Origin of the sequence: Streptomyces sp. NPDC088387 (assembly GCF_044753385.1) — a bacterium.
Taxonomy (GTDB): domain Bacteria; phylum Actinomycetota; class Actinomycetes; order Streptomycetales; family Streptomycetaceae; genus Streptomyces.
Window position 1 is genome coordinate 110,719 of record NZ_JBIVNC010000011.1, and the last position, 55,629, is coordinate 166,347.

51 protein-coding genes, 1 tRNA gene, 2 pseudogenes and 1 riboswitch (2 of these 55 cut by a window edge) are annotated in these 55,629 nt (G+C 71.9%); of the genes and pseudogenes, 25 read left to right on the forward strand and 29 right to left on the reverse strand.

Features of this window, described 5'->3' with window-relative positions; genetic code table 11:
* Positions 1 to 61, reverse strand: the beginning of a protein-coding gene (locus ACIQAC_RS27670) for an ABC transporter ATP-binding protein (protein ID WP_402195338.1). It extends 1,028 nt beyond the left edge of the window; 61 of the gene's 1,089 nt are visible here — the first part of the coding sequence; the start codon lies at positions 59 to 61; the stop codon falls past the left edge of the window.
* A 211-nt stretch (positions 62 to 272) separates the two neighbouring features.
* On the opposite strand from ACIQAC_RS27670, the gene ACIQAC_RS27675 reads away from it, so the two are divergent.
* Positions 273 to 346 (forward strand) — tRNA-Thr (locus ACIQAC_RS27675).
* A gap of 50 nt (positions 347 to 396) precedes the next feature.
* On the opposite strand, the gene ACIQAC_RS27680 is transcribed toward ACIQAC_RS27675, so the two are convergent.
* Positions 397 to 1,332 carry an aminoglycoside phosphotransferase family protein gene (locus ACIQAC_RS27680; RefSeq protein WP_402195340.1) on the reverse strand — a complete coding sequence of 312 codons (936 nt, stop codon included), beginning with the start codon at positions 1,330 to 1,332 and terminating at the stop codon, positions 397 to 399.
* A 91-nt stretch (positions 1,333 to 1,423) separates the two neighbouring features.
* On the opposite strand from ACIQAC_RS27680, the gene ACIQAC_RS27685 reads away from it, so the two are divergent.
* Positions 1,424 to 2,821 carry an NAD(P)/FAD-dependent oxidoreductase gene (locus tag ACIQAC_RS27685; RefSeq protein WP_402195342.1) on the forward strand — a complete coding sequence of 466 codons (1,398 nt, stop codon included), beginning with the start codon at positions 1,424 to 1,426 and terminating at the stop codon, positions 2,819 to 2,821.
* Here ACIQAC_RS27685 and ACIQAC_RS27690 read toward each other — a convergent pair.
* The 3 genes from ACIQAC_RS27690 to ACIQAC_RS27700 all read right to left on the reverse strand — a co-directional run bounded on the left by ACIQAC_RS27690 (position 2,818) and on the right by ACIQAC_RS27700 (position 6,895).
* Complete coding sequence (locus ACIQAC_RS27690) at positions 2,818 to 4,332, reverse strand: MFS transporter (RefSeq protein WP_402195345.1); 1,515 nt, start codon at positions 4,330 to 4,332, stop codon at positions 2,818 to 2,820. The two genes, ACIQAC_RS27685 and ACIQAC_RS27690, sit on opposite strands and share 4 nt — an antisense overlap.
* A 116-nt stretch (positions 4,333 to 4,448) precedes the next feature.
* A complete protein-coding gene (locus tag ACIQAC_RS27695) occupies positions 4,449 to 5,429 on the reverse strand; it encodes a zinc-binding dehydrogenase (RefSeq protein WP_402195348.1) in 981 nt (326 codons plus the stop codon).
* A 284-nt stretch (positions 5,430 to 5,713) separates the two neighbouring features.
* Complete coding sequence (locus tag ACIQAC_RS27700; protein ID WP_402195350.1) at positions 5,714 to 6,895, reverse strand: NAD(P)-binding protein; 1,182 nt, start codon at positions 6,893 to 6,895, stop codon at positions 5,714 to 5,716.
* Positions 6,896 to 7,181: 286 nt separating this feature from the next.
* Here ACIQAC_RS27700 and ACIQAC_RS27705 point away from each other — a divergent pair.
* Positions 7,182 to 7,837, forward strand: a pseudogene (locus ACIQAC_RS27705) (pentapeptide repeat-containing protein).
* A 256-nt stretch (positions 7,838 to 8,093) separates the two neighbouring features.
* Here ACIQAC_RS27705 and ACIQAC_RS27710 read toward each other — a convergent pair.
* On the reverse strand, positions 8,094 to 8,594 hold the full coding sequence (locus ACIQAC_RS27710) for a hypothetical protein (protein ID WP_402195353.1): 501 nt from the start codon (positions 8,592 to 8,594) through the stop codon (positions 8,094 to 8,096).
* A gap of 7 nt (positions 8,595 to 8,601) precedes the next feature.
* Between ACIQAC_RS27710 and ACIQAC_RS27715 the strand changes: the two genes are divergently transcribed.
* A complete protein-coding gene (locus ACIQAC_RS27715) occupies positions 8,602 to 10,107 on the forward strand; it encodes a M1 family metallopeptidase (protein ID WP_402195701.1) in 1,506 nt (501 codons plus the stop codon).
* Positions 10,108 to 10,183: 76 nt separating this feature from the next.
* Here the strand turns inward: ACIQAC_RS27715 and ACIQAC_RS27720 are convergent, their stop codons facing one another.
* Together ACIQAC_RS27720 and ACIQAC_RS27725 are read right to left on the reverse strand one after the other, a co-directional pair.
* Positions 10,184 to 11,173 (reverse strand): GNAT family N-acetyltransferase, encoded by a 990-nt coding sequence (locus ACIQAC_RS27720; RefSeq protein ID WP_402195355.1) that lies wholly within the window; start codon positions 11,171 to 11,173, stop codon positions 10,184 to 10,186.
* A gap of 192 nt (positions 11,174 to 11,365) precedes the next feature.
* Positions 11,366 to 11,941 (reverse strand): TerD family protein, encoded by a 576-nt coding sequence (locus ACIQAC_RS27725; RefSeq protein ID WP_402195356.1) that lies wholly within the window; start codon positions 11,939 to 11,941, stop codon positions 11,366 to 11,368.
* Positions 11,942 to 12,137: 196 nt separating this feature from the next.
* Between ACIQAC_RS27725 and arfB the strand changes: the two genes are divergently transcribed.
* The gene (arfB, locus tag ACIQAC_RS27730) at positions 12,138 to 12,575 is read left to right on the forward strand and encodes an alternative ribosome rescue aminoacyl-tRNA hydrolase ArfB (protein ID WP_402195704.1); all 438 of its coding nucleotides are present in this window, start codon (positions 12,138 to 12,140) and stop codon (positions 12,573 to 12,575) included.
* Positions 12,576 to 12,595: 20 nt separating this feature from the next.
* Here the strand turns inward: arfB and ACIQAC_RS27735 are convergent, their stop codons facing one another.
* On the reverse strand, positions 12,596 to 13,087 hold the full coding sequence (locus ACIQAC_RS27735; RefSeq protein WP_402195707.1) for a flavin reductase family protein: 492 nt from the start codon (positions 13,085 to 13,087) through the stop codon (positions 12,596 to 12,598).
* Between the two features lie 452 nt (positions 13,088 to 13,539).
* Between ACIQAC_RS27735 and cdgB the strand changes: the two genes are divergently transcribed.
* On the forward strand, positions 13,540 to 15,204 hold the full coding sequence (cdgB, locus tag ACIQAC_RS27740; RefSeq protein WP_402195359.1) for a diguanylate cyclase CdgB: 1,665 nt from the start codon (positions 13,540 to 13,542) through the stop codon (positions 15,202 to 15,204).
* A 122-nt stretch (positions 15,205 to 15,326) separates the two neighbouring features.
* Positions 15,327 to 16,262, forward strand: a complete 936-nt coding sequence (locus tag ACIQAC_RS27745) for a carbohydrate-binding protein (RefSeq protein WP_402195360.1) — start codon at positions 15,327 to 15,329, stop codon at positions 16,260 to 16,262.
* 27 nt (positions 16,263 to 16,289) lie between these two features.
* Here the strand turns inward: ACIQAC_RS27745 and ACIQAC_RS27750 are convergent, their stop codons facing one another.
* The 3 genes from ACIQAC_RS27750 to ACIQAC_RS27760 form a co-directional block, all read right to left on the reverse strand.
* Complete coding sequence (locus ACIQAC_RS27750) at positions 16,290 to 17,219, reverse strand: 1-phosphofructokinase family hexose kinase (protein WP_402195362.1); 930 nt, start codon at positions 17,217 to 17,219, stop codon at positions 16,290 to 16,292.
* A 114-nt stretch (positions 17,220 to 17,333) separates the two neighbouring features.
* Positions 17,334 to 18,524 (reverse strand): N-acetylglucosamine-6-phosphate deacetylase, encoded by a 1,191-nt coding sequence (gene nagA, locus ACIQAC_RS27755; protein ID WP_402195364.1) that lies wholly within the window; start codon positions 18,522 to 18,524, stop codon positions 17,334 to 17,336.
* The gene (locus ACIQAC_RS27760; protein WP_402195367.1) at positions 18,524 to 19,468 is read right to left on the reverse strand and encodes an ROK family protein; all 945 of its coding nucleotides are present in this window, start codon (positions 19,466 to 19,468) and stop codon (positions 18,524 to 18,526) included. Before ACIQAC_RS27760 ends, nagA begins: the two co-directional genes overlap by 1 nt.
* A gap of 104 nt (positions 19,469 to 19,572) precedes the next feature.
* Between ACIQAC_RS27760 and ACIQAC_RS27765 the strand changes: the two genes are divergently transcribed.
* From ACIQAC_RS27765 to otsB, 3 genes are read left to right on the forward strand one after another with little or no spacing between them, the layout of a single operon-like run.
* A complete protein-coding gene (locus ACIQAC_RS27765; RefSeq protein WP_402195368.1) occupies positions 19,573 to 20,838 on the forward strand; it encodes an ABC transporter substrate-binding protein in 1,266 nt (421 codons plus the stop codon).
* Between the two features lie 43 nt (positions 20,839 to 20,881).
* Positions 20,882 to 21,121, forward strand: a complete 240-nt coding sequence (locus ACIQAC_RS27770; protein WP_402195370.1) for a DUF3263 domain-containing protein — start codon at positions 20,882 to 20,884, stop codon at positions 21,119 to 21,121.
* Positions 21,122 to 21,155: 34 nt separating this feature from the next.
* Complete coding sequence (otsB, locus tag ACIQAC_RS27775) at positions 21,156 to 22,013, forward strand: trehalose-phosphatase (protein WP_402195371.1); 858 nt, start codon at positions 21,156 to 21,158, stop codon at positions 22,011 to 22,013.
* Positions 22,014 to 22,275: 262 nt separating this feature from the next.
* Here otsB and ACIQAC_RS27780 read toward each other — a convergent pair whose 3' ends face one another.
* From ACIQAC_RS27780 to ACIQAC_RS27790, 3 genes are all read right to left on the reverse strand, one after another.
* Positions 22,276 to 23,631: a cation:dicarboxylate symporter family transporter gene (locus ACIQAC_RS27780; protein ID WP_402195374.1), complete on the reverse strand. Its 1,356-nt coding sequence runs from the start codon at positions 23,629 to 23,631 to the stop codon at positions 22,276 to 22,278.
* A 175-nt stretch (positions 23,632 to 23,806) separates the two neighbouring features.
* On the reverse strand, positions 23,807 to 25,195 hold the full coding sequence (locus ACIQAC_RS27785; RefSeq protein ID WP_402195376.1) for a trehalose-6-phosphate synthase: 1,389 nt from the start codon (positions 25,193 to 25,195) through the stop codon (positions 23,807 to 23,809).
* A 97-nt stretch (positions 25,196 to 25,292) separates the two neighbouring features.
* Positions 25,293 to 26,237 (reverse strand): glucosyl-3-phosphoglycerate synthase, encoded by a 945-nt coding sequence (locus ACIQAC_RS27790; protein ID WP_402195379.1) that lies wholly within the window; start codon positions 26,235 to 26,237, stop codon positions 25,293 to 25,295.
* A gap of 156 nt (positions 26,238 to 26,393) precedes the next feature.
* A riboswitch (SAM riboswitch) is annotated at positions 26,394 to 26,586 on the forward strand.
* Between the two features lie 18 nt (positions 26,587 to 26,604).
* Here ACIQAC_RS27790 and thrC point away from each other — a divergent pair.
* From thrC to ACIQAC_RS27820, 6 genes are all read left to right on the forward strand, one after another.
* Positions 26,605 to 27,888, forward strand: coding sequence for a threonine synthase (gene thrC / locus ACIQAC_RS27795; RefSeq protein ID WP_402195382.1), 1,284 nt, complete (start codon positions 26,605 to 26,607; stop codon positions 27,886 to 27,888).
* Between the two features lie 106 nt (positions 27,889 to 27,994).
* Positions 27,995 to 28,270 (forward strand): MoaD/ThiS family protein, encoded by a 276-nt coding sequence (locus ACIQAC_RS27800; protein ID WP_402195385.1) that lies wholly within the window; start codon positions 27,995 to 27,997, stop codon positions 28,268 to 28,270.
* A 451-nt stretch (positions 28,271 to 28,721) separates the two neighbouring features.
* Positions 28,722 to 28,925, forward strand: coding sequence for a cold-shock protein (locus tag ACIQAC_RS27805; RefSeq protein WP_003949956.1), 204 nt, complete (start codon positions 28,722 to 28,724; stop codon positions 28,923 to 28,925).
* Positions 28,926 to 29,241: 316 nt separating this feature from the next.
* Positions 29,242 to 30,867 carry a chaperonin GroEL gene (gene groL, locus ACIQAC_RS27810; protein ID WP_402195387.1) on the forward strand — a complete coding sequence of 542 codons (1,626 nt, stop codon included), beginning with the start codon at positions 29,242 to 29,244 and terminating at the stop codon, positions 30,865 to 30,867.
* Between the two features lie 228 nt (positions 30,868 to 31,095).
* Positions 31,096 to 31,980, forward strand: coding sequence for a metallophosphoesterase (locus ACIQAC_RS27815; protein WP_402195389.1), 885 nt, complete (start codon positions 31,096 to 31,098; stop codon positions 31,978 to 31,980).
* A 156-nt stretch (positions 31,981 to 32,136) separates the two neighbouring features.
* On the forward strand, positions 32,137 to 33,618 hold the full coding sequence (locus ACIQAC_RS27820) for an MFS transporter (RefSeq protein ID WP_402195391.1): 1,482 nt from the start codon (positions 32,137 to 32,139) through the stop codon (positions 33,616 to 33,618).
* A gap of 53 nt (positions 33,619 to 33,671) precedes the next feature.
* Here the strand turns inward: ACIQAC_RS27820 and ACIQAC_RS27825 are convergent, their stop codons facing one another.
* From ACIQAC_RS27825 to ACIQAC_RS27840, 4 genes and pseudogenes are all read right to left on the reverse strand, one after another.
* A complete protein-coding gene (locus tag ACIQAC_RS27825) occupies positions 33,672 to 34,241 on the reverse strand; it encodes a hypothetical protein (protein WP_402195392.1) in 570 nt (189 codons plus the stop codon).
* A gap of 31 nt (positions 34,242 to 34,272) precedes the next feature.
* Positions 34,273 to 35,664: a PTS transporter subunit EIIC gene (locus tag ACIQAC_RS27830; protein ID WP_402195394.1), complete on the reverse strand. Its 1,392-nt coding sequence runs from the start codon at positions 35,662 to 35,664 to the stop codon at positions 34,273 to 34,275.
* 425 nt (positions 35,665 to 36,089) lie between these two features.
* Positions 36,090 to 36,785: a copper homeostasis protein CutC gene (locus ACIQAC_RS27835; protein WP_402195396.1), complete on the reverse strand. Its 696-nt coding sequence runs from the start codon at positions 36,783 to 36,785 to the stop codon at positions 36,090 to 36,092.
* 239 nt (positions 36,786 to 37,024) lie between these two features.
* A pseudogene (locus ACIQAC_RS27840) lies at positions 37,025 to 37,225 on the reverse strand (maleylpyruvate isomerase N-terminal domain-containing protein); the annotation flags it as partial.
* A 47-nt stretch (positions 37,226 to 37,272) separates the two neighbouring features.
* On the opposite strand from ACIQAC_RS27840, the gene ACIQAC_RS27845 reads away from it, so the two are divergent.
* Positions 37,273 to 37,920 (forward strand): hypothetical protein, encoded by a 648-nt coding sequence (locus tag ACIQAC_RS27845; RefSeq protein WP_402195397.1) that lies wholly within the window; start codon positions 37,273 to 37,275, stop codon positions 37,918 to 37,920.
* 23 nt (positions 37,921 to 37,943) lie between these two features.
* Complete coding sequence (locus ACIQAC_RS27850; RefSeq protein WP_402195399.1) at positions 37,944 to 39,044, forward strand: GNAT family N-acetyltransferase; 1,101 nt, start codon at positions 37,944 to 37,946, stop codon at positions 39,042 to 39,044.
* 95 nt (positions 39,045 to 39,139) lie between these two features.
* Here ACIQAC_RS27850 and ACIQAC_RS27855 read toward each other — a convergent pair whose 3' ends face one another.
* Positions 39,140 to 39,400, reverse strand: coding sequence for a DUF4031 domain-containing protein (locus ACIQAC_RS27855; RefSeq protein WP_402195401.1), 261 nt, complete (start codon positions 39,398 to 39,400; stop codon positions 39,140 to 39,142).
* The gene (locus ACIQAC_RS27860) at positions 39,397 to 39,774 is read right to left on the reverse strand and encodes a hypothetical protein (RefSeq protein WP_402195402.1); all 378 of its coding nucleotides are present in this window, start codon (positions 39,772 to 39,774) and stop codon (positions 39,397 to 39,399) included. Before ACIQAC_RS27860 ends, ACIQAC_RS27855 begins: the two co-directional genes overlap by 4 nt.
* A 55-nt stretch (positions 39,775 to 39,829) precedes the next feature.
* On the opposite strand from ACIQAC_RS27860, the gene ACIQAC_RS27865 reads away from it, so the two are divergent.
* Both ACIQAC_RS27865 and murQ read left to right on the forward strand, forming a co-directional pair.
* Entirely contained in the window at positions 39,830 to 40,777 is a 948-nt protein-coding gene (locus tag ACIQAC_RS27865; protein ID WP_402195404.1) for a MurR/RpiR family transcriptional regulator, read from the forward strand.
* Between the two features lie 165 nt (positions 40,778 to 40,942).
* Entirely contained in the window at positions 40,943 to 41,878 is a 936-nt protein-coding gene (gene murQ, locus ACIQAC_RS27870) for an N-acetylmuramic acid 6-phosphate etherase (RefSeq protein WP_402195405.1), read from the forward strand.
* A 215-nt stretch (positions 41,879 to 42,093) separates the two neighbouring features.
* Here the strand turns inward: murQ and ACIQAC_RS27875 are convergent, their stop codons facing one another.
* Positions 42,094 to 44,058, reverse strand: coding sequence for a HelD family protein (locus tag ACIQAC_RS27875; protein ID WP_402195709.1), 1,965 nt, complete (start codon positions 44,056 to 44,058; stop codon positions 42,094 to 42,096).
* Positions 44,059 to 44,429: 371 nt separating this feature from the next.
* Between ACIQAC_RS27875 and ACIQAC_RS27880 the strand changes: the two genes are divergently transcribed.
* Positions 44,430 to 44,609, forward strand: coding sequence for a hypothetical protein (locus ACIQAC_RS27880; RefSeq protein ID WP_402195406.1), 180 nt, complete (start codon positions 44,430 to 44,432; stop codon positions 44,607 to 44,609).
* Positions 44,610 to 44,733: 124 nt separating this feature from the next.
* On the opposite strand, the gene ACIQAC_RS27885 is transcribed toward ACIQAC_RS27880, so the two are convergent.
* Positions 44,734 to 46,377: a DNA repair helicase XPB gene (locus ACIQAC_RS27885; RefSeq protein ID WP_402195408.1), complete on the reverse strand. Its 1,644-nt coding sequence runs from the start codon at positions 46,375 to 46,377 to the stop codon at positions 44,734 to 44,736.
* A gap of 180 nt (positions 46,378 to 46,557) precedes the next feature.
* Here ACIQAC_RS27885 and istB point away from each other — a divergent pair, with 180 nt between their 5' ends.
* On the forward strand, positions 46,558 to 47,841 hold the full coding sequence (gene istB / locus ACIQAC_RS27890) for an IS21-like element helper ATPase IstB (RefSeq protein WP_402195410.1): 1,284 nt from the start codon (positions 46,558 to 46,560) through the stop codon (positions 47,839 to 47,841).
* Here the strand turns inward: istB and ACIQAC_RS27895 are convergent.
* From ACIQAC_RS27895 to ACIQAC_RS27905, 3 genes are all read right to left on the reverse strand, one after another.
* Positions 47,819 to 48,079: a hypothetical protein gene (locus tag ACIQAC_RS27895; protein ID WP_402195412.1), complete on the reverse strand. Its 261-nt coding sequence runs from the start codon at positions 48,077 to 48,079 to the stop codon at positions 47,819 to 47,821. The genes istB and ACIQAC_RS27895 overlap by 23 nt on opposite strands.
* Positions 48,080 to 48,182: 103 nt before the next feature.
* Positions 48,183 to 48,311: a hypothetical protein gene (locus ACIQAC_RS27900; RefSeq protein WP_402195414.1), complete on the reverse strand. Its 129-nt coding sequence runs from the start codon at positions 48,309 to 48,311 to the stop codon at positions 48,183 to 48,185.
* A 484-nt stretch (positions 48,312 to 48,795) separates the two neighbouring features.
* Complete coding sequence (locus tag ACIQAC_RS27905) at positions 48,796 to 51,330, reverse strand: helicase-associated domain-containing protein (protein ID WP_402195417.1); 2,535 nt, start codon at positions 51,328 to 51,330, stop codon at positions 48,796 to 48,798.
* Between the two features lie 223 nt (positions 51,331 to 51,553).
* Between ACIQAC_RS27905 and ACIQAC_RS27910 the strand changes: the two genes are divergently transcribed.
* Positions 51,554 to 52,522: a hypothetical protein gene (locus tag ACIQAC_RS27910; RefSeq protein WP_402195418.1), complete on the forward strand. Its 969-nt coding sequence runs from the start codon at positions 51,554 to 51,556 to the stop codon at positions 52,520 to 52,522.
* 507 nt (positions 52,523 to 53,029) lie between these two features.
* The gene (locus tag ACIQAC_RS27915) at positions 53,030 to 53,671 is read left to right on the forward strand and encodes an HAD family hydrolase (RefSeq protein WP_402195421.1); all 642 of its coding nucleotides are present in this window, start codon (positions 53,030 to 53,032) and stop codon (positions 53,669 to 53,671) included.
* Here the strand turns inward: ACIQAC_RS27915 and ACIQAC_RS27920 are convergent.
* Positions 53,632 to 53,898: a hypothetical protein gene (locus tag ACIQAC_RS27920; RefSeq protein WP_402195423.1), complete on the reverse strand. Its 267-nt coding sequence runs from the start codon at positions 53,896 to 53,898 to the stop codon at positions 53,632 to 53,634. The genes ACIQAC_RS27915 and ACIQAC_RS27920 overlap by 40 nt on opposite strands.
* A 164-nt stretch (positions 53,899 to 54,062) precedes the next feature.
* Between ACIQAC_RS27920 and ACIQAC_RS27925 the strand changes: the two genes are divergently transcribed.
* Entirely contained in the window at positions 54,063 to 54,446 is a 384-nt protein-coding gene (locus tag ACIQAC_RS27925; RefSeq protein WP_402195426.1) for a cold-shock protein, read from the forward strand.
* A gap of 10 nt (positions 54,447 to 54,456) precedes the next feature.
* On the opposite strand, the gene ACIQAC_RS27930 is transcribed toward ACIQAC_RS27925, so the two are convergent.
* Both ACIQAC_RS27930 and ACIQAC_RS27935 read right to left on the reverse strand, forming a co-directional pair.
* Positions 54,457 to 55,353 carry a 1,4-dihydroxy-6-naphthoate synthase gene (locus ACIQAC_RS27930; protein WP_402195428.1) on the reverse strand — a complete coding sequence of 299 codons (897 nt, stop codon included), beginning with the start codon at positions 55,351 to 55,353 and terminating at the stop codon, positions 54,457 to 54,459.
* Positions 55,343 to 55,629, reverse strand: the 3' portion of a protein-coding gene (locus ACIQAC_RS27935) for a futalosine hydrolase (protein WP_402195431.1). 424 nt of this gene lie beyond the right edge of the window; the window shows 287 of its 711 coding nt (coding positions 425-711); its start codon lies beyond the right edge, outside the window; its stop codon occupies positions 55,343 to 55,345. The genes ACIQAC_RS27930 and ACIQAC_RS27935 overlap by 11 nt, the downstream gene beginning before the upstream one ends.

Genomic DNA, 55,629 nt, shown 5'->3' on the forward strand with positions numbered 1-55,629 from the left:
CGGCGGGCTTCTCGGAACCCGGGTAGATCCGGGTCGCCTTGTCGAACGAAACAGTGGCCATGGTGAAGGCCCCCTTCTACCGGCAGGAACGTGCCGGACGATCCGTTGTAGGAAGGTGGTGTAGTCCACAACGCGTGGACTGGCTCAGGACGGTACCTCCCGTTCACCTGTTCTGTCAGTAGTCCGGGGCCTGTGAACTTCGCGGAAATTTTCGACAGTGCCAGGTCGGGAGCTGGGTACACTGCACGGGCACGTGCGTCACGCGCGTGCAGGCCTCCTTAGCTCAGATGGCCAGAGCAACGCACTTGTAATGCGTAGGTCGTCGGTTCGAATCCGACAGGGGGCTCTTTTCTAAGCCCAGCCCGGACAGTGTCCGGGCTGGGCTTTTGTTGTGTCTTATGGCTGTAGGCGGCGGGCGATCTCCAGGTGGGTCTCGTCCGGGGGCTCCTCGTCCTCGATGTGCCACAGGCTGTTCTGGAGGACGCGGGCGAGGGTCCAGGCGTGGGCACGTGCGCGGTCCAGGGCCAGGACGTCGGTCATGGCGTCGAAGCGCCAGTGGGTGTCCTCGGGGTCGAAGCGGTTGGTGAGGGCCGGGAAGAGGTCGAAACCGGGGTCGCCCGCGAGGGGTTTGGGGTCGATGGCGAGCCAGGGGGCGCGGTCGGCGGCGAGGACGTTGTCGTAGTGCAGGTCCCAGTGCAGGAGCCGGTCGCCGGGCTCGTCGGCGACCTCCCGTACGGCGGCGGCGCAGTCGGCCAGGAGGCGGCGGGTGCCGGGGTCGGGGACGTGGCGCAGGGCCCGCGGGGTGCGTTCCAGCATCGCCGCGGCGATGTCCGCGAGGCGGCGCATGCCGGGCGGGGCGGCGGTCGCGGTGAGGTGGGCCAGCAGACGGGCGATGGCAACGACGGCCGTACGGGTGTCGGGGACGTGGGAGAGCGTGCGGGCCGGGTCGAGGCGTTCGAGGAGCAGGGTGCCGGTGGCCGGGTCGTGGTCGAGGAGCCGTACGGCCCCGTCGCCGTCCCACGCGCGCAGGGCGGCCGGTTCGCCCCGGGTCTCCTCGTCGGGCAGCTGGAGCTTCAGTACGGCGGCGCCGGTGCCGTCCGTGCGCAGGACCGGGAGGACCAGGGCGCACATGCCGTACATCGAGGGACCGTCGAGCCGTAGCTCCCAGCGGTCCAGGAAGCGGGCGGCGAGGGCGGGGAGCGCGGCGGCGAAGGCGCGGCCGCGCTCCCCGTGGGCGGCCGCCTGGGACGTGGCCAGTTCCTCGGGGACATGGACGGGGTCGTGGATCACATACGGGACCCTACGGACGTATGCCCACCGGCTCACCCCCATTTCCGGAGGGGGGAGATCGTCGGTCGGCGCGGGGCGGAACAACGAAATCCGAAGGAGACAGGGGCCGTATCGACGGGTTACCGTCCCCGGCATGGACAGCAATGTCGTGAACGGTGGCGTCTCCTTCTGGTTCGCGCAGGAGGGCTTCCCGGCTCCGCGGGAGCCCCTCGCCGGCGACGCCTCCGCCGACGTCGTGATCGTCGGCGGCGGCTACACGGGGCTGTGGACGGCGTACTACCTGAAGAAGGCGGCCCCCTTCCTCCGTATCACCGTGCTCGAACAGAAGTTCTGCGGCTACGGCGCCTCCGGGCGCAACGGCGGCTGGCTCTACAACGGCATCGCGGGCCGCGACCGGTATGCGAAGCTGCACGGCCACGAGGCCGCCGTACGGCTCCAGCGGGCCATGAACGACACCGTCGACGAGGTCGTCCGGGTCGCCGCGGACGAGGGCGTCGAGGCGGATGTCCACAAGGGCGGGGTGCTCGAAGTGGCGTGTACACCGGCCCAGTTGGCGCGGCTGAAGGCCTTCCACGCGCTGGAGACGTCGTACGGCGAGAAGGACCGTGAGCTGTACGGCGCCCGGGAGACCGCCGAGCGGATCCGGGTGATCGACGCCGTGGGCTCCTCGTGGACCCCGCACGGCGCCCGCATCCAGCCGGTGAAGCTGGTGACCGGGCTGGCGCGGGTCGTCGAGGAACTCGGCGTCACCATCCACGAGTCGACACCGGTGACGGAGATCCGCCCGAAGCACGCGGTGACGCCGTACGGCACGGTCCGAGCGTCCTATGTGCTGCGCTGCACCGAGGGTTTCACCGCGTCGCTGAAGGGCCAGAAGCGGACCTGGCTGCCGATGAACTCCTCGATGATCGCGACCGAGCCGCTCTCCGCGGAACAGTGGGCGGCGGTCGGCTGGTCCGCCGGGGAGGCGCTCGGCGACATGGCGCACGCCTACATGTACGCCCAGCGCACGGCCGACGGGCGGATCGCGCTGGGCGGCCGGGGAGTGCCGTACCGCTTCGGCTCGCGCACCGACAACGACGGCCGCACACAGGCCGCGACGGTCGAGGCGCTGCGGGCGATCCTGGTCCGGATGTTCCCGACACTGGCCCGCGTCCGGATCGAGCACGCCTGGTCGGGAGTGCTCGGCGTGCCCCGCGACTGGTGCGCCACGGTGACCCTCGACCGCGCCACCGGCCTCGGCTGGGCGGGCGGCTACGTCGGCTCGGGCGTCGCCACGGCCAACCTCGCCGCCCGCACCCTGCGCGACCTCGTCCAGCAGGACTCCGGCCAGTCCGGCCCCACCGACCTGACGACCCTCCCGTGGGTCGGCCACAAGGTCCGCAAGTGGGAACCGGAACCACTGCGCTGGCTGGGCGTCCAGGGCATGTACGCGACGTACGGGGCGGCCGACCGCCACGAGTTCACCACACCGACGGCGGCATCGTCCCGCCTGGCCCGGGTGGCGGACCGGATCGCGGGGCGGGGCTAGGGCGTCACGTTCCGCCGGGAGGCCGGTTCCGGGGTCGGGGTGGTCGACGGGGTCAGGTGTTTGGGGGCCTTGGCTGTGACCATGAGGCCGGCGGCCAGGGCGGCGAGGAGCATGATGCCGGTGGCCCACCAGATGGCGACCGTGTAGCCGTGGACCGTGCCCTCGGCGATGACGCGGGCGCGGTCGGCGGGGTTGGTGAGGTGCGCGGCGACGTAGGTCGTGGTGCTGGTGGTGGCGATCGTGTTGAGCAGGGCCGTGCCGATCGAACCGCCCACCTGCTGGGAGGTGTTGACGGTCGCCGAGGTGACGCCCGAGTCCTGCGGGGCGATGCCCGCGGTGGCGGTGGCGAAGACCGGCATGAAGGTGAGACCCATGCCGAGGCCCAGCATGATCAGGGCGGGGAGGACCTCCGAGGCGTACTCCGACTCGACCGTGATGCGGGTCAGCAGGAGCATGCCGCCGGACGCGAGGAGCATGCCCGGGACCATCAGGGCGCGCGGCGGCACGTGTTGGAGGAGGCGGGCCGAGATCTGGGTCGAGCCGATGATGATGGCCACGGTCAGGGGCAGGAAGCCGAGGCCGGTCTTCACCGGCGAGTAGCCGAGGATGCCCTGGAGGTAGTAGGTCAGGAAGAGGAACAGACCGAACAGGCCGATCGTGGCGAGGCCCATCGTGAGGAAGCAGCCGGCGCGGTTGCGGTCCTTGATGATGTGCAGGGGCAGCAGCGGGCGCGGCGCCCGGGCCTGCCACCACACGAACGCGGCGAGCAGCACGATCCCGCCCGCGAACATGGCCAGGACCAGTGAGTCCGTCCAGCCGCGCGACTCCGCCTCGCTGAAGCCGTAGACGATCGCGACGAGTCCGCCGCAGCCGAGGATCACGCCGGGTACGTCGAGACGGGCGCCCGTGGTGTCGCGGCGGTCGTGCAGCAGCGACACGGCGCCGAACACGGCGACGACCGCGATCGGCACGTTGACGTACAGGCACCAGCGCCAGTCCAGGTACTCGGTGAGCAGGCCGCCGACGATGAAGCCGATCGCGGAACCGCTGCCCGCGAGGGCGCCGTACACACCGAACGCCTTGCCGCGTTCTCTGGGGTCGGTGAACGTCGTGGTCAGCAGGCTGAGCGCGGACGGGGCGAGGACGGCCGCGAAGGCGCCCTGAAGGGCCCGCGCGCCGAAGAGCATGCCGGAGCTGGTGGCCGCGCCGCCCAGCGCGGAGGCGGCGGCGAAGCCCACCAGGCCGATGACGAAGGTGCGTTTGCGGCCCACCAGGTCGGCGACGCGGCCGCCGAGCAGCAGCAGTCCGCCGAAGGCGAGCGTGTAGGCGGTGATGACCCACTGGCGGTTGCCGTTGGAGATGCCCAGTTCCTGCTGCGCGGACGGGAGCGCGATGTTCACGATGGTCGCGTCCAGCACCACCATCAGCTGCGCGAGCGCGATGACCACCAGCCCCCACCAGCGGCGGGGGTCGGCTTCCGCGGCGGGCTCACCTGTTCGGGTGACACTCACCCCGTCAGAAGACCACGGATGGGGTCCCGCTGCATCCGGTGCGGCGGGCCCGCCCGCGTTCTGTGCCGGGCTTTTGCCGTCTCGTGGCGCGGTGCCGTCTTCGTCATGGTGTTCCGTCATGGTTCCAGGACGACCTTTCCGACGGTCGCGCGCGACTCCAGGGCGCGGTGGGCGGCGGCCGCCCCGGCGAGCGGGAAGCGCTGGACGGCGGGGACGAGCCGGCCGGCCGCGGCCTCGGTCAGGGCCCGCAGTTCGAGGGTGCGTACGGGGTTCGGGCCACCCGCCTTCCGCATCATGACCGGGCCGAGCACCTCCTCGGAGACGCCGTCGACCAGGTACGGCCGCCCGTCGTGCAGCCCGTCGCCGGACCAGCCGAAGACCAGGTGCACACCGCCGGGACCGAGCAGGGCCACGGACTCGCGGGCGACCTCTCCGCCGACGCCGTCGAAGACGTGTGTGGCCCGCCTGCCGCCCAGGTGGGCGCGGACCTTCCCGGGCCAGTCCGGGGACGTGTAGTCGACGGCGAGGTCGGCGCCGTTGGCCGCGACCAGGGCGACCTTCGCGGGGCCGCCGGCCAGGCCCACGACGGTCGCGCCGGCGTTCCTGGCGTACTGGACGAGCAGGGTGCCGATACCGCCGGCCGCCGCGGGGACGACGGCCACCGAGTCCGGGCCCAGCTCGGTGAACTGGAGGATCCCCATCGCCGTACGCCCTGTTCCGATCATGGCGACGGCCTGGGCGGGGTCGAGGTTCTCCGGGATCTCGTGGACGCGGTCGACGTCGGTGACGGCCAGTTCGGCGTATCCGCCGGGGGCGAAGCCGAGGTGGGCGACGACGCGCTTGCCGAGCCACAGCGCGGCCACGCCCTCGCCGAGCGACTCGACCGTGCCGGCGACCTCCCGGCCGGGGATCGTGGGCAGGGCGGGCGGCTCGGGCAGCGGGCCCCGCATGCCCTCGCGCAGGGCCGTGTCCAGGAGGTGGACACCCGCGGCGGCCACGGCGATACGGACCTGGCCGGGGCCCGGGGCCGGGTCCTCGACCTCCTCGTGGACGAGGTTCTCGGCCGGACCGAAGGTGTGCAGGCGGATGGCGTGCATGGTGGGCTCCCCTGGGGCGGTGGCGTGCCGTGCCGCGCCTTTGCGTGGCGTGGAGTGGCGTCGCGCGGTGTGGCGTGGCGTGGAGTTGGCTGGAGTGGCGTCGCGTGGCGTGGAGTTGTGTGGAGTGGCGTCGCGCGGTGTGGCGTGGCGTGGAGTTGGCTGGAGTGGCGTCGCGTGGCGTGGAGTTGTGTGGAGTGGCGTCGCGTGGCGTGGAGTTGTGTGGCGGTGGTCGGGTACGTGCGCGGGTGCGCGGCCTGTTCCACCGAGGCCCCCACTTTCCAACCTCAAGCTCGCTTGAGGTCAAGCGTCGCGCCGCCCAGGTCACGGGGCTGCCGGCCCAGCGCCAGCGACACCGCCGCGAGCGCGCTCGTGAAGGACACCTCCGACAGCACACCCGGCGCCGCCACCTGGTCCCCGACCAGATACACACCGTCGCCCCGGTCGATCGCCGGGCGGTCCCGCCAGCCGGTGCCGGGCGGATCCACCGCGCCCGTACGGCCGTTGGCGGTCGACTCGCGCCGCCAGGTGACCCGCTCCCGCCAGCCCTCGAACCCCAGGTCGAGCAACTGCTCCGCACGCGCGATGCCGTCGGCCCGGGACTCGTGCGGGCCGATCGGGATCTGCCCCTGGATCAGCTGCTCGCCGGCCGGGGCGAGGGTGCGGTCCTGCGCGGTGAACCGTTCCAGCCAGCCCGGCGCGTCCAGGTCCGACACGGCGAACGCGTCGCCGCGCCGGGTCCGTACCGCTACGTCGATCAGGGCCGTACGGCCGCTCGGCCACGCCAGCGAGTCGTCCCCGAGCAGGCGCCGGGCGGCGTCGAGGGTGGTCGCCACGATCACCGGCGTGTCCGTGGGCAGGGTGTCCGCGCGGGACAGGGTCTCCACGCGCACGCCGAGGTTCCAGGCGCGGGCCGCCATCCGGTCGATCGTGTTGGCCCAGCCGCCGCGCGGGTAGTGCGCCTCGGGCGGCAACCTGGTCGCGCGCCGCAGCCGTTCCTGCACGAACGCGGCGGACAGGGAGCCCGGGTCGTGGTGGAAGAGCGCGACGGCCGAGTAGTGCGCGGCGGCCCGCGCGCCCTCCTCGCCGGCCTGCTCGGTGGCCCAGGTGCGGAAGTCGACGTCGACGGGCGCCTGCCGGGCGGCGCGGCGCAGCAGCTTCAGCATCGCGAAGGGTGGGGTGCGGCGCAGTGCGCCGTGGTGCCGCAGCCGCAGCCGGGCCGCCTCCAGCGGGGGGAGCGGGGCGAGCGGGCCGATCAGGTCGCGCTGTCGCAGCCAGGTCCAGTGCGGGCCGCCGTTGTAGAGGGCGTGCGGGCCGTCGTTGGTGCGGTAGGGGCCCTCCGCGGTACGGGCCCGTCCGCCGAGCGTGTGGTGCGCCTCGTGCACGGTGACCTTGGCACCCGCCTCGGCGGCGGCGATCGCGGCGGTCAGTCCGGCGAAGCCGCCGCCGATGACGGTGATGCGGTGCATGGCTGGTGTCTCCCTCTGGTCGGGACCAGGTGCCGTTTGCCCATACGACTGCTGGGAGGCGCGGAATGTGACATGAGCGTGGGGGATTGGGTGTTTTCGCAGGTCGGACGGGTTGTCAGTGGTGGGGTGGAGGATGGGGGGCATGGTGAGGCGAGCGGTGGGTGGAGCACGTGGAGCGGGCGGAGCACGTGGAGCGGGTGGAGCACGTAGAGCGGGTGCGGCGGGCGGTGCGGGTGCGGGTGGTTCCGGCGGTGCCGGTGGTTCGGGGGGTGCGCGGGCCGCGCGGGTGAAGGAGGCGCGGCGGCCGGAGGTGCGGTTGCCGAATCTGGAGGCGTACGAGGGGGGTGGGCTGGAGCCCGACGGGGACTACGACGGGGTGGAGTTCCTCGACGCCGACCTCGGTGGGAGGACGGGGCGGGGGCGCGGTTCATGGACTGTGCGCTGACGGGGTGCGCGCTGGACGGGACGCGGCTGCGTCACGCGCGCTTCCTGGACTCGGTCATCTCCGCGCCGCGGGGCGTCGGGACGAACCTCGCGGAGTCGACCCTGCGGGACGTGGAGGTGCGGGACGCGCGGCTGGGCGGGGTGCAGTTGCACGGGGCCGTGCTGGAGCGGGTGGTGATTCGTGGCGGGAAGATCGATTACGCGAATCTGCGTACCGCGCGGTTGAAGGACGTGGTGTTCGAGGGGTGTGTGCTGGTTGAGCCGGACTTTGGCGGGGCGCGGTTGGAGAGGGTGGAGTTCGTCGACTGTGCGCTGAAGGGGGTGGACTTCAGCGCGGCGACATTCACTGACGTGGATCTTCGGGGGGTGGCTTCGCTGGAGATCGCTCGGGGGGTGGATCGGTTGCGGGGGGCTGTGATCAATCCGGGGCAGTTGGTGGAGTTGGCGGCGGTGTTTGCTGCGGAGATGGGGATTCGGGTGGTGGGGGGTGGGGAGTGACGTGACCGTGCGGTGCGGGTGAGTGGGGGGTTTGCGCAGTTCCCCGCGCCCCTGTAGGGGGGTGAGGGTTGTTGGGTGTGTGCGGGTTGTTTGGGGCTGATCGCGCAGTTCCCCGCGCCCCTGAGGGGGTGGGGGAGCTGGTACGGCTTTGGCTGCGGGTCGTGGGGGCTCGTCGCGCAGTTCCCCGCGCCCCTGAGGGTCGTGGGGGCTCGTTGTCGCGTAGTTGCCCGCGCCCCTGCGGGGGGTCCTGTCGGGGTTAGGGGAGGCGGGGGTATTGGGATTCGAGGGTCCAGATGGCGGGGTTTTCCGCCAGGGGCTCGTGCATGTCGGTCAGGTCGGCCAGGAGGTCGTGGAGGAAGTCGCGGGCCTCGCGGCGGAGTTCGGCGTGGGAGAAGCTCAGGGGGCGTTCGTCGGCCGGCATCCAGTCGGCGTCGATGTCCACCCAGCCGAAGCGGCGCTCGAAGAACATCCGGTCCGTGGACTCGGTGAAGTCCAGTTCCGCGTGCTGGGGGCGGGCCGCGCGCGACCCGGTCGGATCCCGGTCGATACGTTCGACGATGTCGCACAGCGCCCACGCGAAGTCGAGGACCGGCACCCATCCCCAGGCTGTGGACAGTTCCCGGTCCGCCTTGGTGTCGGCGAGATAGACGTCCCCGCAGAACAGGTCGTGCCGCAGCGCGCGCACATCCGCACGGCGGTAGTCGGTCTGCGGCGGGTCGGGAAAGCGCGAGGAGAGGGCATAGCCGATGTCGAGCACGCAGGTGATGGTGTCACGCCCGCATAGGATCGCTTACGTGTCCCGATTCGCGCCTGTTGTCCCAGGTCCGGCGCCCCGGCCGCGCCCCCACCCCCAGCCCCACCTTCGGCACCCCGCCGCCCCCCTCCTCCTCACCCTGGCGCTCGCCCTCTCCCTCTCCGCCTGCTCCACGGCCGACGGTGTCCCCGGCTCACCCGGCGGCCCGGGCGTCGGCGACCCGTACTTCCCGAAGGCCGGCAACGGCGGCTACGACGTCACGCACTACGCCCTCGACCTCGGCTACGAGCCCGCCGCCCGCCGCCTCACCGGCCGGGCACTCGTCACCGCCCGCGCGACCAAGGATCTGTCCGCCTTCGACCTGGACCTCAAGGGCATGCACGTCGACGCGGTCGAGGTCGACGGCCTCGACGCCCGCTGGCGGCGCGAGGGGCAGGAACTGATCGTCAGCCCGCCGCGCGGCCTCGCCAGGGACGCGGTGTTCCGGGTGGCGGTGCGCTACTCCGGCAGACCGGTGACCGTCACCGACCCGGACGGCTCCAAGGAGGGCTGGCTGCCCACGCCGGACGGCGCGCTCGCGCTCGGCCAGCCGGTCGGTTCCATGGCGTGGTTCCCCGGCAGCCACCACCCCTCCGACAAGGCGACCTACGACATCGCCGTCACCGTGCCCAAGGGCCTGCGGGCCGTCTCCAACGGCGAGTTGGCGGGCGAGCGGACCGGCAACGGCCGTACGACCTTCACCTGGCGCACCGCCGAGCCCATGGCGTCGTATCTCGCGACGGTCGCGATCGGACGGTTCGACATCACCCGTACGTCGACGGCGGACGGCCTGCCCGTGTACACCGCCGTCGATCCCGCCGAGGCGCGGGACAGCAAGGCCGTGCTCGCGCGGATCCCCGAGGTGCTGACCTGGACACAGCAGCGGTTCGGGCCGTACCCCTTCTCCTCCACAGGTGCCGTCGTCGACCGGCTCGGCAGTCTGGGCTACGCCCTGGAGACCCAGAACCGGCCCGTCTTCCCCGGCGCCCCCTCCCTCCGGCTGCTCGTCCACGAGATCGCTCACCAGTGGTACGGCGACTCCGTCACGCCGAAGACCTGGCGGGACATGTGGCTCAACGAGGGCTTCGCGACCTACGCGGAGTGGCTGTGGGAGGAGGAGCACGGCGGCCTCACCGCCCAGGAGACCTTCGACGCGCTCTACGCCGGCAGCTACTACGCCGACGCCGACGAGAACAGGGCCGTCTGGGCCTTCCCGCCCGGCGACCCGCCCGACGCCGCGCACATCTCGGGCCGGCCCGTCTACGACCGTGGCGCGATGGTCCTGCACAAGATCCGCCGGACCATGGGGGACAGCGCGTTCCGCGCCCTCCTCGCCGACTGGCCGGCCGCCCACCGCCACGGGCACGCGGACACCCGCGACTTCATGACGTACGTCGAGCAGCGGGCGCTGGCCAGGGACTTCGCCGGGATCTGGAAGGACTGGCTCTACGGGAGGGGCCGCCCGGAGCGCCCGTAGGCGATGGGAGGAGGGGGGAGGGGGGAGGCGACTTGAGCGGTCGTGGCCGACCTGTGCAGCCGTGGCCGACCAGGACCTACGTCACCGCGCCTGGGCCGGCCGGCTGCCCGCCGTCCGCCTCCCACGCGTCCAGCAGCCCCGCCAGATCCGGCGGCCACACCGCCTCCGGCACGGCCCCCAGTTCCCTCAGTTCCTTCCGGCTCCACCAGCGCCAGCCGAGGATGCCGTCCTCGGTGTGCACGGCGGCGAGCTGCGGGCCGGCCGGTTCGCGGTGCGGGCCGCGTGTGACGTAGATGTGCTCGTGCTGGCGGACCGGGACGCCGTGGTGGGTGAAGTCGTGTTCCCAGGTGCGCAGCAGCGGACCCGGCGCCAGGTCGGTCCAGCCGGTCTCCTCGCCCAGCTCGCGCAGGGCGCCCTCGCGCGGCGACTCGTCCGGCTCCAGACCGCCGCCGGGCGGAGCCCAGTGCACGCCGACCTCGACGTTGTCGGAGCGCAGCAGGAGGACCGCGCCCCCGGGGTCGACGACGGCGACGCGGGCCGCGCGGCGCGGGGTGCGCAGCACTCGGCGCAGTACCGCGCACGGGCGGCCGAGGTCGCGGTCGGGGCGGCGGTCGATCACCTCGTAGCCGAGGGCGGTCCAGAAGGCGAGGCCCTTGGGGTTGTTGTCGAGGACGGCGAGGCGTACGGCGGTACGGCCGGCCGCGCGGAAGCGGTCCTCCACGAACCGCGCGATCCGCCGCCCGTACCCCTGGCCCTGCACCTCGGCGTCCACCATCAGCAGCGCGATCCACGGATCGGGGTCGGCCGGGTCCGGGTGCCGGGCCGAGGTGATCACCAGGCCGACCAGCCGGCCCGCGCTGCGCGCCAGGAGCAGCTCGACGTCCGGGCGCGCCAGCTCGTCCGCCAGCGCGGTCGCCACCTGCTCGGGGCGGATGTCGTCCGGGTCGGGGAAGTCGCCGCTGAGCGCCTGGAATTCACGGTTCGCGGCGTACAGGGCGGTGATCTCGGTGAGGACCGGCACCGGGATGTCCGGTTCGGTGCCCAGCGCGAGCGGCTCGACGATCATGCGGCCAACGTAGTACGAGGGCGCCGCGCGGGCATCCACCCGTACAGGGGCCGTCCCCCTGCCCGGGCGTCCCCCGTTCTCCCGGGATGTGCCCGGGCCGGGTACGACGAGGTACGACGAAGGCCCCTCAACGCCATGTCGAGGGGCCTTCGTTCAGCGGGTGGTCCGGGCGGGGCCCGGGGCCCTGGTGGATCAGACGTTCACGCCGAAGTCCTGGGCGATGCCCGCCAGGCCCGAGGCGTAGCCCTGGCCGACGGCGCGGAACTTCCACTCGGCGCCGTTGCGGTAGAGCTCGCCGAAGACCATGGCCGTCTCGGTGGCGGCGTCCTCGGAGAGGTCGTAACGGGCGATCTCGGTGCCGCCGGCCTGGTTCACGATGCGGATGTACGCGTTGCGGACCTGGCCGAAGTTCTGCGAGCGGTTCTCGGCGTCGTAGATCGAGACCGGGAAGACGATCTTCTCGACGTCGGCCGGCAGACCGGCCAGGTTGACGTTGATCTGCTCGTCGTCGCCCTCGCCCTCACCCGTGACGTTGTCACCGGTGTGGACGATGGTCTGGTCCGGGGTGGCCTTGTTGTTGAAGAAGACGAAGTGTCCGTCGGAGTAGACCTTGCCCTGCGGGTTGACCGCGATCGCCGACGCGTCGAGGTCGAAGTCGGTACCGGTCGTGGTACGGACGTCCCAGCCGAGGCCCACGGTGACTGCGGTCAGGCCAGGTGCCTCCTTGGTGAGCGAGACGTTGCCACCCTTGGAGAGGCTTACAGCCATGGTCGGGAGTTCCTTCCCTCGATGCGTGCGCTATGCGTATGCGGCTTCGTACGTCACGAAGCTACAGCTACCCCTATGAACGCGGAGAGGGGTGCCACAGGTTCCCCGCCACTTTACTTTCTTTACCTTCCGGATTTCCGTGTCTTCCACGGCAGTGGCGGATATTCGCGTGACGTGCGGCTCCCGCCCCGGGAACATAAGAGCCATGTCCGGTCCCCATGTCATCCGCGGCTCCGTCTCCCTGCCCGAGGCCGAGCTCATGTGGCGTTTCTCGAGGTCCTCGGGGCCGGGCGGACAGCACGTCAACACCAGCGACTCACAGGTGGAGCTGCGGTTCGACCTCGCCGCCACCGAAGCGCTTCCCGAGGTGTGGAAGCAGCGCGCGCTGGAGCGGCTGGAAGGCCGTCTCGTCGACGGTGTCGTCTCCGTACGGTCGTCCGAGCACCGCTCCCAGTGGCGCAACCGCGAGGCCGCCGCCGTACGGCTGGCCGCGCTGCTCGCGCAGGCCACCGCGCCCCCGCCCAAGCCCCGCCGCGCGACCCGCATCCCGCGCGGGATCAACGAACGCCGGCTGCGGGAGAAGAAGCAGCGCTCGCAGACCAAGCGCGGACGCAACGGCCGGGACTGGGGCTAGGCCCCGACCGGCCGGCCCGCTCACCCCAACTGCCGGTACCGGCCCCGGAAGTACGCCAGGGGGCGGCCCTCCGCGCTCGGTACGCGGGCCGTGAGCACATGCCCGATGACCAGGGTGTGGTCCCCGGCCGTGACGCGTTGTTCCGTACGGCACTCCAGGGTCGCGAGCGCGCCGCCGACCAGGGGCGCTCCGCTGATCCCGCCCCGCGAGTACGGAATGTCCTCGAAGAGCAGCCGGTCGCTGATGCGGCCCTTCATGGCGAACCGGCCGGCGATGTGGCGCTGGCTCTCGGTGAGCACGGAGACGCCCCACAGGGGCTGTTCGAGCAGCAGGTCGTCCATCCGGGAGCCGTCGCGCAGGCTCACCATGACCAGGGGTGGGTCCAGGGACACGGACATGAAGGCGGTGGCGGTCATGCCGACGTCCTCACCGTCGGGCGCCTGGGCGTCGTCCGGGTCCAGGGACGCCTCCCGCGCGGTCACCAGGACCACGCCGGACGCGAGCCGGGACATGGCCGCGCGGAACTCGTCGTTGCTCACCCCCACAGCATGCCCGGCGGCACCCGGCGGGGCGGGTGCGAACGGGGCGGGCTCGGTGGCGGGGCTCGGGGAAGTGGCGGAGTTCTGCACGTCCGGCACGCTAGTCTCCGCCGCAGGGACACCGCATCGGACCTCCGTCCGAGACGGGCGGGGTGCGAGGTCCTAGGACTTCCGGGAAACATCCGGCCGTGCCATGGGCGGGTGTGCGCAGGCACACAAAATTTGCGTTCAGTAAACGCACAGAGAAAACGCAGGAAGAACACTCAATTGTTCATGTTTAGCTGTGACTTGAGTCACAAGACCGACTAATTGTTGACCCTGTGTACCGAGTGAGCAGCGCGCTGTGATTCAGTGGCGGGAAGCTGAAGGCCGATACGCCGAAGAGAACTCTTGATTCGCTGCGAGGTGTCGGGGGGAGGGCGAGCATGGAGACCGAGTCGGAGCCCTACGTCCGTCTTGCTTCCCTGCGACAACTGCACGAGGTCATGGCCGACATGAACACGGCCCGCAGCCTGGCGGACACGTTGCAGACCGTGGCGGACGGCGTCGTGAGCGCTCTCGGGTTCGAGCTGGCGTGTGTGAACCTCGTCCGCCCGGACGGCGACCTCGTCGTCGCCGCCTTCTCCGGCAACGCCGCCGCCGAGGCCCTGATCACCGGCCGGGTCGGCTCCCGTGACTCGTGGGAGCGCCGGCTGAGCATGGGCGAGACCTGGGGCAGCCTGGTGTTCATACCGCACACCGAGGGCTGGGTGCTCGACGACGACGACGTCCCGCAGTGGTACACCGAGGGCCCCGCCCCGCGCTTCGAGGACGAGTGGCACCCCTCCGACCGGCTCTTCGCGCCGATGTTCGCGCCGGGCCCGCACGGCGGCTCCTCCTCCGGCGAACTGGTCGGCGTGGTCTCCGTGGACCGCCCGCGCAACGGCCGCCGTCCGGGCGCCTGGGGACGCGAGGCGTTGCAGATGTACGCGTTCCAGGCCGCCATCGCGATCAGCAACGCCCGTCTACGCGCGAATATGCAGCGGGCACTGGTCAGGCTGGAGCGGGAGCAGCAGGCGCTGCGGGCCAGCGAGGAGAGTTTCCGACAAGCGTTCGAATATGCGCCGTCCGGGATGGCCATCGCCGAGATGGGCGGCGACCAGCACGGACGCATCCTGCGCAGCAACGACGCGCTGTGCCGGCTGCTCGGCCGCCCCGCCTCCGCGATGCGCCGCTACTCCTTCTCCGACCTGGTCCACCCCGAGGACATCGGCACCCTGCTGCGGACCTCCGCCGAGGGCGGGCGCGCGGAGCTGCGGCTGGGCCGCCGCGACGGTACGTACGTCTGGGTCTCCCTGCGCAACTCGGTGGTCGCCGACGCCGCCGACGGCCCGCGTTTCCTGCTGACCCACGTCGAGGACATAGAGGAGCGCAAGCGCCGCGAGCTCCAGCTCGCCCACCGCGCCTCCCACGACTCGCTCACCGGCCTGCCGAACTCGGCCGAGCTGCGCTCGCGGCTCTCCGCGCGGCTGTGCCAGCGCCCGCAGTCGACGCAGCCCGGCGCCGTCGACGCGATGGACGCGGCCTACGGCCACCCGGCCTTCGACACCAACGGACACGGCTTCGACTACCGCCCCACCACCGCCGAGGCCTTCGACGCCTACGACCACCACGAGCACACCGTCGCGCCGGAGGGCGACCTCGACGGCGGCACCAAGGGCCTCGCGGTGCTCTTCTGCGACCTCGACGGCTTCAAGTCGATCAACGACCGGTTCGGGCACAACGCCGGTGACGCGGTGCTCATCGAGGTGGCGCGCCGGCTCAGCCGGCAGGTACGCGACGGGGACACGGTCGCGCGGCTCGGGGGTGACGAATTCGTCATCCTCGCCGACGGGCTCGGCCGGGCCGACGCCCAGGACCTCGCCGTACGGCTGCGCAACGAGATCATCCAGCCCATCCGGGCCGAGGGACGGGCCGTCCGGGTGGGTGCCAGCTTCGGTATCGGCTGGGCGCACTGCGGCATGACGGCGGACGAAGTGCTGAAGTCCGCCGACGAGCGGATGTACGTCGAGAAACGATCTCGTCCCAAACAGCACAGACGCGCGGGCTGATCCCCAGGTCCGCGGTGTGATGCGGTCGGAGTCACCCGTTTGGGCCCTGCCGAGCGGGTAGGCTCGCCATTCTGAAACCACTTACCGCATCTTTTTCCGCACCTGTTGAGGAGTACCTAGGGATGACGCCCGGCAACAACGGCGCGAGCACGCCCGAGGACGACGACCCGTTCGGCTATCTGTACGCCGACGGGCAGGCCAACGGCGCCCAGCCACCGTCCGGTGGCTACGGCTACCCGAACTCGGTCAGCAGAGTGCGTACGGTCGGCGAGCGCCAGTACGGCCAGCAGGCACCGGCGGCCCAGCCGTACGGCCAGGTGCCGCAGCAGCAGGGCTACGGCCAGCAGAGCGCGAACTACGCGGCCCCGGAGACCTTCCCGGGCGGCGCCCCGACCCAGCAGACCGCGATGCACGGCAGCGTTGGCGGCGGCGGCGGCCGGGGGCGTGGCCCCAACACCAAGGGCCTGCTGATCGGCGCGATCGCGGTGGTCGCCGCGGTCGTGATCGGCATCAGCGTGGCGATGCTCGGCGGCGGCGACGACGAGGGCGGCGACGACGCGGCGGACACGACCCCGACCCAGTCGGAACAGAGCAGCGAGCCGAGCCCGTCGAACACCAGTCAGGCCAGTGAGGCGGAACTGCCGGCGATCGACGCGAAGGCGCTGAGCCTCGGCGGCGCGGCGGCGCTCGCCTCGGACGTCCAGGGCGCCGAGTCGGACGGCGGTATCTACGTCGGCAATCTGAACGGGGTCGGCAACTCGGTCACCTGGACGGTCAACGGCATCCCGGAGGACGGGGCGTACACCGTCTTCGCCCGCTACAGCGTGGTCGCCGACCAGGAGATGACGCTCACCGTCAACGGCAAGAAGTTCGGCAGCAAGCTGAATCTGTCGAACTTCGCGCATGCCGACGACGCGGCGAAGGGCTGGACCAAGACCTACGCGTGGCCGACCCTCAACAAGGGCACCAACACCATCTCGGTGTCCTGCGAGGACGGCGACAAGTGCGATGTGCTGCTCGACCAGCTGTCCCTGAAGAAGGGCCAGGTCAAGGACTGACCGCCCCGACGGCGGAGCCGGCAGGGGCTACGCCGCGCTGACCTCCCCCGTCACCGTCACCCGCCCCCGCAGCTCCTCGTAGGCCTCGCGGTCGAACTCGCCTGCCACCGGCGCCAGTACCGTCGCCGCCGCGAGGGCGGTCGCCCGGGTGAGGCGGTCCTGCCAGGGGAGGCCTTCCGCGAGGGCCGACAGGATGCCCGCGACCACCGAGTCGCCGGCGCCGGTCGGGTTGCCGTGGACGCGGGCCGGCGGGGTGGCCCGCCAGCGGCCCTCCGGGGTGACCGCCAGCAGACCCTTGGCGCCCAGCGACGCCACCACCGCGTGTGCCCCCCGGCGTCGTGCGTCCTGGACCGCGCGCAAGGGCTCGTGGGAGCCGGTCAGTTCGGCCAGTTCGTCGGCGTTGGGTTTGACGATGTCCGGGCGGGCGGCGACTCCGCGGCGCAGGGGTTCGCCGCTGGTGTCCAGCAGGACCGGGACCCCGGCGGCGCGCGCGGCGCGTATCAGGCCCGCGTAGGCGCCCACTGGGACGCCCGGCGGGAGGCTGCCGCACAGGGCCAGGGCCGAGGCGGACGTGAGGAGATCCTCGTAGTGCCGCTGGAAGGCGGCCCACTCGTGCGGGGTGATGGGTGGGCCCGGTTCGTTGAACTGGGTGGTGTCGCCGGTGAGTTCGTCGACGACACCGATCGTGCGGCGGGTCGGGGCGGCGACCGGGAGCAGTGCGTCGACCACGCCCGCGGTGCCGGTCAGCCGCTCGCGTACCTCGCGTCCCGTCGGGCCGCCCACAAAGCCGGTGACCGTCACCTCGTGGCCGAGGGCCGCGAGCACCCGCCCCACGTTCAGGCCCTTGCCGCCGGGGCGTTCGATGACCTCCGCGACCCGGTGCGAGCCGTGCGGCCGCAGGGAACGGACGCGGTAGGTGATGTCGAGAGCGGTGTTGAGGGTGACCGTGAGCAGCACCTGGCCCGACCTCCCCCCGGGTGAACGCGCTTGCCGAAATTGCCGGAAGCACGATCATGCCAAAAGAGAGGGGGGTCGGCCCAGCCCCCGGTCGGTGACGACCTCCTGTGCGGGTCAGGGGAGTTGGGGCTCCACCACCCATTCCCCGCGGCGCATGACGCCCTGCACGTCGAACGCGGCGTCCAGGAGGACCAGGTCGGCGTACTTGCCCGGTTCCAGGGAGCCGATCGTGTCGGACATGCCGAGGAGACGGGCCGGGTTGGCACACAGGGCGCGGACCGCGTCCGCCACCGGCAGCCCGTCCACGGTCACCGCCCGCTTGAACGCGCGGTCCAGGGTCAGGGTCGAGCCCGCGATCGAGCCGCCCTCCACCAGACGGGCCACACCCTCGCTGACCTCGACCTCCAGCGGGCCGAGCATGTAACGGCCGTCGCCGAAACCGGCCGCGTCCATCGCGTCGGTGATGAACGCCACCCGGTCCGCGCCCGCGTGATGGAACGCCAGCTCCAGCGCGGCGGGATGCAGATGCGTGCCGTCGTTGATCAGCTCGACCGTGACCCGCGGGTCCTCCAGCAGGGCCGCGATCGGGCCCGGGGCGCGGTGGCCCAGCGCGGGCATCGCGTTGAAGAGGTGCGTGGCGACCGTCGCACCCGCGTCGATCGCCTCCACCGTCTGCTCGTAGCTGGCGTCCGTGTGCCCGATCGCCGCGATCACCCCGTGCTCGGCCAGCAGCCGTACGGAGTCCAGGCCGCCCGGCAGCTCGGTGGCCAGCGTGACCATCTTGGCGTGTCCGCGCGCCGCGTCGATCAGCTTGCGCACGTCCGCCGGGTCCGGGTCGCGCAGCAGCTCCTCGGAGTGCGCGCCCTTGCGGCACGGCGAGATGAACGGCCCCTCGAAGTGGACACCCGCGATGTCGCCCTGCTCGGCCAGCTCGGACAGCAGGCCCGCGCGTTGCGCGAGGAAGTCCATCTCGCCGGTGACCGTCGAGGCGACGACGGTCGTGGTGCCGTGCAGCCGGTGGGTGTGGATGCCCTTGAGGACGTCGTCGACCGTGCCGGAGGTGAAGGACGCGCCGCCGCCGCCGTGGTTGTGGATGTCGACGAAGCCGGGCACCAGGTAGTGGCCGGTCACGTCGACGACCCGGGCGCTGTCGTGGGCGCCCGCGGCGATCCGGTCGCCCTCGACGACCACCTGGCCGTCGTCGACGACCGCCGTGGGCAGGACCACGTGGGCGCCCTTGAGGACCAGCTGCGGGCCGGTGGGGGCGGGGTGCGCAGTTCCCCGCGCTCCTGAGGGGGTTGCCATCAGGCCGATTCCTCCTGGATCCGAGTTGTGGTGGTCAGCAGGTCCCAGGCCAGCAGACCCGCGCCCAGGCATCCGGCCGTGTCCCCCAGCGCCGCGGGGACGATCGACGGCAGTTTCTGGAAGGTGACCCGCTGCCGGACGGCGTCCCGCAGCGGTGTGAACAAGGTTTCCCCCGCCTCGGCGAGCCCGCCACCGATGATGAGGGTGCGCGGGTCCAGCAGGGTGAGTGCCGTGACCAGCCCGTCCGCGAGCGCGTCGACGGCCTCCTGCCAGACCCGGACGGCCCGCGGGTCGCCCGACTCCACGGCCTTCGCGCAGTCGGCGGCGTCCGCGCCCGGATCCCCGGTGGCGGCCGCCCAGGCCTCGCTGACGGCCGCCGCGGACGCGTAACGCTCCAGGCAGCCGGTCTGGCCGCAGGGGCAGGGGACACCACCGGGGCGTACGACGACATGGCCGATCTCGCCCGCGAAGCCGTGTGCGCCCGCCTCCACCCGGCCGTCGATGCCGATCGCGCCGGCTATCCCGGTGCCCAGCGGTACGAAGAGGAAGCGGTCCGCGCCCTGTCCCGCGCCGATCCGCCCCTCGGCGAGCCCGCCGGTGCGGACGTCGTGGCCGAGCGCCACGGGCACCCCGAGCCGCTCGGAGAGCAGCGCGCGCAGGGGTACGTCCCGCCAGCCCAGGTTGGCGGAGTAGGCGGCGACGCCGTCCGTCTCGTCGACGATGCCGGGTACGGCGACCCCGGCCGCGCGGGCCGGCTCGCCGAACCGCTCGACGCCGTACGCGCGCAGCTCGGCGGCGAAGTCGACGATGCCCTCGACGACCGCGTCGGGCCCCCGCTCGCGCCCTGTCGCCCGGCGCGTCTGGTGCAGGAGCGCGCCGTCCACCCCGACCAGGGCGGCCTTCATCCCGGTGCCGCCCACATCCAGGGCGATGACGTGTCTCACGGGGGACAGTGTGGCGCGTTGACCCGGAAGAGGTCTAGTCCACTCACGTGGTGTAGACCTTGATTCGGTAATCGGACGGTTGATCGACAGGTGGGGACACAGCAGTGCAGCGGCGCAGAACGGCAATGATCGCGGTGGTGTCCGCCCTGGGCATGACGACGGTCCTGGGCGGCTGCGGCCTCGGCGGCTCCGAGGACGTGACCCTGCGGCTGGTCGCCGCCGACTACGGCGACAGCGCCGCCAACAGCTCCGAGAAGTACTGGGCGGACCTGGTCGAGACGTACGAGGCCGACCACCCGGACGTGCACGTCGACGTCAGCGTCTACTCGTGGACCGACGTCGACCGCAAGGTCAAGGAGATGGTCGACGCCGGCGAGGCGCCCGACCTGGCCCAGATCGGCGCGTACGCCGACTACGCCGACCAGGACCGGCTCTACCGGGCCGGCGACCTGCTCTCCATCCCCGTCCAGGCCGACTTCGCCGCCCAGCTGGCGTCGGCCGGACAGGTCCACGGCATCCAGTACGGCATGCCGTTCGCCGCCTCGACGCGCCTCCTCTTCTACAACAAGACCCTCTTCGAGAAGGCCGGCGTCACCCCGCCCACCACCTGGGACGAGCTGGCCGAGGACGCCGAGGCGCTGAAGGCGGACGACGTGAAGTACCCGTACGCGCTGCCCCTCGGCGCCGAGGAGGCGCAGGCCGAGACCATGCAGTGGCTGCTCAGCGGCGGCGGCAGCTACCTCGACGACATCGGCTCGTACGGCATCGACTCCACCGAGAACGTCGAGACCTTCACCTGGCTCCGCGACGAACTCGTCGGCAAGGGCCTGACCGGCCCGGTCGCCCCCGGGAAGCTGAACCGCGCGGACGCCTTCGAGGCCTTCGCGGACGGCCAGGTCGGCATGCTCAACGGACACCCCTCCCTGATGGCCATGGCCGCCAAGAAGGACGTGCGGTTCGGCATGGTGCCGATGCCCGGCGCCGACGGCGAGTCCAAGGCCACCATGGGCGTCGCCGACTGGATGCTCGCCTTCAAGGAGAACGGCCACCGCGATCAGATCGGCGACTTCCTGGACTTCGTGTACAGCGAGCGGAACGTCGTTGACTTCTCCCGCCGGTACGACCTGCTGCCGGTCACCAACTCCGCCTCCAAGGCGATGAGCGCGGCCGAGCAGGACACCGCCCTCAAGCCCTTCCTCGACGAACTCCCGCTCTCCGAGCTCTACCCGGTCGGCAAGACCTCCTGGGCGACGGTCAGCGCGGACGTCAAGACGAGGATCGGCGGCGCGGTGGCCCCCGGCGGCAGCCCGGCGGGTGTGCTCGGCAGCCTCCAGGCCACGGCGGTCACCGCGGAGAACGCGGCCCGATAGTGGGCGGGGCCGGTTGTCGGTGGTGGGCGCTACGGTTCTGGACATGGCGGTGGAACGGGAGTCACTCGGCGGGCGGGAGCGCGGCATCCTCGCCCTGGAGCGCCGCGGCTTCCCCGGCCCCGGCGCCAAGGAGCGGGCGATACGCGAGGAACTCGGCCTGGCCCCCGTCCGCTACTACCAGCTCCTCAACGCCCTCCTGGACGACCCAACGGCCCTCGCCCACGACCCCGTCACGGTCAACCGGCTCCGGCGGATACGGGAGACGCGGCGCGGCGAGCGCTGAGATCGGGCGGCGCACGGCTGGGTAGGGTCGGGACATGGGCAGCCACGAGAGCGACGCGCCGAACGTACCCGTGAACCCCTTGCCGGTCCCCGTGACCGCCGCCGGCCGTGAGGGGCTCGCCGCCCTTCTCGACCGGCCCGAGAAGGCGGTGATCGCCCTCGACTTCGACGGCACCCTCGCCCCGATCGTGGCCGACCCGGAGTCGGCGCGGGCGCATCCGGACGCGGTACGTGTCCTCGCCGCCCTCGCCCCGAAGGTCGCCTCCGTCGCCGTGATCACCGGCCGGCCGGCGGAGATCGCGGTGCGGTACGGGGGTTTCGCGGGCGTGCCGGGTCTTGAGCACCTCGTGGTGCTCGGGGCCTACGGGGCCGAGCGGTGGGACGCGGTGAGCGGGCGGGTCGTCGCGGGGGAGGAGCATCCCGGTGTCACCGCCGTGCGGGCGGAGCTGCCCGCGCTGCTGGACGCCGGGGACACGTGGGTCGAGGACAAGGGGCGGGCGGTCGCGGTGCACACGCGGCGGGCGGCGGATCCGCAGGGGGCGTTCGAGGCGTTGCGGGAGCCGTTGGGGGCGCTGGCGGGGCGGCACGGGTTGATCGTGGAACCCGGGCGGTTCGTGCTGGAGCTCCGGCCGCCGGGGATGGACAAGGGCGCGGCCCTTCGCGATCACGTGCGGGGCGTGGGGGGCGGGGTGGTGTTGTACGGGGGTGACGACCTGGGGGATCTGCCGGCGTTCGCGGCGGTGGAGGGGCTTCGGGGGGAGGGGGTGCCGGGGGTGTTGGTGTGCAGTGGGAGCGATGAGGTTGCGGCGTTGGCTGCGCGGGCGGACGTGGTGGTGGATGGCCCCGGTGGCGTGGTGACGTTGCTGTCGTCCCTGGCAGAGCGAATGGGGTAGTCCTGCGTCTGGGCCCGGCGGGGGCGCCCCTGAGGGGTAGTCGTTCGGCCGCGGGCCGGTGGGGGCGCCCCTGAGGGGTAGTCGTTCGGCCGCGGGCCGGTGGGGGCTGGTCGCGCAGTTCCCCGCGCCCCTTAAAAGCAAAAGCCCTCCCCCTCCCCCCTCCCTCCCCGCGTAGCCGCGGGCAATCGTGCCGCAGGGCGGCACGGGTGGGCGCGGCGGCACCCCGTCGCGCCGGGGAGTGCGATGTCGTCGTGACGCTGGTTCAGGGGGAAACGGGGGTTTTGGGTTCTTCTGCCGGGGTGGGGGTGGGCTCCCCGTCCAGGACTCTCTTTGCCTGGGGCCTGTCCAGGGCTCCCTCCCAGCGGGCCACCGCGAAGACGGCTACGCAGTTGCCGAGGAGGTTGGTGACGACCCGCATCGAGTCCATGATGCGGTCGACGCCGAGCAGCAGCGCCACGGCACCGGCCGGTATCGCCCCCAGCGACGACGCCGTGGCGGACAGCGCGAGGAACGCCGAACCGGGGATACCCGCCATGCCCTTGCTGGTGAGCATCAGGACCAGGACCACGGTGATCTGTTGGCCGACGGTCAGGTCCACCCCGACCGCCTGGGCGATGAACAGCGTGCCTATCGAGAGGTAGAGCGAGGCGCCGTCGAGGTTGAAGGAGTAGCCCGTCGGCAGCACCAAGCCCACCGCGTCGTCCCGCGCGCCGGCCTTGCGCAGCTTCTCCATCACCCGAGGCAGCACCGACTCGGTGGACGCCGTGCCGAGAGCGAGGAGCATCTCCTCACGGATGTAGCGCAGGAACTTCCACAGACTGAGCCCGGTGACCGCCTTCAGGGCGAGGGCGAGGAACACGATGAACAGCGCGGCGGCGACGTAGCACAGGACGATCAGCTTGCCGTACGTCTCGATGACACCCAGCCCGTAGTTGCCGATCAGGACGGCCATCGCGCCGAACACCGCGACCGGCGCCAGCCGCATCACAAAGCCCACGATCGCGAAGATGATCTCCTGCGCCTGCTCGATGGCGGGCAGCACCTGCGGCACCCGGGTCTGACCCAGACGCAGCAGCGCGGCCCCCACCAGACAGGCGAGGACGAGGACCTGAAGCAGGGAGTTCTCGGCGAAGGCCCCGATGAAGGACGTGGGGATGGCCTCCAGCACAAACGTCGTCGTCGAGGGAAGCTCACCGCCGCCCGTCTTCTCGTCGACCGCCGAGGCGTCCAGCGTGGCGGGATCGACGTGCATCCCCGCCCCCGGCTGGACCACGTTGGCGGCGAGCAGGCCGATGACCAGCGCGAGTGTGCTCGCCACCTCGAACCAGATCAGGGCCTTCAGGCCGATCCGGCCGAACGCCTTCAGATCACCGGCCTTGGCGATGCCCACGACCACGACACAGAACACCAGCGGCGAGATGATCGTCTTGATCAGCCGGATGAACCCGTCGCCGAGCGGCTGGAGATCCGCACCGAACCCGGGCCACAGCTTCCCGACGACGATTCCGAGGACGAGGGCGCAGGCGACCTGCGCGAAGAGGGAGGTACGCAGCAGGCGGGCGGCCCGTCGTGGCAGGGACGACGGGACTGACGGCGATGGCACGGACGGCGACGACACGGGTACTCCTTGGGGACGGCGGCGCACAGAAGTCCCCTGGAGCGGCACGGACTTCTGCCATGCGGAAACCACGTTCCGGTCGCATCACTCTGTGGGTGATGTTGGTCCCGCGGAAGACCGTCGCGTTGCGTCCGTGTAAATCACGACCGCCCCGCACCGCCCCGTCCCGCCGCCGTCAGCCCCGCAGCGCGTCCAGCTGGTTCAGGAACCACTGGGCCGGCGGCAGCGCCGTCGCCGCCGCGGACAGCCGCTTCGTCCGCTCCGCCCGCTCACCCGCGCCCATCACCAACGCCTCGTGCAGCGCGGCCGCCGTCCCCGACACGTCGTACGGGTTCACCCCCACCGCGTCCTCCCCGAGCTCCTCCCACGCCCCGGCCTCCCGGGACAGCAAGAGCACACACCCCTCGTCGGAGACGACCGGCACCTCCTTCGCGACGAGGTTCATACCGTCCCGGATGGGGTTGACGAGGGCCACGTCGGCCAGCCGGTACGCCGCGAGGGACCGCGCGAAGTCGTCCTTGACGTGCAGCACGACCGGCGTCCACCCCTCCGTCCCGTACTCCTCGTTGATCGCGGACGCGACCCGCTGCACCTCCGCCGTGTAGTCCCGGTACACCGCGAGGTCCTGCCGGGACGGATACGCGAACGCCACGTGGACGACCCGCTCGCGCCACTCGGGGTGGTCCTCCAGCAGCGCCCGGTACGCCAGCATCCCGCGCACGATGTTCTTGGACAGCTCGGTGCGGTCCACCCGCACGATCGTCCGCCGCCCGGGACCGATCTCCTCGCGCAGCGCCGCCATCCGCTCGTCGACGTCGGCCTCGTGCGAGCGCCGCCGCAGGAAGTCCGCGTCCGCGCCGAGCCCGTGCACACCGACCGCCGTCTCCCCGAGACCGTCCGCGAACTGCGTGGCGCACGCCGTGAACGCGTCCGCCCAGCGCCGGGTGAGGAAGCCCAGCCGGTCGGCGCCCAGCATCCCGCGCAGCACCTGCGCGGCGATGTCGTCCGGCAGCATCCGGAAGTACTCGGGAGGCGCCCACGGCGTGTGGGAGAAGTGGCCGATCCTCAGGTCGGGACGGAGTTCCCGCAGCTGTCCGGGCACCAGCGTCAGGTGGTAGTCCTGCACGAGCACCGCCGCCCCGGGCGCCGCCTCCGCGGCCAGCGCCTCGGCGAAGGCCAGGTTGTAGGCCTCGTAGGACGCCCACTGCCGGCGGAACTCCGCGTCGAAGACCGGCTCCAGCGGTGTCTGGTACAGCATGTGGTGCACAAACCACAGGACCGAGTTCGCGATGCCGTTGTAGGCGTCCGCGTGCACGTCGGCCGGGATGTCCAGCATCCGTACGCCCGGCTCGCCGACCCCGGTCCGCACCGCCTGCCGGTCGCCCTCGCCGAGCGCGGAGCACACCCACAGGGCGCCCGTGTCCGGGCCGATCGCCGAGAGGCCCGAGACCAGCCCGCCGCCGCCGCGTTTCGCGTGCAGCGAGCCGTCCTCCCCGAGCTCGTACGAGACGGGCCCCCGGTTGGAGGCGACGAGGACCTGCGCGGCACCGAAGGTTGCAGCCATACGCCTCAACCTAGCCCTCCCCGGAAACGCTCAAACGTACGGGTCGGCCCGGCCGGCGGAGCCGTATACAACCGGCCGGGCGCCCACGAGCGACGGTTCAGGCCACCTTCCGCGCCGCGTACTCCGCGATCTCCACCATCGGCGGGCGCTCCTCCGTGTCCACGGAGTACGTCCGCGGCTCGAAGCCGGCCTCACCCCGTTCGAACTGGGTGAGCGCCGGGCGGACCAGATGCCCGCGGGCCAGCCGCAGCTGCGCGGTGCGGTAGATCGCGGCGGCCATCCGGCCCAGCGCCTGTCCGTCCTGGTGCCGGTGCTTGCGCACTCCGACGTCGACCTGCGCGAGCGCGTCCAGGCCGACCAGATGCAGCGAGTCCACCAGCATGCCCAGCTCGATGCCGTACCCCACCGGGAACGGCAGCTGCTCCAGGAGCGAGCGGCGGGCCGCGTACTCACCGCCCAGCGGCTGCACAAAACCGGCCAGCTGCGGCCAGTGCATGTTCAGCAGTGGGCGCGCCATCAGCTCGGTGACCCGGCCGCCCTGCCCGGCGGCACCGGCCAGCGGACGGTCGTACATCCCCTTCACCAGGTCGACGCCCGGCTCGGTCAGCAGCGGGCCGACGATGCCGGAGACGAAGTCCGAGGAGAACTCCCTCAGGTCCGCGTCGATGAAGCAGACGATGTCGCCGCTCGTGGCGAGCAGCGAGCGCCACAGCACCTCGCCCTTGCCGGGCACGGCCGGGACGCGCGGCAGGATCGCGTCGCGGTGCACCACCCGGGCGCCCGCCGCGGCGGCCACCTCGGCGGTGCGGTCGGTGGAGCCGGAGTCGACGACGACGATCTCGTCGACCAGCGGTACCTGGAGCATCAGGTCGTGGCGGATCACGGCGACGATGTCGCCGACGGTCTCCTCCTCGTTCAGCGCGGGCAGCACGACGCTCACCGACTGCCCCGTGGTGCGTTTGGCGGCCAGGAGGCGGTGCAGCGGGCGATCGCTCACGGACCAGGTGCGGGTCCTCAGCCAGCGCTCGACTTCTTCCAGCACGGTCCGTGGCTCCTCACTCTGGACAGTGTGTGATCCATCTCGCCGTTCGGACGACTCTCTCAACTGTCCTGGCCTTCGGTTACAGTCTTGAACAACGCTGATGACCATCGCATGTCGGGGGTCCATGGCGTACACAACCGAACAACAACCGCATACAGCTCATCCAGAGGGGCAGAGGGAAACGGCCCGTTGAAGCCCCGGCAACCCTCCAGCCGGTCTCGTACCGATCACCGTGGATTACCGTGGATCATTGTTGATCCGATCACTGTGAATCGTCGTCGCGAGGCTCCCGGCTAGGGAAGGTGCCAAATCCGTCTCACGACGAGATGCGTCGTGAGGAAGATGAGGAGAAAGGGCCTCGCCTCACATGGCTGTGCAGACTGTCGCAAACGCCGACAATTCCACCGTAGACCTCGGTCCCGCTTCGGCGCTGTCCTGCCGGGAATGCGGCCACCGCGTCCCGCTCGGACCTGTCTTCGCCTGCGAGGAGTGTTTCGGCCCGCTGGAGATCGCCTACGACTTCTCGGCCTACGACGCCGAGGAACTCCGCAAGCGCATCGAAGCGGGCCCCGCGAACATCTGGCGCTACGCGCCGCTCCTTCCCGTCCCGGCCGACGTCGCCGACAAGCCGAACATCAACCCCGGCTGGACCAAGCTCGTCAAGGCACACAACCTGGCGCGCGAGCTGGGCGTGACCGGCGGGCTGTACGTGAAGGACGACTCCGGCAACCCGACCCACTCCTTCAAGGACCGCGTCGTCGCCCAGGCCATCGAGGCCGCGCGTGCCTTCGGCTTCACCACCCTCTCCTGCTCCTCGACCGGCAACCTGGCCGGCGCGGTGGGCGCGGCGGCGGCCCGCGCGGGCTTCCGTTCCTGCGTCTTCATCCCGCACGACCTGGAGCAGGGCAAGGTCGTCATGGCCGCGGTCTACGGCGGCGAGCTCGTCGGCATCCAGGGCAACTACGACGACGTGAACCGCTTCTGCTCCGAGCTGATCGGCGACTCGGCCGGCGAGGGCTGGGGCTTCGTCAACGTCAACCTGCGGCCGTACTACGCCGAGGGTTCCAAGACGCTGGCGTACGAGATCTGCGAGCAGCTCGGCTGGCGTCTGCCCGACCAGCTGGTCGTACCGATCGCCTCCGGCTCCCAGCTCACGAAGATCGACAAGGGGCTCCAGGAGCTGATCAAGCTCGGGCTCGTCGAGGACCGGCCGTACAAGATCTTCGGCGCCCAGGCCGAGGGCTGCTCGCCGGTGTCCGTCGCCTACAAGGCCGGGCAGGACGTGGTGCGGCCGCAGAAGCCGAACACCATCGCCAAGTCGCTGGCCATCGGCAACCCGGCGGACGGTCCGTACGTGCTGGACATCGCGCGGCGGACGGGCGGGGCGGTGGAGGACGTGACCGACGAGCAGATCGTCGACGCGATCCGGCTGCTGGCACGTACCGAGGGGATCTTCGCGGAGACCGCCGGGGGTGTGACGGTCGGTGTCACCAGGAAGCTGATCGAGAACGGTCTGCTGGATCCGACGCTGACGACGGTCGTGCTCAACACCGGGGACGGCCTCAAGACGCTGGACGCGGTGGCCGACACGGGGTTGACCGCGACCATTCGTCCCAACCTGGAGTCGTTCCGGGAGGCCGGCCTCGGCTAGTCGTTTTTGTCTGCGGGTCCGTCGTGGCTGGTCGCGCCCGCGCGGCGGTAGCCGCAGATCCAACACAGCCCCGTGCCCCTGAGAAGCAGCTGACCGGAGGTTCAAAGTGAGCGTTACCGTCCGCATCCCCACCATTCTTCGTACCTACACCGGCGGTCAGGCCGAGGTTCCGGCCGAGGGCGGCACCCTCGGTGAGGTCATCGACGACCTGGAGAAGAAGCACGCCGGGATCGCCGCCCGGGTACTCGACGACCAGGGCAAGCTGCGTCGGTTCGTGAATGTCTATGTGAACGACGACGACGTCCGGTTCGAGCAGGGGCTGGAGACGGCCACCCCGGACGGTGCCGGAGTGTCGATCATTCCGGCCGTCGCGGGCGGCTGAACCCGGCGATCAGTTACCGCAAGTAAGCGCGGTTACGAAGAGTTCATTGAGTTGCCCCCTCCGTGAGAGAAGCGGAGGGGGCAATTCTGTAGGGTTGAGCGCGGTAGAGTTGGGGAACCACGGCGGCTCGCATGCCGGACGCATATGAGTGGCGTATCCACTCGGGCGTCGCGTTGCGATGAGAAGTAGCCAAAGTGTGTGGTTCTTTTGCGCCTTATGTTCGCTATGCCGGGCCCGACTTGCCCCGAACTCTGGTGAATTCTCCGTAAATTCCCGACCGGTCCTGCCCGGATTTCTCGTCCGATTGACCTGTTGCAGACGGCAGTTGGACAGATACATTCAGCCGCGGTCGACGCGTTCCGGCGCACGCCCCCGTCCGATGGGGTCGTAGGTCTGACCCGGATCCGCGAAGTGTGGATCTGTGCAAGGGCCAGTAATAGGGGAGTTAGGCATGGCTCAGGGCACCGTCAAGTGGTTCAACGCGGAGAAGGGGTACGGCTTCATCGCGGTCGACGGTGGTGCGGACGTCTTCGTCCACTACAGCGCCATTCAGATGGACGGCTACCGCACCCTGGAAGAGGGCCAGCGGGTGGAGTTCGAGATCTCGCAGGGCCAGAAGGGTCCGCAGGCCGACATGGTTCGCGTCGCCGCCTGAACATTTCACGCGAAGGGCCCGTACCCGGCAGGGTACGGGCCCTTCCATGTGTCCGGAACCCGACCCCCGGGGCCCGCCCCGCGCCCCTCGCGCCGCCCCCTCGCGCGGTCCGCTTCACGAGCGCACCTTGCACTCGCCATGCCCGAGTGCTAATCATTGGCGTTAGCACTCTGAAGGTGAGAGTGACAACGAAGGACCGGGTCGGTGAGGCCCGCAGGCCGGGTGGGGCAGAGAACCACGAGGTGTGCGAGCCGTCCGTCGCGGGCGCGGGCGCGGTCCGAAGGAATCACCCCCAGTCCTGGAGGGACCACTTCACATGGCCAAGATCATCGCGTTCGACGAGGAGGCGCGGCGCGGCCTTGAGCGCGGTATGAACCAGCTCGCCGACGCCGTCAAGGTCACCCTCGGCCCCAAGGGCCGCAACGTCGTCCTTGAGAAGAAGTGGGGCGCCCCCACGATCACCAACGATGGTGTCTCCATCGCCAAGGAGATCGAACTCGAAGACCCGTACGAGAAGATCGGCGCCGAGCTGGTCAAGGAAGTCGCCAAGAAGACGGACGACGTCGCCGGCGACGGTACGACCACCGCGACCGTGCTCGCGCAGGCCCTCGTCAAGGAAGGCCTTCGCAACGTAGCCGCGGGCGCCAACCCCATGGCCCTCAAGCGTGGCATCGAGAAGGCCGTCGAGGCCGTCTCCTCCGCCATCCTGGAGCAGGCCAAGGAGGTCGAGACCAAGGAGCAGATCGCCTCCACGGCCTCCATCTCCGCCGCCGACACCCAGATCGGCGACCTGATCGCCGAGGCCATGGACAAGGTCGGCAAGGAAGGCGTCATCACCGTCGAGGAGTCGCAGACCTTCGGTCTCGAGCTTGAGCTCACCGAGGGCATGCGCTTCGACAAGGGCTACATCTCCGCCTACTTCGCCACCGACATGGAGCGCATGGAGGCGTCGCTCGAGGACCCGTACATCCTCATCGCGAACTCCAAGATCTCCAACGTCAAGGACCTGCTCCCGCTCCTGGAGAAGGTCATGCAGTCGGGCAAGCCGCTGCTGATCATCGCCGAGGACGTCGAGGGCGAGGCCCTGTCGACCCTGGTCGTCAACAAGATCCGCGGCACCTTCAAGTCCGTCGCGGTCAAGGCCCCGGGCTTCGGCGACCGCCGCAAGGCGATGCTGAACGACATCGCGATCCTCACGGGTGGCGAGGTCATCTCCGAGGAGGTCGGTCTCAAGCTCGAGAACACCTCCCTGGACCTTCTGGGCCGTGCCCGCAAGGTCGTCATCACCAAGGACGAGACCACCATCGTCGACGGTGCCGGCTCCTCCGAGCAGGTTCAGGGCCGGGTCAACCAGATCCGCGCCGAGATTGAGAACAGCGACTCGGACTACGACCGCGAGAAGCTCCAGGAGCGCCTGGCGAAGCTCGCCGGCGGTGTCGCGGTCATCAAGGCCGGTGCCGCCACCGAGGTCGAGCTCAAGGAGCGCAAGCACCGCATCGAGGACGCCGTGCGCAACGCCAAGGCGGCCGTCGAGGAGGGCATCGTCGCCGGTGGCGGCGTGGCCCTGCTCCAGGCCTCCGCGGCGCTGGACAAGCTGGAGCTCGTGGGCGACGAGGCCACCGGTGCGGCCGCGGTCAAGCTCGCGCTCGAGGCCCCGCTGAAGCAGATCGCCGTCAACGCCGGCCTCGAAGGCGGCGTTGTGGTGGAGAAGGTCCGCAACCTCCCCGTGGGTGAGGGCCTGAACGCCGCGACCGGGGAGTACGTCGACATGCTCGCCGCGGGCATCCCCGACCCGGCGAAGGTGACACGTTCCGCACTTCAGAACGCCGCCTCCATCGCCGCGCTGTTCCTCACCACCGAGGCCGTCATCGCCGACAAGCCGGAGAAGGCGGGCGCCGCCCCGGCCGGCGGCGGCATGCCGGGCGGTGACATGGACTTCTGATCAACTCCGGTTGATCCAGCGTCCTTTGCCGAGGGCGGCACCTCCCGAACTCCGGGGGGTGCCGCCCTCGGGCGTTTCCCCGCCGGTGCGTTGGCATGTGCCGACGGCACACGCCGTCAACCGGAGTGGCACATCCGCGTCCACGCAAGCCCTCCATGCCTCCCCGCAAGGGGGATCTTTGTTCGCTTCCCGCCCCTCGGAGCGTGAACTCCCGCTAGCGTGCGGCGCATGCGGATTCTTCAGCTGTCCGACACCCACCTCGAGCGCACACCCGGCCCGAACCGGCACGGTGTCGACGCGACCGAGTCACTCCAGCTGATGCTGGCCGAGCTGCGCCACCAGCCCGGCGTCGACATGGTCCTGGTGACCGGCGACATCGCCGACGACGGCGCGGTCGAGTCGTACGCCACCGCCCGTGAGCTCTTCGGCCGGTTCGCTGCGGAGCTGGGGGTGCCGCTGTTCTTCACCACCGGCAACCACGACGACCGGGCGGCCTTCGGCAAGGTGCTCGGCAGCGGGCATCTCGCGGCCGACGGCTCCGAGCGCGCGGACATGGTGATGTCGTCGCCCGAGGGTGAGCGGGCCGCCGTGAGCTCGGTGCGCGGGTACCGGATCATCACCATGGACTCGCTGGTGCCGGGCGAGGTCTTCGGTCTGCTCAGCAACGCCCAACTCGACTGGCTGAACGAGGTGTTGCGGGTCCAGGCCGACCGCGGCACGGTCGTCGCCTTCCACCATCCGCCGATCTCCATGGACGTCGACGTCCAGCGGGCGTTCGGGCTGCGCAACCCGCGCACACTCGCGGAGGTGCTGCGCGGCAGTGACGTACGGGTGGTGCTCACCGGGCACTTCCACCTCCAGCTGCTCGGCGTGCTGGCCGCGGTGCCGGTGTGGGTCACGCCGGGTGTGATCAGCCGCACCGATCTGACGGCCCCGCAGGGGACCGAGCGGGTGGTGCGCGGGGGAGCGGCGTCGCTGATCGAGGTGGGCGGGGCGATGGGCCCGATGTTCCACACCCTGCACGCGCGCGACCCCCGGGCCCACGAGACGCTGTACGAGCTGGACGAGCAGCAGGTCGACAAGCTCATCGACGAGCGCGGCACGGCCCGCTGACCCGCACGGGGAGCCGTACGCCCGCCCACGCCCGCCCACCCCGTCTCTCGCCTCTCCTCTCGCACTCAGGTCCTGACCAGCATCTCTTGAGTAAGTCAATCAACTGACTTAACGTTGCCTGAGTCAATCACCTGTGTTGTCTCGGAGGGCCCGAACATGTCCGACGCTCCTGCCCGTCCCGTCGAGTCCGGGGGAGCACCGCCGACCCGGACCAGCACCGTGGTCGCGGTGCTGGCCTTCAGCGGAATCGTCGTGGCGCTGATGCAGACGCTGGTGATTCCGATCGTCCCGGAGCTGCCGCGGCTGCTGGACGCGCCCGCGTCCGACACCGCCTGGGCCGTCACCGCCACCCTGCTCGCCGCCGCCGTCGCCACCCCGGTCACGGGCCGGCTCGGGGACATGTACGGCAAGCGGCGGATGCTGCTGGTCAGCGTGGCGATGCTGATCGTCGGCTCGGTCACCGCGGCGCTCAGCGAGTCGCTGATCCCGATGGTGGTGGGCCGCGTACTCCAGGGCCTCGCGGCCGGTGTCATCCCGCTCGGCATCAGCATCATGCGCGACGAGCTGCCCGCCGAACGGCTCGGCTCCGCCACCGCCCTGATGAGCGCCTCGCTCGGCGTCGGCGGCGCGCTCGGACTGCCCGCCGCCGCGCTGATCGCCGACAACTTCGACTGGCACGTCCTGTTCTGGACCTCGGCCGTCCTGGGGGTCGTCGCCGGGGTGCTGGTCGTGACCCTGGTGCCGGAGTCCCGGGTCCGCACCGGCGGCCGCTTCGACCTGGTCGGCGGGCTCGGTATGGCGGCCGGACTGGTCTGTCTGCTGCTCGCCATCTCCAAGGGCGGCGACTGGGGCTGGACGAGCGGCACCACACTCGGTCTCTTCGGCGCGGCGGTCGTGGTGCTGCTGGTCTGGGGCTGGTGGGAGCTGCGGATCCAGGAGCCGCTGGTGGACCTGCGGTCCACCGCCCGCCGTCAGGTGCTGGTGACCAACCTCGCCTCCGTGGCCGTCGGCTTCGCGATGTTCGCGATGTCCCTGGTCATCCCGCAGATACTCCAGATGCCGTCGGCCACCGGCTACGGCCTCGGCCAGTCGATGCTCTCGGCCGGTCTGGTCATGGCCCCGTCGGGCCTGGTCATGATGGCGACGGCGCCCGTCTCCGCGGCGGTCTCCAAGGCCCGCGGCCCCAAGGTCACCCTGATGATCGGCTCGCTGATCGTGGCCGGCGGCTACGGCCTGAACATCCTGCTCATGGACCAGGTCTGGCACTTCGTCCTGGTGTCCTGTGTCATCGGGGCCGGTATCGGCTTCACCTACGGCTCGATGCCCTCGCTCATCATGGGCGCGGTCCCGGCGTCGGAGACGGCCGCCGCGAACAGCCTCAACACCCTGATGCGGTCCATCGGAACATCAACGGCCAGCGCGGTCGCGGGCGTCATCCTCGCCCAGATGACCACGGTCTTCGGCGGTGTCGCCCTGCCCTCCCAGGACGGCTTCCGCACGGTCCTCGCGATCGGCGGGGGCGCGGCGCTGCTCGCCTTCGCGGTGGCCGCGTTCATCCCGAAGCAGGGCCGGGCCGACGGCACGCTCCTGGCCTCGTCCGGTCCGGGCGGCCGCACGGTGGAGCCGTCGAAGGCCTAGGCGGGCCGGGCGCCGCGGGGCGGGCGGGACTCCGCGGAACCGGCCGGGGAGTGTCAGAGGTTGCCCATCGGCTCGATGTCGACCTTCACCGGGGTGCCCCACACCCGCAGCACCTCGTAGTCGGTGAACTCGTGGACCAGCCGGTAGGCCATCGCGGGCCGTGAACCGCGCCGCTGGGCGGCGATGTACAGCTCGGCCTCCCGGCGGTCGCGGCGCGGGGTGCCGCACAGCTGCCACTCCTGGCCGTTCCACAGCTCCGGCAGCCAGCGCTGCTGGGGCTGCGGGCGGTCCTCGCGCACCCCGTAGCGGGACGAGGCGCCGGAGGAGGGGCCCGCGGGCAGTGCCGGGCCGTTGAACTCGGCCCGGCGGGCCGCGCGGCGCCGGGTCTCGCACAGCAGACACAGGTCGGGGGCGCTGTCGTCGACCGGTCCCGTGGGGTGTTCCGGGCAGCGGGTGGTGGGCGCCGCCGTACTGACGCTGTCCGAGAGCAGGTCCAGGGCGCGCTGGAGATCGGACTTGACCTCGTGCAGCTTGGCGTCCGGGGTGGTGGTGGCCAGCGCCTCGCCGTGCTCACCGAGGAGACGGAGGGCACGGCCCAGGGCGGTGAGTTGGGCGTGGTTCATGGGACCAGTGTGCTCCCTCGCACCACGGGAGTTACGTCGCCTCCGGCAGCCGTACCCCGCGCAGGCCGACGGTGTACGTCGCCAGGAAGCCGACCGCGTAGCCGGTGAGCAGGCCGCCCGCGTACACCGCCGCCGTGAGGCCGAGCCCGCGGTCTCCGGCGAGCAGCGGGAACAGGGCCCAGCCGGACGGGCCGATCGCCGTCGCGCCGACCCGCACACCGAGCATCGCGAAGACCCCGATGAACGCCCCGCCGGCCGCGCCGCCCGCGCAGGCCGTGAGGAACGGGCGGCCGAGGGGCAGCGAGACGCCGTAGATCAGCGGTTCGCCGACGCCGAGCAGCCCCGCGGGGAGCGCCGACCTGATCGTCGTACGCATCGAGGTGTCGTGGCGGAGCCGGACGTAGACCGCGCTCGCCGCGCCGACCTGGCCCGCGCCCGCCATCGCGAGGATCGGCAGCAGCACGGTGTAGCCCTGCTGTTCGACGAGGGTGGTGTGGATGGGGATCAGGGCCTGGTGCAGGCCCAGCATCACCAGGGGCAGGAAGAGTCCGCCGAGGACCAGGCCCGCGAGGGCGCCGGTCGTGGACAGCAGCCAGGTCGACGCGGTGCCGATGGCCGAGGAGACGGCGCCGGCCGCGTACATCAGGCCGTAGAGCGTGGCGAGGCCCGCGACGAGGACGGTGAGGGTGGGGGTGAGGAGCACGTCCAGGGCGGGCGGGACGTGCCTACGGCACCACTTCTCGACGTACGTGCCGAGCAGCGCCGCCGCGAGGGCGCCCAGGACGCCGCCCTGGCCGGGGGAGAGCGGCACGTCGAACGCCGTCACCTTCGCGACGCCCGGGTAGACCACGACCGCCGCCACCGCGCCGCCCAGGACGGGGGTGCCGCCGAACTCCTTCGCCGTGTTGAGGCCGACGAACACCGCGATCAGCGCCATGAAGCCGGACGCCACGGCGGTGAGGGCCGGGGTCACTCCGGGCAGCAGGCCGGCGTTGAGGAGGAGGCCGTTGAGGCCGGCGAGGATGCCGCAGCCGATCAGGGCGGGGATGAGGGGGACGAAGACGTTCGCGATCCGGCGCAGGGCGAGTTTCGCCGGGGTGGCGTTGCGTTGCCGCTGTTCCTCGCGCAACCGGGTGCCGTGGGCGGCCAGTTGGTCGGCGGTGGCGGGCTGCCGGCGCAGCAGTTCCTCGAACTCCGCCGTCACGCCGGTGACCACGCCCGGGCCCAGCACGATCTGGTACGTGTCGTCGGCGACGGTGCCGAGGACGGCGGGCAGGGCGCGCAGTGCCGTCTCGTCGACGGCGGTGGGGTCGGCGAGGCCGAGGCGGAGGCGGGTCATGCAGTGGGCCACGGAGGTGACGTTGGCTGCGCCGCCGATCAGGGGGAGGATGGCGGCGGCTGTGGCGGTGGGGTTGATTCGCACGGGCCGAGCCTGCGGGGTTCCTCCGGAACGGGGCGAGTGTGGCACGCCGGGCTCCGCCGGACGGGGTGGCCGTTCTTCGTCCGCGGGCCGGCGGGGGCTTTTCGCGCAGTTCCCCGCGCCCCTGAAAAGCGTCGTTCGGCCGCGGGTCCGTCGTGGCTGGTCGCGCAGTTCCCCGCGCCCCTGAACCCGCGTAGCCGCGGGCCCGTCGTGGCCGCTCGCGCAGTTCCCCGCGCCCCTGAACCCGCGTAGCCGCGGGTCCGTTGTGGCTGGTCGCGCAGTTCCTCGCGCCCCTGAACCCGCGTAGCCGCGGGCAGGCGGGCCGCAGGGCGGCACGGGTGGGCGTGGCGGCGCCCCGTCGGCGCCGGGTTGCGTGACGCCCCGTCCTCAGCCCCCGCGCCGGGGCACAGGCAAGCGCCCCGCACCCCCTACACGCCCCCGTCCAGCACCCTTCGCCATTCGTCGACGGCTGCCGTGGAGACCGGGCCAGTCCAACCCGTGGGGCGGGCCGCGCCGCCGATGTGGAAGCCGGTGACGCCCGCCCCCAGCAGCGCGGGCACGTGGTCGAGCCGCAACCCGCCCCCCACAAGAATCCGCGGCTCGTACCCCGGCTCCCCCACCCGTCCCGCCTCCACCAGCAACGTGGACATCCCCTCGTCCACCCCACCGGCCGCCCCGGCGGTCAGATACGTGTCCAGCCCCGGCAACCCGTCCAGCTGCTTGCGCAGCGCGTCCCGGTCCGCCGCCCGGTCGATCGCCCGGTGGAAGGTCCAGGCGCAGCCGTCCAGCACCGACACCACCCGCTCCACCGCGTACAGGTCCACCCCGCCGTGCGTGTCGAGGAACCCGAGGACGAACTCCTCCGCCCCCGCCCCCCGCATCCGCCGGGCCGCCTCCACCAGCCGCTCGGTGTCCCCCGCGGCGAACCCGTCCGCGAGCCGGAGCATCACGCGCAGCGGGATGTCGACGGCGGCCCGGATCGCGGTGAAGGTCCCGACCGGCGGCGTCAGTCCGTCGGCCGCCATGTCGGTGACCAGTTCGAGGCGATCCGCACCCCCGGCCTGGGCGGCGATCGCGTCCTCGGCGTCGAGCGCGATCACCTCCAGGACTGCACGCGAACTCATAGGACCCCTTCCCGTGGGTTTCCCTTGGTTTCCCTGAAGCGGCTACAGGTCTAGTCCAATATCAGAGTACGCCGGGAACATGCAGGCCGCGAGAGTGCCCCCGCCCGGGACGGCGTGAACCAGTCACGCGTAGAGGTTCAGTTCTCCCGCCTCCACCCCGGCCAGCTCGAACCCGCCGGCACCCGCCGACCGCCCCGCGTACAGCCGGACGAGGGTCGGGGCGTCGCCGATGAACCGTGCTCCACGACCCGCATCAGCGCGGCCGAACAGTGCGCCAGCACGTCCCGTACCGTCCACTCCGGACAGCCCCGCGTCCGGATCCCGAAGTCCTCCGCCGCCCGGCCCCGCAGCAGCGGCACCAGCGCGTCCCGCTCGGTCGTCAGCAGCCGCCCCGGCAGCCCGGCGTCCCGTACCTGTGCGTCCCCATCGGTATGCGTCATGCGATCAACGCTAGAGCCGCGACCCCGCCCCGCGGGAGAATGCCGACATGGCCGATCTCCACGCCCTGCGCACCCGTTTCAGCGACGCCCTCGAAGGGGTCCGGGCCGGCTCCGGGGGCCCCGATCCGGGGCCGTACGCCGACGAGCTGCTCACCCGCTGGCAGGAACCGCAGCGCCGGTACCACACGCTGACCCACCTCACGGCGGTCCTCGACCACGTCGACGAGCTGGCCGGGTACGCCGACGACCCGGACGTCGTACGGCTCGCCGCGTGGTTCCACGACGCCGTCTACCGGCCCGACCGGGCCGAGAACGAGGAGCGCTCGGCCCGGCTCGCCGAGCGCGCGCTGGCCGAGGCCGGTGCGGAGGAGGCACGTACCGCCGAGGTGGCGCGGCTGGTGCGGCTGACCGTCACCCACGCCCCGACCACCGGCGATCGCGACGGCCAGGTGCTGTGCGACGCGGACCTGGCGATCCTGGCGGCGCCCCCGTCGGCGTACGCCGCGTACACGGCCGCGGTCCGCGAGGAGTACGGATTCGTCCCGCAGGACGCCTTCCGCACGGGCCGCGCCGCGGTCCTCGACCAGCTGCTCGCCCTGCCCGCCCTCTTCCACACCCCGCACGGCAGGGAGCACTGGGAGCGGACCGCGCGGTACAACATCACCGCCGAGCTGGAAATGCTGTCGCCCGCGTGACCGCCGCCGCATAGCCTGCGCGCATGCGGATTCAGGGTGGGCAACAGGCGGCGGAGCACATACGGCGATCGGTCGCGGACGCGGTCGAGGCGTTGCGGCCGGCGGTGGACCGGGACTGGGCGGAGATCAACGCCGGCCCGCTGACGTGGAGCTGCCGGCGCACGGCCGAGCATGTCGCGAGCGACCTCGTCGCGTACGCGGGACAGCTCGCCGTACGGGCGAAGAACGCCTATGTGCCGTACGACATCTCGGTCGAGGGCAGCGAGGAGGGCTTCGACCCGGCGGACACTCCGGGGCTGCTCCAGGTGATCGAGACGACCGGCGCGCTTCTCGCCGCCGCCGTGGCCACCGCGCCGCGTGACGCGCGCGGCTTCCACCCGTACCCGTTCCGCAGCGCCGACCGGGGCGGCTTCGCGGCGATGGGCATCGCGGAGGTGCTGCTGCACACCCACGACATGGCCGAAGGTCTCGGCCTGCCGTACGAACCGGCCGCCGAGCACGCCGAGTTCGTGCTGCGCACGATCTTCCCGCACGTCCAGCCGGACACCGATCCATGGCGCACCCTGCTGTGGGCCACCGGCCGCGGCGAACTGCCGGGGCGGGCACGGGTGACCGGCTGGAAATGGTCCAACAACCTCGTCCTGCCCGCGGAACGGCTCACCCTGGAGGGCCTCACGCCGGCGGCCGCCGCCGATCTGGTCGCGGGCGGCGACGGCGGGTTCGACTGGATCGAGGGCGGGCCCATGGACGGCACCCGGGTCGCCGCCGACCTGCTGATGAAGGCGTACGGGAAGGGCGTACTGCGCCCCGAGTTCGGGGTCTTCGTCCTCGTCCGCGCCGACGACGACCTCGCGATCGGCGGGATGGGCTTCCACAGCTCGCCGGACGAGGACGGCCGTGTGGAGATCGGCTACGACCTCGTCGAGGCGGCCCGCGGCCAGGGATACGCGACCGAGGCGCTGCGCGCCCTCGCGGCCTGGGCCCTGAAGCGGGACGACGTGCGCTCGCTGTTCGCGACGGTCGAGCCGGAGAACACCGCGTCGCAGGCGGTCCTGACCCGCGCGGGCTTCCGGCGGGTCGCCGTCGAGGACGGGGCGGACCACCTCGCCTACGAGCTCCACTAGGGCCAGCCCGAGCCTCAGGGGCGCCGGTGGCCCCAGCGCCCCCGGCGGTCTCAGCGGCCCCAGTGCCCCCGGCGGCCCCAGCGCCCCCGGCTGTCTCAGCGGCCCTTGGGCCTGCGCAGTCCGGACCCCGTCAGCAGCCGCACCACGTCGCGGCTGCTGACCTCCAGCGCTCCGGCCCGCACGGCGTCGGCGTAGCGGTGCGACGGGATGTCGTAGTGGTCGCGCTCGAAGGCCCGCCGCGGTACGCCCAACCGCTCGGCGAACGTGTGGAGTTCGTCGTAGGAGAGATCGCTGACCAGGTGGGACCACATACGTCCGTGGCCCGGCCAGGTCGGCGGATCGATGTAGACCGTCACGGGGCCGGCGTCCCGCCCGGACGCAGTGAGCCGAGCGCCGCGACCTTCACACCCGCCTCGTGGCACACCCAGTGCGGGTCGGGGCCCAGCTCGGGTTCGATGTCCAGCGCGTGCGGTTCGCCCGTGCCGCAGACCGGGCACAGCGGCCAGCGCCCGAACCGGTCCATCAGCGCGTCCTGGACGTCCTGCGCGACCAGCCCCGCCACGAACGCGGCGCCGTCCGGCCACTGCTGTACCCACCAGCGGCGCTCCACGACGGACTGCTCCACCAGCGAGACCACGTCGGCCTCGGCCACCTGGTCCGCGACCAGATCCGCGAGCACGAGGGCGCGTGCCGCGTGCAGGGCCTGTTCGAGTGGGCTGATGGGATCCATGCACCCATTGTGCGCACTCTTGACCCGCACACCGAACCGAAAATATCTTTCAGTGGTGACCCAGAAAGTGAAGGAAATTTTCGGCGGCGGTACGGGGGCTTCGGCCTCGTCGTCCTCGTCGCCCTCGCAGCCCTCCCCGCCTCCGCCCGCCGCCCTCGCCGCGAAGGTGCGCACCCTCGCCCCGTCGATGACCCGCTCCATGCAGCGCGTCGCCGAGGCCGTCGCGGGCGACCCGGCCGGCTGCGCGGCCCTCACGGTCACCGGCCTCGCCGAACTCACCGGCACCAGCGAGGCGACCGTCGTCCGCACCGCCCGGCTGCTCGGCTACCCCGGCTACCGCGATCTGCGCCTCGCCCTCGCCGGCCTCGCCGCCCAGCAGCAGTCCGGGCGCGCGCCCGCCATCACAACCGACATCGCGGTGGACGACCCGATCGCCGACGTCGTCGCCAAACTCGCCTACGACGAGCAGCAGACGCTCGCCGACACCGCGGCCGGACTCGACACCGTGCAGCTCGGCGCCGCGGTGACCGCGGCCGCGGCCGCCCGCCGCATCGACGTGTACGGCGTCGGGGCGTCCGGCCTGGTGGCGCAGGACCTGACGCAGAAGCTGCTGCGCATAGGGCTCATAGCCCACGCGCACTCCGATCCGCACCTCGCGGTGACCAACGCCGTGCAGCTGCGCACCGGCGACCTCGCCGTCGCGATCACCCACTCCGGGACCACGGGGGATGTCATCGAGCCGCTGCGGGTGGCGTTCGAGAGCGGCGCGACGACGGTCGCGATCACCGGGCGGCCGAACGGGCCCGTCACCCAGTACGCCGATTACGTCCTGACGACGTCGACGGCCCGCGAGAGCGAGCTGCGGCCCGCGGCGATGTCCTCGCGGACCGGTCAGCTGCTGGTCGTGGACTGTCTGTTCGTGGGCGTGGCCCAGCGGATGTACGAGACGGCGGCGCCGGCGCTGTCCGCGTCGTACGAGGCGCTGGCGCACCGGCACCGGTAGCTGGGCGCTCCGCCGGGGGTGCCGTGTTCGTCCGCGGGCCGGTGGGGCCTGGTCGCGCCCCGCGGCGGAGCCGCATGTCGATACAGCCCCGCGCCCCTGAGGCGTTGCCGGACCGTGTCCGACACGACCGAGTCCCTCCCCCTCACGAAAAGAGCCGTACGACCCATGACCTCCACCTCTCGACCCAACGATCTCCGTGCCGAGTTGGAGAAGCTCACCACGGAGGCGTTCCGGCCCGAGTTGGCCGAGATCGATCGTCTGTCCACACTGGAGATCGCCACGATCATGAACGGGGAGGACGCGTCCGTTCCCGGTGCGGTGGCGCGGGAGCTGCCCCGGATCGCGGCGGCCGTCGACGCGATCGCCGAGCGGATGGCCCGGGGCGGGCGGCTGCTCTACGCGGGGGCGGGTACCGCGGGCCGGCTCGGTGTTCTCGACGCCTCCGAGTGCCCGCCGACGTTCAACACGGACCCGACGCAGGTCGTTGGCCTGATCGCGGGGGGCCCGCCGGCCTTGGTGACGTCCGTCGAGGGCGCCGAGGACTCGGCCGAGCTGGCGCGCGCCGACCTGGAGACGCTGGGTCTGACCGCCGACGACACGGTGGTCGGCGTCTCCGCGTCGGGCCGTACGCCGTACGCGGTCGGCGCGGTGGAGTACGCGCGCGGCCGGGGCGCCCTGACGGTCGGGCTGGCCTGCAACCCGCACAGCGCGCTGGCCGAGGCCGCCGAGCACGGCATCGAGGTGGTCGTGGGTCCCGAACTGCTCACCGGGTCCACCCGGCTGAAGGCGGGCACGGCCCAGAAACTGGTCCTCAACATGCTGTCGACGATCACGATGATCCGGCTCGGCAAGACGTACGGGAACCTGATGGTCGACGTACGGGCCTCCAACGACAAGCTCCGCGCACGTTCCCGACGGATCGTCGCGCTCGCGACCGGTGCGACGGACGCCGAGATCGAGTCGGCCCTCACCGCCACGGACGGCGAGGTGAAGCCCGCGATCCTGACCATCCTGGCCAACGTGGACGCCCCCACGGCAACCCACCTCCTCAAAACCGCCAACGGCCACCTCCGCACAGCCCTGACAGCGGCCCTCGACTGACGTCGATGGAGCGCTCGGGGACGTTACGCAACCCGGCGCGACGGGCTGCCGCGCCCACCCGTGCCGTGCCGCCCCAGCGACACAACTGCCCGCGGCTACGCGGGTTCAGGGGCGCGGGGAACTGCGCGACCAGCCACAACGGACCCGCGGCCGAACGACGCTTTTCAGGGGCGCGGGGAACTGCGCGAAAAGACCACCGGGGCGCGCCCGTCCCCCTACAGCAACTGCTCCGGCAGCGGTGCCGCGTGGGTCACCGTCAGGCCCGACACCGCGCGCGTCAGCGCCACGTACAGGCGGCGCAACCCCGTGCGCTCGTCCGGCTCGGCGTCCACCACGGCCCGCGGCTCGTCCAGTACCACGTAGTCGTACTCGAGGCCCTTGGCCAAAGACGCCGGCACCAGCGTGAGACGCGTCTCGGCCGTCGTCTCCTCGCCGGGACCCAGATACCCGACCCCCGCCGCGCTCAACGCCCCCGCCAGCGCAGCGACCCGCGCGTCCGACGCGATCAGCCCCACCGACCCCTCCTCCCGCAGAGCGTCCCGTACCGCCGCCACGACCTCCGCGTCACTCCCGACCGCCCGCACCTCGAACGACCCCGGGCTCTCCCGCACGGACGCCACCGGCGTCAGCCCCGGCGCGATGTGCGGCAGCAGCCGGGACGCGTACGTGATGACATCCGTCGGCACCCGGAACCCCGCCGTCAGTTCCTCGATCACCGCCGCCGGCTTGCCCAGATGCCGCAGCGCCTCCTCCCAGCTCCGGGTCGCCCAGGGCGTCGTGCCCTGCGCCAGATCGCCGAGGACCGTCGCCGAACCGGTGGAACAGCGCCGCCCCACCGCCCGGTACTGCATCGGGGAGAGGTCCTGCGCCTCGTCGAGGACCACATGCGCGAGCGAGTGCGTGCGCTCGACCAGATCGGTGGCCTCGTCGATCAGTACGGCGTCCGCCGCCGACCACTTCGCCGCCTTCACCGACCGCACGGGCTTCGCCCACAGGATCGTCTTCTGCTCGTCCGCGTCGAGCACACCCTCCGCGTGCACGGCGAGGAAGTCCGCGTCGGAGAGCAGCCGGAGGACGAGTTTCGCCGGGTCGACGGCCGGCCAGACCGTCTTCACGGCCGCCTTCACCGCGCTGTTGCGGGCCACCGCGTCCTGCACCCGGTCGTCCGGCGCCTCGCCCGACCGTTCCATCTGCACCAGCACGGCATGCGCGATCCGCTGCGGCAGGGCCTCACGCGCGGCGCCGTAGCGGATGTCCCGGGCCAGCAACTCCCGTACGGTCTCCTCCAGTTCGTACGCCGGAATGCGCCACCGGCGGGAGCCGCGCACCACGACGACGGGCTCGGTCGGCGGGGTGACGTGCGCGTACACCGCCCGCCGCAGCACCTCCGCCATCCGCGCGTCGCCCTTGATGACGGCCGCCGCCGCGTCGTCCGTGCCGCGCACCTCGACATGTGCCACGAGGTCGTCGACCGTCGCCTGCCGGACCGTCAACTCGCCCAGCGCGGGCAGCACCTGCTCGATGTAGCGCAGGAACGACTTGTTCGGCCCGATGACGAGCGTGCCGGTGCGGGCCAGCCGCTCGCGGTGTGCGTAGAGGAGGTACGCGACCCGGTGCAGGCCCACGGCCGTCTTCCCGGTGCCCGGTCCGCCCTGCACACACACCGTGCCGCCGAGCCCGGACCGTACGATCTCGTCCTGCTCCGGCTGGATCGTCGCCACGATGTCCCGCATCGGGCCGACGCGCGGGCGCTCGATCTCCTGCTGGAGCAGCTTGCTGGTACGGGCCGCCTCCGCGGGGTCGGAGAGATGCTCGTCCTCGTACGCGGTGAGGTCGCCGCCCGTGTAGCCGAAACGGCGGCGCAGCGCGATGTCCATCGGGTCCTTCTTGGAGGCCCGGTAGAACGACTGCGAGACAGGCGCCCGCCAGTCGATGACCATCGGGTCGCCCTCGCCGTCGTGCACATGACGCCGGCCGACATAGAAGCGTTCACCGTCCGCGCCTTCCGCCCGCTCGGCGCCGGGAGCGTGCAGGAAGTCCAGCCTGCCGAAGAACAGCGGGGTGTCGCTCAGGTCGGCCAGGGCCTTGATGCGCTCGTCGATCTGGCGTTCCAGGATCTGCGCGTTGACCCAGTTCGCGGTGACGTCGCTGATGTCGAGCGCCTCGACGTCCTCACGCATGGCGCGCAGCGCGGCACGGGACGAGGCGAGGTGTGAGCGCTCCCGGGACAGGGGGTCGTCGGCGGTCGAGGGCGTTGTGGACAAGGGGGTGCCTCCGGGTGACCTGCTGGCTTGGCGGTGAGATGCCGGCCGGTTTCCGTCCGGTCGGCGGCACTCCGAAAGGGAGGCGGGCAAGAGCGGAGATTCTAGGTGAACGGCGAGACGCGGTGCCAGTGAATTAACGGCGCCCGCGCCGGGGCGGGCCCGTCCCCTAGGGGACGGGGGCATCCTTCCTGAGGGGCACGGGTCCATCCCGGGGTGGACACCGGCGGGCTGCGGGTTCGGTCCCCAGACCGATGCCGTCCTTACCTCCGCAAACGCACCATGGATACATGAGTGCAGCGACCATCACCCCAGTCCCGGGCCGCCCCACGGGCGCCACCGCCGTCGCCGGAAGCCACCGGCACCGCATGGGCGAGGCCCTGCGTGCCGTCCGTGTCTTCGCGGGCGCGGCGTTCGACGTGATCCTCCTCGGCGAGTACGGCGAGGAAGCGGGCATACGCAGGAAGTGACCTCGCCGGTCCAGCCCTTGGCCGAGTCCCGGCCCAGCCCTCCGCCAAACCCCGGCCCAGCCCTCCGCCAAACCCCAGCTCAGCCCTCCGCCAAACCCCAGCTCAGCCTTCCGAGAGCCGTCCGTCAGCTCTCCGCGAGCAGCTCGTCCGCGTCCATGATCCGGTACGCGTAGCCCTGTTCCGCCAGGAAGCGCTGGCGGTGGGCCGCGAAGTCCTGGTCGAGGGTGTCGCGGGCGACGACCGAGTAGAAGTGCGCCTGGTGGCCGTCGGCCTTGGGACGCAGCACCCGGCCCAGCCGCTGGGCCTCCTCCTGACGGGACCCGAAGGTCCCCGACACCTGCACCGCGACCGTGGCCTCCGGCAGGTCGATCGAGAAGTTCGCCACCTTGGACACCACCAGGACACTGATCTCGCCCTGGCGGAACGCGTCGAAGAGCTTCTCCCGCTGGGCGTTGGACGTCTCGCCCTTGATGACCGGCGCGTCGAGATGCTCGCCCAGTTCGTCGAGCTGGTCGATGTACTGGCCGATGACGAGGATCTGCTGCCCGGCGAAGCGCCGCACGATGGCCTCGGTGACCTTGCGCTTGGTCTCGGTGGTCGCGCAGAAGCGGTACTTCTCCTCCGCCTCGGCCGTCGCGTACGCGAGCCGCTCGGCGTCCGTGAGGTTGACCCGTACCTCCACACAGTCCGCGGGCGCGATGTAGCCCTGCGCCTCGATCTCCTTCCACGGCGCGTCGAACCGCTTCGGGCCGATCAGGGAGAACACGTCCGACTCCCGGCCGTCCTCCCGCACCAGCGTCGCGGTCAGCCCGAGCCGCCTGCGGGCCTGGAGGTCCGCGGTGAACTTGAAGACCGGCGCCGGCAGCAGATGCACCTCGTCGTAGACGATCAGACCCCAGTCCCGCGAGTCGAACAGCTCCAGGTGCGGGTAGACACCCTTCCGCCGCGTCGTGAGCACCTGGTACGTGGCGATGGTGACCGGCCGGATCTCCTTGCGCGTACCGCTGTACTCGCCGATCTCCTCCTCGGTCAGCGAGGTCCGCTTCACCAGCTCGTGCTTCCACTGCCGCGCCGAGACCGTGTTGGTGACGAGGATCAGCGTCGTCGACCGGGCCTGCGCCATCGCACCCGCGCCGACCAGCGTCTTGCCCGCGCCGCAGGGCAGCACCACCACACCGCTGCCGCCGTGCCAGAAGTTCTCCACGGCCTGCTTCTGGTACGGCCGCAGCGCCCAGCCGTCCTCGCGCAGCGCGATCGGGTGCGCCTCACCGTCGACGTACCCGGCGAGATCCTCGGCGGGCCAGCCGAGCTTCAGCAGCGTCTGCTTGATCTGCCCGCGCTCGGAGGGGTGCACGGCGACCGTGTCGGGGTCGATCCGGGTGCCGACCAGCGGCGCGATCCGCTTGGAGCGCAGGATCTCCTCCAGGACGGGCCGGTCGGTGGTGGTCAGCACCAGTCCGTGCGCGGGGTCCTTGGAGAGGGTGAGGCGGCCGTAGCGGTCCATCGTCTCGGCGATGTCCACGAGCAGCGCGTGCGGTACGGGGTAGCGGCTGTACTGGACGAGGGCGTCGACGACCTGCTCGGCGTCGTGCCCGGCGGCGCGCGCGTTCCACAGGCCGAGCGGGGTCACCCGGTAGGTGTGGATGTGCTCCGGCGCCCGCTCCAGCTCGGCGAAGGGCGCGATGGCGCGACGGCACTCGCCGGCCTGCTCGTGGTCGACTTCCAGGAGCAGGGTCTTGTCGGACTGGACGATCAGCGGACCATTCACGCGCGGCACCCTTTCTGCGGCCGGAGGGTTCGGCCAAACGTCCAGTGTGCCTGATCGTCCGCCCGGGCCGCCGGGCAAGCGCGTCGACCGGGCAGGGGCACCCCACCCGTCGTACTGGATGTCTATTCAGTCGTGCGGGTGGCACGGTTGAGCCGTACGGCCCCCGGGTCCGAAGAATGGGTGAACGTGCAGTCCTTCACCCCCACTCCGTCCCCGCCGACCGCCACGCTCGGGCTGGCGCTGTTCGCCACCCGCTGGCTCCAGGCGCCCCTCTACTTCGGCCTGGTCGCCGTCCAGGGCGTGTACGTCTACAAGTTCTTCTACGAGCTGTGGAAGCTGATCGTCACCTGTGTGGACGGCCGGGCGACCGAGACGTACGTGATGCTCGCCGTCCTCAAGCTCGTCGACGTCGTGATGATCGCCAACCTGCTGATCATGGTGATCGTCGGCGGCTATGAGACGTTCGTCTCGCGCATCGGGCTCCAGGGCCACCGCGACCAGCCGGAGTGGCTCTCGCACGTCAACCCGAACGTCCTCAAGGTCAAGCTGGCCACCGCGATCGTCGGGATCTCCTCGGTGCATCTGCTCCAGATGTTCGTGGACGTGCACGGCACCGCACGGCACGCGCTGATGTGGGGGACGGTGATCCACATGGCGTTCATCGTGTCGGCGGCGATCCTCGCGTACATGTCGGGGCCGATGGCGGCGCGCGCCGACCAGATCCTGAACGAGATCCAGCACCACCGGGAGACCCATGGGCGGGCGGAGGAGCATCCACCTCCGGTGTTCGCGCCGCCGGTGGTCTCCGTGCCGCCGACGGTTTCCGTGCCCCCGGTGGTGATTCCGGCCCAGGCGACCGGCGGCCCGCGGGTCGCCGAGCCGGGTGTCGAGGCGCGGATCAGTGAGGCCGGGTTCCCGGCGCGGATGCTCCTCGAACACTTCGACGCCGATCATCCCCGGGCCTTCGACCGGGAGACCGTGGCACGGCTCGGCAAACTGGACTTCGTCGGCCCGGGCCGCAACGTGGTCTTCGCGGGGCCGCCCGGCACCGGCAAGACGCATCTCGCGGTCGGACTGGGGGTGCGGGCCTGCGAGGCCGGGCACCGGGTGCTGTTCGCGACCGCCGCCGAGTGGGCCGTACGGCTCGCTACCGCGCAGGCCGGCGGGCGGCTCGCGGAGGAGCTGGCCGGGCTGGACGAGCGGGCGCTGCTCATCGTCGACGAGGTCGGGTACGTGCCGTTCGACGCGGACACCACCCGGCTCTTCTTCCAGCTGGTCGCGCACCGGTACGGGCGGGGGTCGCTGATCGTCACCGGGGACTGCCCGCCCAGCCGCTGGGACGAGGTCTTCAGCGGGCCGGCCGCCGCGGCGATGGTGGACCGGCTGGCCCACCACGCCGAGATCGTCCGGCTCGAAGGGGACAGCTACCGGATGCGGTGGGCTACTTCGGAGCGGGCAGGGTGAGGTTGTTCACCAGCGGCTGGGCGAAGACATGTCCGTCGATGTGGACGAGGGGCTCGCCGCCGGGTGCCGGGAGGGGCAGCGGCAGGATCGTCGCGGTCTGCGGCGCCGGCGCCGGCGCCGGCTGCGTGGCGGAGGCCTCGGGGGCGAGGGCGCCGATCAGGGCGGCCGTGGAGATCAGGGCGGTGAGGGTGAGGGCGACGGTGGTGGCCCGGGTGGGGAGGGGGAGCTTGGCACGCATAAAAGCGGTGGGGCCTTTCGGTGGTGGTGGGGGGCGGAGGGGGTGGGCCGGACCCGGGGTGCCGTGACCGGCCCGTGGCCTTACGGCGGTCAGATCTGGCGGGTCAGATCTGGGGGGTCTCGATGACCAGGCCGGCGATGTCGATGCCGATGGCCGCGGCCTGGGTGGCGAAGGCGCCGATCAGGAGGGCGGTGGTGGTCAGGACGGCGGCGATGCGGCGGGCGGCGAGCATGGGGGTTCCTTTCGGGGGGTTGATCACGACATCCGGTGGCTGCCCGGGGGTGTGGGCGGGGATGCGGCGCGCCGGGGAAGCTCGCTCGTGGGGGGTAAGAATTCGGCGTGGCGTGCATGAACACCGACGTACACCCTGGCGGGTGGCATGGGGGGTGCGAGTTGCCGTTCGGCTGCGGGGCGGTGGGGGGTGTTCGCGCGGTTCCTCGCGCCCCTGAAAGGGTTGTCGTTCGGCTGTGGGGCGGTGGGGGGTGTTCGCGCAGTTCCTCGCGCCCCTGAAAGGGTCGTTGTTCGGCTGTGGGGTGGTGGGGGGTGTTCGCGCAGTTCCCCGCGCCCCTGAAGAGGTCGTTGTTCGGCTGTGGGGCCGTCGTGGCTGGTCGCGCAGTTCCCCGCGCCCCTGACGGCCCGCGTGGCCGCGGGCATGCGGGCCGCCTGGGGCGATGGGGGAGGGTGGGCGCGGCGGCACTCCCGTCGGGTCGGGTTGCTCAGGTGGGGGGCTGGTCTTCTGCCAGTTCTGCTACGCCGGTGATGCGGTGGAGGGGGTACGTGCGGACCTCGTCGGCGGTGTGGTCGTAGGCCGTGACGAAGCCGCCCTCGACCCGGACCGGGGCGATCACACGCTGGCTCGCGGCACCCTCCGCGTTGACGTATCCGATCCACAGGGCCTGCCCGGTCAATACGGCGGCCTGCATGGTGGCGAGGGTTTCCGCCGAGCCGGTGCGGGGCAGTTCGCCGCCGGTCACGGCGGGGGTCTCCGTCGCTTTGCGCGGCGTCGTGGAGGCCAGGTCGCCCGCTCGGATCGCGCGGACCGCCGCCGTCAGGAGCGTCGGATCCGGCGTCGGCGGCCCGTCCGGCACCGGATCCGGCGCCGTGCGCGGCGGAGTGCGGTGGGCGAGGGCACGGGTGATCAGTACGTCGCCCTCGGCGGACTCCGCGGCCGGCGCGAACCCCATCGCCCGCAACCCCTCCAGCAGCGCCGCCGGATCGGCCAACGCGGCCAGCACGGTCGGCGCGAGCCGGCGCAGCCGCAGCCCGGCGGACCGCTTGTCGGCGAGGATCTCGTTCAGCAGCGCGTCGTCGTCGCAGCGCACGTACGCGGACGCGGCGCCGACCCGCAGATGCCCGTGTCTGCGGGCCACGTCGTCGATCAGGTAGGCGAGCGGCTGCGGCACCGGCGTACGCGAGTGCTCGGCGAGGAAGGCGTGCAGGTCGGAGGCGGCCCGGCCGGCGTCCAGGGCCCGGCGTACCGAACCGGGTGTGAAGCGGTAGACCGTCGCCCCGCCCTTGGACTCGACGTCCGCGAGGACCCCCAGCATGTCCGCGAGCGGCCGCTTCAGCGGTCCCGGCGCGACCGCCGTGAGGTCGGCCTGGAGCAGCACGTGGTCCAGCGGCTCGGGCAGTTGCGGGGCCAGCAGCCGGGCGGCGGCGGCAGCGGCGGCGGCCTGCTCGGCGGGGGAGAGCGGCTCGGGCGGCGGGACGGGCCGGTGATGGTGGACGGGGAGTTTGTCGCCGGGACCGGACGGCGGCTCCGCGGGGGCGGCTTCCGGCACGGACAGTCCGAGCAGCGCCCGGCCGTGCGCCGACAGCGCGCCCCGCCCGGTCACACCGAGCAGTTCGGCCTCGGCGAGCGTCCACCGGGCGAGCTGGGAACGCGGATCCGCCTCCGCGCGCGGCGGCCGTTCCCAGCGCAGCCGCGCGAGCACCGACTCGGGGTCGGGTGCCGCGCCCTGCGGCAGCCCGGCGAGCAGCGTCAGCACCCGGTGCCGTACCTCGGGCGCTGCCGACCGGTCGAGACCCGGCCCCAGCGCCGACAACGGGCGGTCCTTCGTGTCCCGCCCGCCCACGAGCCCCGCCGTACGCGTCGCCGCCAGCCATGCCTCCGCGAGCCGCGCCCAGCGCTCCGCAGCCGGCAGCTCCTGCCACTCGTCGTGCGCCGGGGTGGCCGCGTACCGCTCCTCGGCCTCCCCGTCGGAGGCGATCAGCCCGGCCGCGTACGCCAGCTCGACCCAGAACGCGGCGACCGGTTCGGCCACGTCCAGCGCGACCGCCGTCCGCTTCAGGTCCCGCACGCTCAGCCCGCCGGCCCGCAGCACCGCGGGACCGCCCTCGTCCCAGTCCTTCAGCAGCTCGTCGACCGTCGCCAGCGCCGTGAACGCCTGTCCGGCCGCCGTGCCGTCCACCACCTGGGGACGGTGGACGGCCGCCGGTTCCACGACCGGCGCCACCGGCTCGACCGTCCGGTGCGCCCGCCCGGCCCGCAGATGCAGCGCCGCCTCGCGCGGCAGTACGACCGTGCCGGGCGCCGTCGGCAGCAGCAGCCCCCGGTCGAGCAGCCAGCGCAGCCGGGGCGCGGGATCCGCGGTGACCTGCCCGTACGGCGGCCCCCACACCAGCCGGGTGAGCACCTCCAGGGATTCCGCCGGGGCCTTAGCGAGCAGCGTGCCGAGCCGCTTGCGGTCCCGGAACAGCCGGGTCAGCTTGGCCGCCGCGGACACCGAGTCGTGGGTGGCGGCGAGCCCGGCCGCCGCGACGATCTCCTGGATCCGGCCCGGCGACATCCCGGCCGTCGCCTCCTGCACGGTCGGCCCGAGCCCGGTCGGCGACGGATACTGCGGCGAGGGCGTCAGCAGCTCACGGGCGGTGCGCACCAGCCGCAGCCGGTCGTCGCCGCCCCACACCAGCGCCTGCTCGCGCAGCGTGGCGAGGGCCCGCGGCAGCGCGCCCTCGACGGCCGGATCGCGCTCGTCGCCCGCCATCAGCCCGAGCAGCTCCGCGTACGGCGCCGGATCCGCCGCCACCGCCAGCGCCTGCGCGGTCTGCTGCGCGAACCGGTCCAGCCGCTCCAGCGCCCGCACCACCGAGGCGCGGGTGCCCGCCCGGGTGGCGAGCTGGGTCAGATCCGTCGGCACGGGTGTGATGAGGTCGGGGCGGCTGCGCAACAGCGCGGACAGCGAGGCGTCGTCCCTGGCGCGGAGCGCTTCCGCGAGGGAGCGCGGGGCAGCCGGCTTCTCGTCGCTCATCCGCTCCACGTTAGCGGGTCGGGGTGCCGGACCGCCGCCGGTGCATCGGGGACAGAGACGGCGAACGGGACGTTTCCGAGACGGCCACCGGATGAACTTCCGCGGGACGATCCGGCGCCCCGGACCGCCCGTGCCCGGTCAACTGCATGCGGCATGAATCGAGTTGGGGACTCCGACGAGTGCCGCCCGGTATGACCCACGCACCCTGCGCTACGGTCGTCGCGTGGGGATCGAGAGCGACCAGGTCGTCTACGAGTATCTGAGCCGCGTCGGCGACGTGGCGCAGCAGCGGCAGCTGCCCTCGTCGACCCGTATGCGGCTGGTCTCGCAGCTGCGGGACGAGATCGACCGGCGGCGCGCGAAGGTTTCCGTCGACAGCCCCGCGGCGGTGCGCCGCATCCTGACCGGGCTCGGCTCGCCCGACGAGATCGTCGCCGCGGCGGGCGGTACGGCGGGCGCGCCGGACACCCCGACGGCGGTGCCCGTCCAGCGGGACGGCGACGAGGAGACGGGCCGCGGGAAACGGCTGCGCCGGGTTGTCCCCCGCCCCCGTCCCGCCGATCCCGCGCCTCCGGCCGCCGAGGCCGGCTTCTCGCCCCATGTGGCGCCGGCCCACGAACTGGGCGACAGCGGCGGTATGCCTCCCGACTGGTGGCGTACGGAGGGGAGTCCCTTCGCGGGCGGTGACGAGGTGCCGGGGTTTGTCGGCGGGGTGGAGATCCCGGAGCTTCTGAAGCCGCCGCCGAGGAAGAAGCCGGCGGTGGAGGCGGAGCCGGAGCCTGCGGTTGAGGCTGACGTTGCTCCGGACGAACCGAAGCAGTCCCGCGTCCGGCGCCTGCGTGTCCCCGCCGTGCGGGAGTGGAACAACCCGCTTCTGCTGCTTGCCGCCGCGCTGCTGGTGGCGGGGGCGGTGCTCGGCAACCTCCTTGCGCTGGCGGTCGGGTGGCTCATCGCGTGGGCGTCGCGGCGGCTGACGACGGCGGAGATGAAGTGGGCGGTGATGGGGTTGCCCGCGGTGGCCCTCGCGGGCGGTGCGGTGTGGCTCTGGGGGCGTAACGAGGGCCGTTGGGGTGCCCCCATCACCGAGGGCCACATGAGCGAGGCCCTCACCGAAACCTGGCCCTGGGTCCTGCGCGCCGCCGCCCTTGCCTCAGCCCTGTTCCTGACCTGGCGCTCCCAACGCCCCCGCTAGCGCGATGCCCTCTGGGGATGGCGCCGGAGTGCGTGAGGCCGCGGGCCCGTCGTAGCCGTTCGCGCAGTTCCCCGCGCCCCTTGGGGGTGGTGCCGGAGTGTGAGGCTGCGGGTCCGTCGTGGCCGTTCGCGCAGTTCCCCGCGCCCCTTGGGGAGGGTGCCGGAGCGTAGGAGGCTGCGGGTCCGTCGTGGCCGTTCGCGCAGTTCCCCGCGCCCCTTGGGGGTGGTGCTGGAGTGTGTGAGGCCGCGGGTTCGTCGTGGCCGTTCGCGCAGTTCCCCGCGCCCCTGAGGTGGGTGCCCTGGTCGCCAACCGAGCAGCAACCCACCCAGGGGCGCGGGGAACTGCGCGCCAAGCCCCCACTCAGCCGCAGACGAAAAGGGGGCGCGGGGAACTGCGCGACCAGCCCCACCCCCTCAGGGGCGCGGGGAACTGCGCGACGAGCCACGACGGGCCTGCGGCCTCAGACGCTTCTGTGGGCCCCCGGCCGGGTGGCGGCAGAATGGGGGCATGACCCTGTTCAACGTGACCGTCGGGTTCGATCTCGATATGACCCTCATCGACTCCCGCCCCGGCATTCACGCCTGCTATCGCGCGCTGGCCGAGCGAACGGGAACGTACATCGACGCCGACCTGGCGATCACCCGCCTCGGCCCGCCCCTGGAGGAGGAGTTGATCAACTGGTTCCCGGCACAGGACATCCCGGCGACAGCCGACCTGTACCGCGGCATGTACCCGTCGATCGCCATCACCGCGACCCCGGCGATGCCCGGCGCGCACAACGCCGTGGCGGCCGTAAGGGAAGCCGGCGGCAGGGCCGTCGTCGTGACCGCCAAGTACGAGCCCAACGCGAAACTCCACCTCGCCCACCTCGGCATCGAACCGGACGCGGTCGTCGGCAACCTGTGGGCGGAGGCCAAGGCGGCCGCCCTGCGCGAGCACAACGCGGCCGTCTACGTAGGCGACCACACCGGCGACGTACGCGGCGCCCGCGCCGCAGGCGCACTCTCCGTGACCGTACCGACCGGCCCCTGCGACGCGCAGGAGCTCGCCGCGGCCGGCGCGGACGTGATCCTCGCCGATCTGACGGAGTTCCCGGGGTGGCTTTCGGCCTACCTCGGCGCGGATCCCGCGGCGCCGGCCCGCGCCTGACGGCGCCCCGCGGCGACCGACTGGAACACTCCGGCGCCGGCGATCAGGAAGCCGACCCCCATCAGCATGCTCAGTACGAACATGTATGTCGGAAAAGGCGTCGTGTCGAGCAGCAGCGGGGCCAAGGTGACCAGAGTGGCCACGGCACCGATGAAGAACACGACGGCACCGACTCGGATCAGCCGATCGCCGGGAGCGGTGGAATTCGTTTGGGTTTTGTCACGCACCGGACCAGGGTAGTTCCCTGCGCAAAGGAACAACCCGGCGACGTCTTGTCACCGGCCTGAAGACCATTAGCCTTGGTAGCGGCGGGTCACGGACGACCCGCCCGAGTGCTATCAAGAGCCGTTTCCGAAGCAGTTTTCCGACGAGTACGAGGACGAGGACAGACGTGCCTACCGGCAAGGTCAAGTGGTTCAACAGCGAGAAGGGCTTCGGCTTTCTCTCCCGCGACGACGGCGGTGACGTCTTCGTCCATTCCTCGGTTCTCCCCGCCGGAGTCGAGACACTCAAGCCGGGACAGCGGGTGGAGTTCGGAGTCGTCGCGGGACAGCGCGGCGACCAGGCCCTTTCCGTGACGATCCTGGACCCGACCCCGTCCGTCGCCGCCGCCCAGCGCAAGAAGCCCGATGAGCTCGCCTCGATCGTCCAGGACCTGACGACCCTGCTGGAGAACGTCACCCAGACTCTCGAACGGGGCCGCTACCCGGAGAAGACCGCCGGCGCCCAGGTCGCCGGTCTGCTGCGGGCGGTCGCCGACCAACTCGACGTATAACGGGCCCGGTTCAGGGGAAATCCAGCGCGTTCGGGCCGAGGGGCGGAAGCAGTCCCTCGGCCGCCGCGCGAGTGAGCAGTCCGCGCACCGCCGCATAGCCCGCCTCACCGAGGTCGGCGGTGAATTCGTTGACGTACAGCCCGATGTGCTGGTCCGCGACCGACGGATCCATTTCCTGGGCGTGTTCCATGACGTACGGGCGCGACACCTCCGGGTCGTCCCACGCGGCCCGCACCGACGCCCGCACCGAGTCGGAGAGCCGTCGCAGCGCCGCCTCGCCCAGCGACCGCTTCGCGATGATCGCGCCGAGCGGAATCGGCAGCCCGGTGGTGTTCTCCCAGTGCTCGCCCATGTCCGCGAGCTTGTGCAGCCCGTAATTCCCGTATGTGAACCGGGCCTCGTGGATGACGAGCCCCGCGTCGACCTTCCCGTTCCGCACCGCCGGCATGATCTCGTGGAACGGCATCACCACGATCTCGCCGACCCCGCCGGGCAGGGTGTCCGCCGCCCACAGCCGGAACAGCAGATACGCCGTCGACCTCTCGCTCGGCACGGCCACCACCCGGCCCGTCAGTCCCCCACTGCCGAAAGCGTGGGAGGTGCCCCCACCGCCCGGCTCCCGGGTCAGCACCAGCGGCCCGCAGCCCCGCCCCAGCGCCCCGCCGCACGGCAGCAGCGCGAACTCGTCGAGGACGTACGGCAGTACGGCGTACGACACCTTCAGTACGTCGAACTCGCCGCGCTCGGCCATGCCGTTGGTGATGTCGATGTCCGCGAACGTCACGTCGAGCGCGGGCGCGTCCGGCAGCCGGCCGTGGGCGAGGGCGTCGAAGACGAACGTGTCGTTCGGGCAGGGGGAGTACGCGGTCCGAAGCGCGTCGGGCGGGGTCTGCGAGTCACCGGTCATGTGGGTTCCAACTCTCCAGTACGGGCTCAAGCTTCCCGAATCCGTCGGTGAGGGCCGCGAGCGCGTCGCCGATCCGCCACGCGGCACGGTCGCGCGGGCCGACCGGATTGGACACGGCCCGCAGCTCCAGCACCGGCGTACCGTGCGCGGCGGCGGCCTCCGCGACCCCGAACCCCTCCATGGCCTCGGCCAGCGCGGCCGGGTGGGCCGTACGAAGGGCGGCGGCACGTTGCCCGGTGCCGGTCACGGTCGAGACGGTGAGCACCGGGCCCGGGC

Bases quoted from the DNA above. Each gene is read 5' to 3' on its own strand.
- ACIQAC_RS27905 (WP_402195417.1), bottom strand. From the start codon at position 51,330: ATGAGCGACGAGAAGCCGGCTGCCCCGCGCTCCCTCGCGGAAGCGCTC.
- ACIQAC_RS27915 (WP_402195421.1), top strand. From the start codon at position 53,030: ATGACCCTGTTCAACGTGACCGTCGGGTTCGATCTCGATATGACCCTC.
- ACIQAC_RS27825 (WP_402195392.1), bottom strand. From the start codon at position 34,241: ATGAACCACGCCCAACTCACCGCCCTGGGCCGTGCCCTCCGTCTCCTC.
- nagA (WP_402195364.1), bottom strand. From the start codon at position 18,524: ATGGCAACCCCCTCAGGAGCGCGGGGAACTGCGCACCCCGCCCCCACC.
- ACIQAC_RS27805 (WP_003949956.1), top strand. From the start codon at position 28,722: ATGGCTCAGGGCACCGTCAAGTGGTTCAACGCGGAGAAGGGGTACGGC.
- murQ (WP_402195405.1), top strand. From the start codon at position 40,943: ATGACCTCCACCTCTCGACCCAACGATCTCCGTGCCGAGTTGGAGAAG.
- groL (WP_402195387.1), top strand. From the start codon at position 29,242: ATGGCCAAGATCATCGCGTTCGACGAGGAGGCGCGGCGCGGCCTTGAG.
- ACIQAC_RS27725 (WP_402195356.1), bottom strand. From the start codon at position 11,941: ATGGCTGTAAGCCTCTCCAAGGGTGGCAACGTCTCGCTCACCAAGGAG.
- ACIQAC_RS27820 (WP_402195391.1), top strand. From the start codon at position 32,137: ATGTCCGACGCTCCTGCCCGTCCCGTCGAGTCCGGGGGAGCACCGCCG.
- ACIQAC_RS27845 (WP_402195397.1), top strand. From the start codon at position 37,273: ATGGCCGATCTCCACGCCCTGCGCACCCGTTTCAGCGACGCCCTCGAA.
- cdgB (WP_402195359.1), top strand. From the start codon at position 13,540: ATGGAGACCGAGTCGGAGCCCTACGTCCGTCTTGCTTCCCTGCGACAA.
- otsB (WP_402195371.1), top strand. From the start codon at position 21,156: ATGGGCAGCCACGAGAGCGACGCGCCGAACGTACCCGTGAACCCCTTG.
- ACIQAC_RS27695 (WP_402195348.1), bottom strand. From the start codon at position 5,429: ATGCACGCCATCCGCCTGCACACCTTCGGTCCGGCCGAGAACCTCGTC.
- ACIQAC_RS27785 (WP_402195376.1), bottom strand. From the start codon at position 25,195: ATGGCTGCAACCTTCGGTGCCGCGCAGGTCCTCGTCGCCTCCAACCGG.
- ACIQAC_RS27930 (WP_402195428.1), bottom strand. From the start codon at position 55,353: ATGACCGGTGACTCGCAGACCCCGCCCGACGCGCTTCGGACCGCGTAC.
- ACIQAC_RS27815 (WP_402195389.1), top strand. From the start codon at position 31,096: ATGCGGATTCTTCAGCTGTCCGACACCCACCTCGAGCGCACACCCGGC.
- ACIQAC_RS27720 (WP_402195355.1), bottom strand. From the start codon at position 11,173: ATGATCGTCGAGCCGCTCGCGCTGGGCACCGAACCGGACATCCCGGTG.
- ACIQAC_RS27715 (WP_402195701.1), top strand. From the start codon at position 8,602: ATGGTGTCACGCCCGCATAGGATCGCTTACGTGTCCCGATTCGCGCCT.
- ACIQAC_RS27850 (WP_402195399.1), top strand. From the start codon at position 37,944: ATGCGGATTCAGGGTGGGCAACAGGCGGCGGAGCACATACGGCGATCG.
- ACIQAC_RS27735 (WP_402195707.1), bottom strand. From the start codon at position 13,087: ATGTCCCGGCTCGCGTCCGGCGTGGTCCTGGTGACCGCGCGGGAGGCG.
- ACIQAC_RS27860 (WP_402195402.1), bottom strand. From the start codon at position 39,774: ATGGATCCCATCAGCCCACTCGAACAGGCCCTGCACGCGGCACGCGCC.
- ACIQAC_RS27685 (WP_402195342.1), top strand. From the start codon at position 1,424: ATGGACAGCAATGTCGTGAACGGTGGCGTCTCCTTCTGGTTCGCGCAG.
- ACIQAC_RS27770 (WP_402195370.1), top strand. From the start codon at position 20,882: ATGGCGGTGGAACGGGAGTCACTCGGCGGGCGGGAGCGCGGCATCCTC.
- ACIQAC_RS27875 (WP_402195709.1), bottom strand. From the start codon at position 44,058: ATGCGTGAGGACGTCGAGGCGCTCGACATCAGCGACGTCACCGCGAAC.
- ACIQAC_RS27745 (WP_402195360.1), top strand. From the start codon at position 15,327: ATGACGCCCGGCAACAACGGCGCGAGCACGCCCGAGGACGACGACCCG.
- ACIQAC_RS27835 (WP_402195396.1), bottom strand. From the start codon at position 36,785: ATGAGTTCGCGTGCAGTCCTGGAGGTGATCGCGCTCGACGCCGAGGAC.
- ACIQAC_RS27880 (WP_402195406.1), top strand. From the start codon at position 44,430: ATGAGTGCAGCGACCATCACCCCAGTCCCGGGCCGCCCCACGGGCGCC.
- ACIQAC_RS27680 (WP_402195340.1), bottom strand. From the start codon at position 1,332: ATGGGGGTGAGCCGGTGGGCATACGTCCGTAGGGTCCCGTATGTGATC.
- thrC (WP_402195382.1), top strand. From the start codon at position 26,605: ATGGCTGTGCAGACTGTCGCAAACGCCGACAATTCCACCGTAGACCTC.
- ACIQAC_RS27900 (WP_402195414.1), bottom strand. From the start codon at position 48,311: ATGCTCGCCGCCCGCCGCATCGCCGCCGTCCTGACCACCACCGCCCTC.
- ACIQAC_RS27895 (WP_402195412.1), bottom strand. From the start codon at position 48,079: ATGCGTGCCAAGCTCCCCCTCCCCACCCGGGCCACCACCGTCGCCCTC.
- ACIQAC_RS27700 (WP_402195350.1), bottom strand. From the start codon at position 6,895: ATGCACCGCATCACCGTCATCGGCGGCGGCTTCGCCGGACTGACCGCC.